The sequence below is a fragment of the Sphingomonas fucosidasi genome (genome assembly GCF_036663855.1).
Classification (GTDB): domain Bacteria; phylum Pseudomonadota; class Alphaproteobacteria; order Sphingomonadales; family Sphingomonadaceae; genus Sphingomonas; species Sphingomonas faeni_B.
The window spans coordinates 173,015-230,685 of record NZ_JAXOJR010000004.1 but is presented as its reverse complement, the minus strand read 5'-3'; the positions used below and the strand labels follow the sequence as shown (position 1 = coordinate 230,685).

The window sequence follows — 57,671 nt, the reverse complement described above, 5'->3', positions numbered from 1 at the left end:
CGCGATAGGGTAATTCCCGGAACGTTCGTAACGCTGGCCCGACCACGCCTCCCAAAAACCGACCGGCTTCTCAATGATCATGGATTTGCGGCAGAGGCTGACCATGCGCCCCCCCGCCCGCTCGTGACTCCGCAACCATGGATCGTAGAGCCGACCATCTTCCCGCCGCAATATCGCGTAGTCCGCGATATCCATATCGAGATGCCTCTCGAGCATGGTCGGCCGCACCGGAAGGTACGGTGAGCCCAGGCCCTTACTCTCCACGAGGTTGCGCATCGCGCCGAGCACCATCCGGGCCAACCCCCGGTTACGATGCGCGTCGGGTACGGAGACGGAGAGCCCCACCACCATGTTCGGTGCGCGGCCGGTCGTTTCGGCAGCGCACTGAAGCGCCCAGTCCCAGCCACGGTCCGGTAAGTTGGAAGGATCATCGTAAAACATCGGGATTAGGTTGCCGGTCGCCACCACATAGTCACGATCACGATCTATGACGGCAATTTGATATTCTGGATATCTATCCATCAGGTCGAAGTAATGAACGAATGGTTCCGAAAAGTTCAAAAATCCCATTCGGGACCAAACAGCCTTTTCCATTTCGTCGGCCGAATTTGATACCTTACCTGACTCGGCAAAAGTTGTTACTAAAAGTTTGTCCATGATCTGATATGTTCCTGTACGGCCGCGCCCAATCGCTGATGGTTAAATTCCTATTAAGACTATTTGATGTAGCAGGCGAGTGCAATCTGCTAACGATCGTGATCCGTTCTGCGCACTTCCCGTCCCCGCGTAAATGCAACCAAATCTAAAGAATTCCAACAGTATAGCCTCCGTATCGACACAGTGCGGCGGAGTGAGAATAATGAAACCGGTCCTGCTCAAGTGACTGTGCGTGTGTCGGCTGAGGATCGACGATCAACGGATCGCCCAGCGGTTACTACGATGAGTGCTTGTTCTGCGGCGATACTGCTTCACCACGAGGTAGATCCGGAACAGTTCGCTCTCGTGGGTGCCGGTCCAAACACGAATGCGATTGATATTAGTGAGGTGCGTATTGTTGACGGTCACCTATCGCTAACGGTCCTGTTGCCGATGCCGTACGGCTACGGACGCATGACCATCATCACGGGTGAGAATGCCAGCATATCCCTTCCGGGCATGGAGTTGTCGTCTGCAGTGGCTGCTGCGGCCGTCGGACGCCCCGTAGGACGTCTTTCTGGGCATCCGGCGTTGGAAAATCTTCCTGAATTGCTCGTGACCGAAGTCTTGCTAGCCATTGAGGCCGGACAGCGCCCGACGACGATTCTGCGGTTTACCGATCAGATCAAGCCCCTCACCGCCGCGCAAAACACGACACAACCATATCATTAGAAAGTTCCCTCCCGTAAAAGGTCGCCTTAGTTGCCACTAAAGCGGCTTACCCCGCGAGCGGTTGGACGCGCGATGGCGCGGTTCAGGGTCAGATTGACGATTTAGTTGCAGCCGCAGTTCGAGCCGTGCGGCCAGCATGCCGAGCGGAATAAGCGAATCATTCTAGGCAATCCGTGCCGATAACATCCCCGAAGGTCGACGCCGTGCGGTGCTGGGGTGCGTACCTATGTGGCGTGCCAGAGCGGTCCCGACCGCTCACTATCGGCAGCGTTCAATCGGGGGGCGAGCACGGACAGTCATCTGCGATACTACCTCCGCGTTGACGACGCTCTAATCTGACCGGTCCCCAAGTTACGCCACGCCCCTTCCCTCGCCTCCCAGCTTCGGACGCTGGTTCATCTTTGCAAATGACAGATTTTGAAGCCTGGTTATCCGCTCGCGAAGGTCGTGACGCTGAGGAAACCAGGACGGCCGCTTCCGGGCAGGCGGATCGCGATAGCCGACATCGCGTGACGCTGCCGCCTCACTCGAAAAATATGGAATCTTGAGACCCGACTAAAGCCCTACAACGCTCTCATTTTGCGGTTAGCGGTTAGCGCAGCGTATCTTTTGCCATCCGGGTAAAACCTATAATTGCTAAGTCGAGCGAGAGGTCTCAGGCTCCGTAATGCGGATAGGGCAAAGGATCAGCTATCATTCCCGGTAAAAATGGGACGAGCATGATCGCAGGGAATATGAAGATTGGCAGACTGACCGCGGCGGCAACGCCGATACCATACCGCGCCTTCAGGTATGCTAGCACACAACCTTTTTGACGTGATTCGAGGACAACAGCGAGGATATGTATACCTTCAACGAAGCCGCTCAGTCACCTAAATCGTGGCGAGCTACGTGGGTCATCTTCCGCACTTCGAACTTGACGGTGCCAGCCATTCTGTTGCTGGCGATAGGTTTGCGCATCGCGGTCATTGTCTTCTTCCCCATTGATCCTGGTTCAGATTCACTCTGGTATCTGCACCGCGGTCGGGAACTCGCGGCGGGTATGGGCTTTCAGGAGGCCGGATTACCTACGGCCTTCTGGCCGGTGGGCTATCCCGCGCTGGTCGGCATCGCATGCGCTGTTTTCGGCCCGTCTACGACAGGTCCCATACTGTTCAATCTGCTCGCGCAGGCCGCTACGATTGTGCTGATCCTATGGTTTGCGCGTGCGCTCGCTCTTGGTGAGAGCTCTGCCCGCATGGGGGCACTGCTCTATGCCTTGTACCCTGCCCATATCTTCTACACCGCCGACACCGCCGCTGAACCCACGTCGACTGCGGTCGTGATGGCTGGCATGGCATTGCTGACCCAAGCCCGAGGGCGGTTCTGGCAGTCCGTTGCCGCGGGACTGCTGCTTGGGGTGGCAACGCTGATGCGGCCGCAGATACTATTGCTTCTACCGTTCGTTCTCGTCTCCATGCTTATTGCCGTTCCAGGCTTTAGTTGGCGTGAAGCGTTACGCACCGGTCTGGCCGCGATCGTCGGCATGGCGTTCGTAATTCTACCTTGGACCGCCCGCAACATGACCCGTCTCGACGCACCAGTACTTGTGTCGACCAACGGCGGCTTCGCGCTGCAGGCCGGAGCCAATTCGCTCGCTGATGGCGGCTATTTCCAAGTAGAGAAGAGTCCCCTCTGGGCGGAGGTCGGCATCCCTTGGGATCAGCGAGTTGCACAACAGGTCGCCATCGACGTTCGGCTTAAGCGGATGGCACGCCGTTGGATCACGGAGCACCCTGTCCGTTGGACGCTTCTCGGCTTTCGAAAAGTCACGTTGCTCTGGTTGACGGATGCAGATGGTTTTTGGCCGGTACAGAAAAGTCATCCCCAACTAGCGACGGTATGGAAGGTGGCTCAGGCAATAAACCAGCTTTTCTACTTTACCACCATCGTAGCCGGTACTTTCGGATTTGCGCTTTCGGCGCGCTCGGCTTGGCGGCGCGAAAGTTCTGCAACACTACTTGTCGCCGCGGCGATGCCGGTGTTCTGCACTGCCATAGCCTTCGGCTTCAGCGGCCAGACTCGTTACCACTATACCGCTATGCCGTTCCTCATGATCTCCGTCGGCTCCATCCTTGCCTGTTACTTCGACAAGCGGACGGCGCTAATTGCAGCCCCGCCCCGTACCAAAGATCGGTAAGCCAGTCCTGTTGTGAACGAAGCCTCGACATCTCGTAACTTATCGAAGATGGGAAATCGGCAACGATTGTGCTGAACGGATGACCGCGTTCCGGAGTACGAACCGCCTCCCGACAGGTTCGACTGTGGGCGATAGCGGACGCCTCGGTCGGCCAAGCGGACCGTCCGCACTTGGGTAGAAAGCCGCCATTGACCGGAGCCATGTAACGAGCGACGATCCGCCCGTGGAAGCTAGATCAGGCCGCCGCAAACCGCTGCGTCGCATCGCCTACTTGCGGTCTACAGCTTTCGCGTATCTCATACTGCTCCCAGCCGACTGGGCGCGCTATGCGGCCGTCGATGAGTGAGTTGCATGGCCTTGGATCGCGATGGCAGCAGTCCTGTGACCAATCATCATGACGGCGATCACCTAGCGCCCGGAAATGGTCTGTTCAATCCCGGGTGACAACAACATCCAGTTGCGATTTGAGCCGCAAAACAAGTTCGATCTGACTTTCAACACCTGTTTTCCCGAGTATCGACTTGATCTGGTTGCGCACCGTGCCGACCGAAGTCCCCCGGCGCTCTGCTATCGCCTGGGCACGAAACCCATTGAGGATCGAAGCTGCCACCTCGGACTCCGTTACCGTCCACCCGTAGGCGACACCGAACTCGTCCAGGCTCCTGATAAGTGGTCTATTGAAACTTCGGGTGACCTCTTGCAGAACAATGAGCGCGGTAGCTCGCGCTAGGGACCCCAGACTCTCTCGTGGCAAGGCACAAACGCGGACCCCCAGTAGTTCGGTGTGACTGTGGTTCCGCAGCTTCAGATCGACGCTCAAGCGCTTTGCTTCACACAGGGATGCAGTTCCTAGAACCAGCTGGGTGAGTTGCGTTTGAACATCACCATCGGCAGCACAGAGCCGGCCGCACTGTATCCGCAACAGGCTTGTTCTCGACAGTATCTGTTCCGCATCATGCGAAACGTGTACGACGCGCAAATCCGGGGTCACCGCAAGGTTTGGACTTGCGAATAAATCGGCGATGAGAGCCACGTTTCGCACATGCCGCTTTGTATAGTGCAATTCCGAGCACACTAGATCCGATAAAACAGGGGATATAGCCTTCAGTAGGTCTTTCGTGTCAGCCCGGTATTCTCCATATTTATACGGCCTCAAAAGAGTTAATCCCGCCGTGTAGGATCCAAAGTCAAACAATTTTACCATGCAGGAATGCGGAAGATCGATCGGTACAAAGAAATCATTGTAGAACTTGTTGCTCGCGAGCATTTCGGAGGTGGCAAAATCGGCTTCCGAGATGACCGAACCCACGTCAGCTCGAAGAACGGCTTTCGTCCGTAAATTCACGCCCGGATCAGCACCTCCCGCCTCAATATATGCAGCGTTTTCGCTTGCCGACGCTCCAGTGACGATGTTCATCACCAGACTTCCTGTCTGATCCACTACCGCAATCTGCGCGACTCTCGAAAATGACAGCTCCGCCAGTGAGGCGAGCGCGCTTTCCCAAGCACCCTGGCCAAAGGCCGCCTGCCTGAAAAGCGCAAGCAATCGATCCTGCTCGTGCACGGAATACCCCGTAACGTCTACCGGCAGCAGGCTGTACCATATTCAAGTGAGCTTCGTCTTAATAAAGTTTTTACCATATCCCATATGGGACATGCCCCGCTCCGCTTGATAGTCAATCTTACCGATCGTCAGGAATAGCATAGCTCGCTTTGACGAGTCGCTTTTGTACGCGCTCTGCTGATCTTGGCCTGTTCAGTTTTAAACCTCAATAAACAGCCAGATCAGGAGATGGGCGATGCCAGTCTTGGACGCACAAGTGGGTGACGAGATTTTTCTTCAGGGCAATTATATTAACGTCGGCATAAATCAGAGCGGATCACTAGGCACTGTCACGGCCGCCCCGACCGGCTTCTTCACAGACACCGATAATGGTTTTCTTCGACTTGGCCTGTTCGCCGACACGGATGGTTTCGGCGTTGGTGAGCAGCCGACGTTTCGGGACGCAACCCTGCCCGGCAGTCCCGTCGAAGGCTTCTCGGTCGGGTACAAGACGGACGCGGCGACCGTCGTGCTCACGAACAAGGAACGCACAGGTCTTACGCAGATCTCCGGCGAGGCGAGCAACAATTCGACAGCTGCGCTCGGCCAAGCCCAGTGGGTCGGCACGACGACCGACGGACTTCAGGTCCGCCAGACGATCTCAGTCGCCGCAAGCGATAACTTCATCCGCGTCGATATTACTTTGGTTAACACCTCCGGCGCGGCGATGAGCGACGTGCGATATATGCGCAACGTCGATCCGGATCAGGCACCTGGATTTACGACGGACAACGAGGTGATCCGCCAAGGCGACGGTGGGGCGCTTATCGCCTCCTATGTTCCCGGCGGCACGTCGCCGTTCTTCTACTATTCAGCCGACGCGCGCGCCGTCGTTTCAAACTTCGGATTCGAAAACAACGATCCCTACGTCGCGGCTGCCTATGACGATCCGCAACCGGAAGGCTACACAGCAACGGGCGATACCGGTGTGAACATCACCTTCGGTGTCGGCGAGCTCGCCTCCGGCGCCTCCACCGTACTGACCTTCTACATGGGCATCGCCGACAACCTCGATGACGTGATCAACAGCATCATTCCAGATATCGATACGAATGCTGCCCCCGTCGCAGTGAACGACAGCTTTAACTTCGTCGGCGGGGAGGGCTCGGGAAATGTACTCCTTAACGATACCGATCCGGACTCAGATCCGCTGACCGCCAGCCTGACGAGCGGCCCCGGCCACGGTGTAGTCACGTTCAATTCCGATGGCAGCTTTTCCTACGAAGCCATGGACGGATATTCCGGGACAGACAGCTTTACCTACGCCGCGTCGGACGGCGAACTCAGTTCATCGGCCGTGGTTACGTTAACGGTTGGCGGTGATGGCGGGACAACCCTGCCGGACTGCGCCTCCGTTCAGCGCGCCGGCACTCAAAACGGCTCTTCGTCCGAAGCGCAGGTTCTGACCGGCCCGGGCTTTCATAACAGCTTCTATTTCGATCTGCCCGCCGTCACGGGAAAAGACCGCATCGCCAACTTCGCCAACGACGACGTCCTCGTCACCAGGGGCACGTTGATCGACGCTAACGGCGATGGCATCATCGGGTTCGGCAAGGACGGCGTGCTCAATCTGGATGGCCCAGCTTCAAACGGCGATCTTCTCACGATAACTGGCGTCGCCGCACTTCGATATCTTGGCGAGGCTTGCGCCGGAATTTCCGTCTACGCCGACGCAGGCGTGCGTCCTTTCCTAGCCGTCGAGGGCACCTTGGGAAGCGACAAACTGTTCGGGGATGCCACGAACAGCGTCAGTGACGTCTTCTTCTACGACACAGCGTTGGATCTAAATCTCGGTAATGATTTAATCAGCAATTTTGGGTCTCAGGACCTATTGGTAACGACAATTAGTCTTGCAGACATCGATGGCGACGGACTGATCAAATTCGGAAGCGATCGCGTTCTGAATTTGTCCGGCGGAATGGGGGGGCCTGACGACGCAATTGCGTCGAATGATGGCGGTCAAATCTCGATGTTCAACACGTCAGGAAAGCGGATCACCGGCCTCGAATTCGACGGGAGTATTGAGCACGACGGGACGACATATTATGTTTACAGCGTGGCCAATTCCACGGTCGGCGTGAATGATTTGGCTTTCGGCTAAGGCGCGCTTAAATACGTAGCCTAGATTACAACTAAGGCTGCGCAAGTCAGACCGGGGAATACATAAGGGTTCCCCGGTTTTCTATTGGCGGTGAGCGTGCCGAGCGGCTTGGGTCAGGCTGCCTGCCGATCTGCCTCGTAAACTCGGTACACGCCGCCGGCATCACGCTGCCACGGAGGTGTCAAACAAAGTCGAACTCGTCTCTACTTGACGAAGCTATCGCAGCGGGCTCGGTTTTCAGCTCGCGAGGCACCGCCACTCCGCCTGGGCGGCGGAGCGTCGTTTCTTGTAGGTGGTCCGATCGACGAGGTGACGTTCGAGGCTGAAGTAGTTGTGGAAGCCGGCATGGACAGAGGCGAACTTTTGCAAGGTCTTCATTTGTCTGAACCGCGACATCGCTCGCTCTCGTCGTCGGAATGGGAGATGCGAGTTCTCGACCCGGTTGTTTGCCCAGCGACCTATCTCCTGCCGCTCGGCGTTGCCCAGATCGTTCATTGCGGCCTTGTAGGATCGTAGGCCGTCGGTCGTGATGACTGCGGGGCTTCCGTGCCGCTTCAGGGCTTTCCGCATGAACGTGAGCGCCGCCGCCTTGTCCCTGGTCGTGGTGACGAAAGACTCGAGCACTTCGCCCTCGTGATCGACGGCGCGCCACAGGTAGCGCATCTCGCCTCCGATCTTCACGTACATCTCGTCCAGGTGCCATTGCCAGTGGCAGAAACCACGCATCCGTGACACCCGCTGTCGACGGATCTCACTGGCAAACAGCGGACCGAACCGGTTCCACCACAGACGTACCGTCTCATGGGTGATATCGATGCCGCGCTCGAACAGCAGGTCTTCGACGTTGCGCAGCGATAGCGGGAAGCGGACATACATCATCACGACAAGCCGGATCACCTCCGGCGACGAGTTGAAATAGCGAAACGGGCTGGAAGGTTCGGCGGGACGTGGCATCCGCCCCGCCTACCCGCCCTCCCCTAACGATCGGTGCATTTGGTCTGACAGTGCCGTCAGCAGTTTGTCACAATCGATGGTTAACACGTCTTCTTAGTTTGAGGTCGCTCGCGGCAGATGTGCAAAGCCTGCTGATTCACCGTGCGACCCTCATTCTGCGGCTCGGTCGCATTGGCTAGGGTCGTCAGAGCTATCCGGGGGAGATTTTTGTGGACCTGTCCAATTACGTTCGCGTCGGTCGCTACGACTTGCCGGAGCCCACCCGTACTGCCGCGCCGGCCGGTAATCTGCTGGGGCAGGAAGCGTCGGGCGTCGCTTACAACTGGGACACCGACACGCTGTTTATCGTGGGTGACGGTGGCCGATCTGTGACGGAAGTCAGCAAGACCGGCCAGTTGATTAGCACGATGACGTTGTCGACCGGCAGCAGTCCGCAGGGCACCGCCTTTTACGATCCCGAAGGCATCACCTATATTGGCGACGGCCAGTTCGTGATGACCGAGGAGCGCGACCGTAACGCGGTCAAATTCACTTATGAGGCCGGCGGAACACTGGAGCGCACCGAAGCGCAGATCGCCAACCTCGGCACTTTCGTCAACAACATCGGGCTGGAAGGGCTGACCTACGATCCGATCACGGGGGGCTTTATTTTTGTAAAGGAGATCAGCCCCGAGGGCATCTTCCAGACGACGATCGATTTCGCCACTAACATCGCCAGCAACGGGTCGGCAACAACCCAAAACAGTGCCGATCTCTTCGATCCCGCCAAAGCCGGCCTGAGCGATTTCGCCGACGTGTTCGCGCTGTCCAACCGGCCGGGCGGCGTCGGTCAGGCCGATCAGGACCATCTACTCGTACTTAGCCAGGAGCAGGGCAGGATCGTAGAAGTTGATCGCAACGGCAACGTCTTAAGTACGTTGCAGTTGGCCTCAGACGCGGGCAATCCTCTCAGCCTTGCCGATCAGCAGCACGAAGGCCTGACGGTCGACAGTAGCGGCATCATCTACGTTGTCAGCGAGAATGGCGGCGGCGACATCAACCATGCTCAGCTATGGGTCTATGCGCCAAGCACGGCAACGAACAGCGCGCCGACCGCGCTTGCGCTTCAAAATTCGGTCGCGGCGATTGCGGAAAATGCCGTCACGGCGTCACGCATCAAGGTCGCCGACGTGATTGTTACCGACGACGGACTGGGCACAAATGCGCTGGCTGTCACCGGGGCAGATGCCGCGGTCTTCGAAGTTGACGCAACGGGCCTCTATCTCAAAGCGGGCACCGCACTCGATTACGAAACGAAGGCTAGTTATTCTGTGATCGTGACCGTCGACGATCCGACGGTCGGTGCTACGCCCGACGTAAGCACGGCGTTTACGATTGCGGTCACTGACGTTGCCAATGAGGGCGGACCGGCGAGCGTCTTTATCTCCGAAGTGGCGCCATGGGCCAGCGGCAGTGCACCTTATGGTGCCGACTGGTTCGAGGTGACGAACGCCGGAACGAGCGCGGTTGCGGTCGCCGGCTGGAAGGTGGACGATAACTCGAACAGCACGGCCAATGCTGTGGCGCTGAACGGCGTCGCGAAAATCGCCGCTGGCGAATCAGTGATCTATGTCGAGGGGACGGCGCAGACCGCCGCCGCCTTCGTCGCCACATGGTTCAGCGGCAACGTGCCTGCGGGGCTGCAGGTCGGCTATTATTCCGGCAGCGGCATCGGTCTGAGCACCGGTGGAGACGCACTCAACATCTTCGACGCGCAGGGCAACCGGCTGGCGGGAATCGCCTTTGGCGCCTCCGATGCCACATCGCCCTACCAGAGCTTCGACAACAAGGCCGGGCTGAACGCGACGGCGCTGCCACTCCCCGTCGCCTCGACCCTCAGCGAGGTCGGCGTCAATGGCGCATTTGCCGCCGCCGGCGATCCTGCTGAGATTGGCTCCCCCGGCAGTGCCGGCAAGCTTATCATTACCGAGGTCGCCCCATGGTCCAGCGGCAACGGCCCAATCGGTGCGGATTGGTTCGAGGTCACAAACACCGCTTCCTTCGCAATCGACATCAACGGCTGGAAGGTGGACGACAGTTCGCAGTCACCGATCGCGGCGGTGGCCCTAAACGGGATTGGATCAGTCGTAGCAGGCGAGTCGGTCATCTTCCTGGAGACGAACGATCTGGCAACTGCGTCTCGCGCATTCATCGACACCTGGTTCGGCGGCTTCGCTCCTGAAAACCTTCAGTTCGGCAGCTATGGCGGGTCGGGCGTCGGCCTCAGCACTGGCGGCGACGCGCTCAACCTGTACGACGCAAACAATCGACTGCGTGCGACAGTATCGTTCGGACAGTCCGTCAACAACGCCACGTTCGAAAACCCCTCGTTTCAAGACAATGTCACGCTGGCGCAGATCAGTGCAATTGGTGTCAACGGCGCCTACACAGCCCCCGGCGATACCGCGGAGATCGGGTCGCCCGGTGGTCAAGCACTGTTGGAGCTCAACCCCGTCGTTGGCACAAGTCGTGGGAACGCGCTGGTCGGCGCCGACAATGCCGATTTGCTGACCGGACTCGCCGGGAACGACGATCTGAGGGGCAACGGCGGGTCTGACATCCTGATCGGTGGCGCCGGTAACGACACGATGCGGGGCGGCAACGGCGGCGACGTGTTCGTGTTCAGGGCCTCGGACGGCGCGGGCCGGGACCGCATAATCGACTTTTCGTCAGAGGACATCCTACTGACGGACGTGCAGATCTTCGATAGCAACGAAAACGGCACGATCACATTCGGTCGCAATAAGGCGCTTGATCTGGCGGGTGGTACGGTCGTGACGATCACCAGCGACACGGGCGCAGGCATTCGCTCGCTTGAGTATGACGGTATTTACCACGACGATGCGACCAATCGGGACTATTTCGTTTACAGTTTGCAAGGTTCGTCAGCCGGCCTGGAATCGTTCGGCAATTTCTGACCCGGAACGTTTTCACTAACCGCACGGTAGGGGCGCACTGCGGGGTGCGCCCCTACACGCGTTAAGCTCGATCGAGAACTTTAAGGCCGAGACAGTAAGCGGTACCCTTCCTGATAATTAAGGCGGCGGACCGCGAGGGCACGAAGCCGGCACGAAGATCAAACTGCGCAAGTAGCATTCCTCGATCGCCACGCTCGCCAACAGGCTGGGTGGCTTGGTGCATTGTGCAAATGTTCCGGACCGTGGCGGAGCGCGCGGCCAGATCGACTTAAACCGACCCTCGCCAAATTGGTGGCATCCTTAACATTTTAGATAAAGAAACTGTCATGTTCGCGGGCTAGTGCTTCGCATCCTCGAACGACCATCGGCGATCGCATGCGCCGGGGGAAAACATCAGTTGGTCGGGGTTTGCGAAATAGGAGGGCAGGACATGGCTAGTTCAGGTGATATCGCGTTCGTTGGTTATGGTGCCGATACCGATGTCAAATCGTTTGCCTTCGTACTGCTGGCCGACCTGTCCGGAGAGACGATCACCTTCACGGACAACGGGTGGCGGGCCGCCGGTGGCTTTCGCACGGGCGAGGGGACGGTCAGCTACACTGTCCCTGCCGGAACGGCGATCGGTACGGTCGTGACAATCTCGGGTCTGAGCGGTTCGTTCAATCCATCGACGACGGGCGACTCGATCATCGCCTATGTCGGCGATGCAGCGAACCCGACGTTCCTGTTCGCGGTCGATTTCGCCGATGCCAACACGGCCTATGCCGGAGATGCAACCAACACTAACACGACTGCTGTGCCGACGGGTTTGACCTTTGGCACCGACGCGCTGGCATTTGCGGAGGACAATGCCGCCTATTCAGGGCCGCTCAATGGCTCCAGGGCGGAAATTCTAGCGGCGATCGCCGATGAAACGAACTGGACGGTCAACGACGCGGCCGGCGTTGCCTATCCTGCAAGCTTTGCGGTCGAGACTGGCGCAGCCGGTCAGTTCAGTGTCGCCGACGTCTTGGTGGACGAGGGGAATGAAGGCGTGACCGAGATGGTCTTTACCGTCGAACGCATCGGCGGCAGCACCGGCGCAGCCACGGTCGATTATGCCGCGACGTTCGGCACCGCCGATGCGGCCGACGTGGCGAGCTCCCTGCCAGCGGGTACGTTGACCTTCGCCGATGGTGAAACCAGCCGAACGGTACGGATCGCCGTGAGCGGCGATACGCAGTTCGAAGCGGACGAGACGATCGCCTTAAGACTGTCGAACGGAGCCGGTGCCGGCATCGCTGACGGCGAGGCGACGGGCACCGTTCGCAACGACGATATTGCGGCTGTGGCGGCGCAGCCGTGGATCAACGAGTTCCACTATGATGACGCAAGCGCGGACGAGGGAGAGTTCATCGAGATCGGAGGGGTCGCAGGCCTTGATCTGACGGGCTATTCGATCGTTCTGTACAATGGCAATAACGGAGCGGCCTACGGCACGATCGGTCTGTCGGGAATCATCGCAGATCAGCAGAACGGCTTCGGCACGATAAGCGTTGCTGCCACCGGCCTGCAGAATGGCGCACCGGACGGCCTTGCGCTGATCGGTCCGAATGGCGTCGTTGAGTTCCTAAGCTACGAAGGCAGTTTCACTGCGGTGGGTGGTCCTGCCGATGGGCTTACCAGTACCGATGTCGGCGTGATCGAGATGGGTGATGCTGAGGGCTCATCGATCGGCCGCGTCGGATCGGGCGACGAGGCGTCCGACTTCACCTTCGCGCTGATTTCCGACGACACCCCCGGCGCGATCAACGCCGGCCAAAGCTTCTTGGCAGCGGTTCCGCAGCTTTCGGTGACCAACATTAGCTTCTCTGAAGGCAATGCCGATAGCAGCACCGTCCAGTTCACCGTTGTTCGGAACGGTGCCGAAGGCGCGTTTAGCGTTGATTACGCGACCGCCGACGGCACCGCTACCTCCGGTGCCGATTACGTGAGCACTTTGGGCACGCTGACGTTCGAGGCGGGGCAAGATAGCGCCATCATATCGGTCACCGTGCTGGGGGATACGCTGGCTGAGGGCGATGAGACCTTTTTCCTCAACCTGACAAACCCGACCGGCGGCGCGCAGCTCAGCGATGCGCAGGGGCAGGCCATTATCCGCAACGACGATGACCTCCCGCCGTCCGTGTCGATCAGCGACGCTAGCGTTATGGAAGGGGACAGTGGGCAGGTTTTCGCCACCTTCACCGTGACACGCACCGGCGGTGAAACGCCGTTCTCGGTCGCATACCAGACGGTCAGCAATACTGCGACAGTCGGGACCGACTTCGATGCAGCATCGGGCGTGATCGAATTTGCCGCAGGCCAGACTACCGCCACGATCAGGGTCGCGGTTAACGGCGACGAGACCCCCGAAGCCAATGAGACCTTCTTCGTGTCGCTGTCGGATGCAACGGGCGGAGCGACGCTGCAGGACGCGTTGGGTCAGGGCACCGTCCTGACTGACGACGTCTTCGCCATCCACGACGTTCAGGGTTCAGCGCACTTCAGCGCGCTACTGGCGTCGGACGGCGTGACCGGCTTCAACACCCAGTCAACGATCACCGTCACCATTCAGGCCGTCGTCACCGCGGCCGACGGCGTCGGCGCACGTCAGGGCTTCTACCTGATGGAGGAGGAAGCCGACTGGGACATCAGCGCGCTGACTTCCGAAGGTATCTTCGTGATGACACGCGACGATAGCAACAACGGACGCACGCTCGCGTCGGTCGCGCCTGACCTTCGGGCCGGCGACCTGGTCACCGTCACCGCGCACATTATGGAATACCAGGCCTTCGGCAACCTGCCACGTACGGTGTTGATGGGGATCGAGGGGATCACGGTCGACGCCCGCAATCAGGCGTTGCCGACGCTGGTGCTGGACGGATCGGATGGGCGTGCCATCCCGAATTCGATCCTAACCGATGAAGTGCCGAACTATTTCAATACCGGCACCGCGCCCGGTTTTGACCCGGAGAATGACGCGCTCGACTTCTTTGAGACCATCGAGGGCATGCACATCACAGTGCCCGACATGGTGGCGGCGGACGGCTTCGTTTCGACCACCGGCGGCGATCCGTACTTTAAGGCCTATTCGACCGTCCACGCCGATGCCGACCAGATCAACAGTCGCGGCGGCTACACGGTTGCAGGCGATCCCCCGTTATCTCCCCCGAACACGCCCGATGACACCCAGGACGATACGCACAGCGGCGGCAACTACCTACACGATGGCGACGTCAATCCGGATATCTTCGAAGTCGATTTCTCCGACTTCGCAACATCGGCTCCCGCCGGTCTGATTGATATTGTGTCGATGGGCGACAAGCTCGGCGATGTCACCGGCATCCTCGAATTCGACTTTACAGATCTCAAGCTGTTCGTGACGGAGCCGGTGACGGTCGTAGAAGACACGACGCCGGTTCAGGAGGTGACGTCTATCGTAGCGGACGAGCGGGCACTGACCTTCGCGACGTTTAACGTCGAGAATCTTGACCCTACGGACGGCACTGCGCGCTTTGCTGCGCTGGCGGACGCGATCGCCAACAATCTCGGTGCACCCGACATCCTCTCGATCGAGGAAATCCAGGACAATAACGGCGCCGCTGCGGGCGATGGCATATCCACCACGGGCACGGATGCGTCGCGCACCTGGGAGCTACTGATCGACGCGGTCAATGCCGCGACGGGCGAGCGTTACCAGTGGGTGGACGAGGCGCCCGTGTACAATGCCGAAGGTGGCGAGCAGAGCGGCAACATCCGCGTGGGCTTCCTGTACAATACTAACCGCGTGCAACTCGGCAACCTGACCGCCGATGCGAGCCTGGCCGAACGTCGCGCTTTTACCGACCGCATCGGTGACGGCGTTCGCGATGCGGGCGACGCCATCGCCTTCGACGACAGCATGATTGCCGGCCAGATCAACACGACGGACTGGACGAACACGCGCAAGTCGCTGCTGGGCGAATTCACGTTCAACGGCAACGCGGTCTATGTCACCGCCAACCACCTGCCCTCGAAGGGCGGGTCGGGTCAGTTCTGGCAGTTCGATCAGAACATCAACGTAGGCCAGCCGGAGAACGCAGGCTGGGAGAAGCGCAGCGAGATCGCCGACGATATCTGGCACATGCTCGATACCGTACAGTCCGGATCGTCGGGCAACCGCATCATCGCAGGCGGAGACTGGAACGACTTTTACTTTTATCGTCCGCTCGAGGCGGCGACCGGCTATGTCGACGCGAACGGAAATGCCCGTGAAGGCGGCGCGCGCTTTGACAACCTAACGGTCACTGAACTGACCGAGGCAGAGCGCTACACTTACGCCTTCGACGGACGCAGCCAAGCGATTGACCACGTTCTGGTCGACCAGCAGCTTAGCGCCGTTGCCAGCTACGACGTGGTCCACATCAACACCGGCTATAATAGCCAAGGCGGTGTTAACCCGGCGCTTTCAGATCACGATCCGGCGTTGGCGCAGTTCGATTTCCGCAACTTTGCCGAGACGTTGAACGGCACCGCTGGTGTAGATCTCCTACAGGGGTTCGGCGGCAATGACCGGTTGTCGGGCAACGCCGGAGACGATGTGATCGAGGGGGGAGCGGGCGACGATCTGCTGACCGGCGGTCTCGGCAGCGACGCGCTAAGTGGCGGCGCAGGCTCTGATACGTTCTTCTACGACGCGAACGGCGCCGGCGGATCTGATCGGATCATTGATTTTGGCAGCGACGATTTTGTGGTCACCACCACCGCCTTCCGCGACGGCAATCGGGACGGTATTATTTCCACCAGCCGCAATGGGCTGTTCGACCTGGCGAGCGGCGGTACGGTGGCTGTCGCATCGTCGGCGGGCGGTACGGTCCGCTCCCTTGAATATGACGGCGTGTTCGTCCGGGGCGGAACGTCCTATTTCGTGTACAGCGACGTCGGATCGGCGACTGATCCAAACCGGGCTGTGGCGCAGTTTGCGAACGATGCCATTGGCGGCGGTAACGAGACCCTAAACGGCACGAACGGAAATGATAGGCTCGAAGGGCAGGACGGCAACGATCGCATCTTCGGGCTGGCCGGCAACGACACGTTGGACGGCGGCGAGGGCAAAGATCTGCTGGTCGGCGGGCAGGGTAGCGACGTCCTGATCGGCAGCGCAGGGTCTGACACGTTCCTATACGAAGCGACAGGAGCTGGCGGACGTGATCGCATTGCCGATTTTTCGGACAACGATTTCCTCGTCAGTCTGACCGCACTACCGGACGGCAACCGCGACGGCATCATCGCCGCCGGTCGCGGCAACGTGTTCACGTTCGGGAATGGTTCGGTCGCAATCGAAAACGAGGCCGGCGCTGGCGTCCGGTCGCTGGAGTTCGACGGCACGGTGATGCGCGATGGCGCGTCCTATTACGTGTACAGTCTTGTTGGCTCGATGTCAGATTCGTCGGGAGCGGTCGATCGAATCTGACGCCTAAAGGATCGGCAGAAGGCGCGGGCCAAAAGCTTGCGCCTTCTCTACCCGCAATTGATGATACAAGCTTTCCAGCTTAAAAGAAAAGGATGACGCGTCGCGCTGCCCTATGCATCACGTACGTTTATAAAGTAGCGGGTGTTGGAGGAGTGATGCGGTACAGGGCAGTGGCGCGGTCGTGTGGTCAACTACCTCTTGATCGCTCCGGTGCTGCGCGCGGATTAGCGGCTCGCAGGTATAGCGCAGGTCGAGTTCTCGGGTTTTCCCAAGCCAACGCGCTTTCAGTAGGAAACCACCGATCAGCGATCACATGCCAAACTGGGAAGCGAATGGGCGCCGCCGCCTCGTCACAGGGTATTAGCTCACAAGCATATGTAAACGCTCAGTTATTTCCGGTGCCTCACTAGCCTTCGTAAATGGGGGTCACAGGTTCGAGTCCTGTAAGCGGCACCATCCTTCTTTAAGCTACATAACGTTGGTCAGCAGTATGTTTCCTACGGGAGGCGGTCTAGCTAGGCTATTCGTTTTGGTCCTACGTGGGACGCTTTGGGTAGGATGTCATGGCCATGCTTCGCTTAATCTGTGTGTCTGCGTTGGCTGGACTGGCGGCTGTGGCCCCCGCATCGTCCCAAATCGTGCTCGTGCCCGATCGGCAGCTTCTGGTGGGCAAGTACCACTTCGAGGAAGCGGGTTTGAACGTCGACTTCTACCTCAACGCGAATAGACAGCGCGGTACCAGGTCAGCGCAGGGCGCGCGGTTGGCTTTTGGGCTGCCCCACGCAGTTGGACTCATATCTACGACAAGCCAGGATTTGCGAGGTTGGAGAAAAATCGGAAGGTCGCGTGCTTCTGTTAATCGATCCGACCAACGCGGGACAGCCATTTTTCCGAAGGCAACATTATCTCAAAATTTAGTCTATTTTAAGGAAAAATGCGTAAAACAGTCTAGAACAGCGTGAGTGCGAGCATTGACCAAGAAAGATAGTATCGGCGAGAGAGCTATTCAATTTCTTGACGCGCAAAAGCTCGATCACAGTCCGGAACATTACGCATTTGCCTACCAATACCTTTCGGGTGTCGACCGAGTATTCTCAGAAGCTGTCGATCGTGAGATTGAAGGGGGCGTACGGTTGCGACAGGAGGCGGTACGCGCGCTAACGCCACAGAGCAATTGGCCCTTCGCTGGTGGAATGTTCGATCAGCTGACGACCCAGTTGCTCGCGCTGCTGACTAAGGTTGCCTCAGCCACCAACGGGCTGAACCAAGACCTGACGCGGACGGCAGCGAACCTGGTGTCGGCCGAACCTCAACAGGTCCGCAAGCTCGTCATCTTCATGATCGAACGCACGGCTGAGGCCGAAACCTCGCTGTCAGCAGCCTTGCAACAAGCGCAGGTGCTACGCGACACGCTGAATGGCGTGAACGAAGAGGTGGGCCGCGATCCGCTAACCGGTCTGCCGGGATACGAGTCGATGGTGCAGCGATTGGAAGCGAGCATCGCGGCGGTCGGCAATTGCTCCATCGCAATCATCGATGTCGATCAGTTAGGTGCCGTTCCATTGCATGGCCCTGAAATGAGCGAGCGCGTTTTGAAGGCAGCAGCAATGACACTAAAGGATGCGTGTTCACCCTATCAGGTCGGGCGATGGGGCGATGCTTCGTTCATGATGCTGATCGACGATCCCGACCTCGTGACGGGCATCGCGAAACTGGAGCTCGCCTGTGCCAACATGGGTGCGCGGCAATTGAAGCTACGTGAGAACAACGAGCTACTGGGACAGGTCACGCTATCGGCCGGCGTGGCGGCGACGCGGGGGCGGTCGGCGAAAGACGCGACCGAAGCGGCGATCCGACTTTCCCGTAAAGCCCAGCGACGGGGCGGAAACCACGTCTTGGCCGAGGCACAGTTGATTACAGTTACATAAAAATTCGGCCGATCTATTTTCCAGAATACTCTGCATTCCCGCAGTCCGTAACGCAACAGATTGCGGAATAATTAACTGAAGCACACGTAGAAGGCAGCATGAATTTAGCCCGAAATATCTCTTCTCGCGGCGTTGCGCTATTGGGCAACTGGTTTGGGACCAGCCGCGAGCTCCCTTTTATTGACGTGGAACCGGTGCTTGAGTTGGCGCGCGTACTGCACGAGAAAAATCGGACTCCGTATTTGCTCGAGACTGATGCGGTTTTGAAAACAAGCGGTACGAGGGCATGAGTGCCGACGCTGATCAGACGGCGCTGAACAAATACCTTGCGGAGTGCAGCGTGAAGGATCGGGCGCGTTACTTCTTGCTGTTGAGCCAATGGGCTGGCGGCAATGCCGGCGCAGGCGACCCGAAGGTTCCCGGCCGGCACGATGAAACCGAGGAACCAACTACGCTATCCCGCGATCGATAAGGCAAAAGCAATCGCCTGCTTTACGGCACTCTTGCGGGGATATAAACGGCGATAGCGGACATATCGGTGCTTCCGGGTTGATTGCACAATTGGCTCTCGATGTCGAACGCGCACTTGGCTCTGGTCCTATAGGCGAATGCTATGTCCAGCAGCACGCGCCGACTATCTTGACCTGAGTGGCTGGAGATCAGTGGTTGTTACGGCAATTGGACCATGTAGAGCGCCTCTCTGCCGGCGGCGCTCTACCGCCTGTTTGAATTTGACGGCAAGTTTTGCCGGGGAGACTTTCCGCTCCAAGCTTCGATAGTAGGTCAGCGCCGCAGGAGTTAGATGGCCTTTGACCACCATTGTGGTCGGTCGCACTATGCCTGGAATGCCGTCGGAGACGAGTTCAATCTCGAATGACCCATCATCATCTACCACTCAGAGACTCCCCAAGGTGTTCGACATGAATCTCGACGCCGAGTCGGTTCAAGTCAAGCTGCCAACGTCCCGCTTTTGACAGAGACTGTGGTATGATTAAGCGTCGCCGCAGGGTATCCGTTAAACGATGATCGTTCTAGCTGCTTTGGCAATATCAGTTGGCCAGTGCACAACACCGCGCCGCGCATCCGACTTTACGGTCGTCGTCGACGCTGGACACGGCGGCAGGGACGTTGGCGCTTCTGCAATTATACCCGGCAAATACGAAAAGCAGGTAACCCTTGCAATTGCCGCCGCCCTTTCGAAAAAGCTCGCCCTTCGGAAGGGTTTGTCAGTGGTCATGACCAGGGCTACGGACCGCAACCTTACGCTGGGACAGCGGCGGCAGATCATCGGGTCCTGTACGCCAGATCTTGTTATCTCTGTTCACGCCGACAGCGGTCCTAGTTCTGCGAGCGGTCCATCCGTGTACGTCTTGAACGACGCAGGCGAAGCTATCGTCGTCAGCCGCTTGATGCGTTCGGCTCGCTCCGTAGATCACGACGACGACACTGCTTTTATCCTGGCCAACTTGAGCCAGCGGGGGTCGATGAACTTTGCGGTTCAGCTGGCCGTAAAAATTAGAGCGGCGCTTGGTCGGGGTGATGCAAACCCGAGGGCAATCAAGACGGCAAACTTCGCGTTACTCAAGGCGCCCGGGGTTCCGTCAATTCTGGTAGAGACTGGCTATGTCACCAGTCGGATTGACGCAACAAGACTGTTCGATACGAATCATCAAGCCCTGATAGCGGATGCGATCGCTTCATCGATTCGTCCGGAACGACGTTAGATCTACGACTTACTTTGAAATTTCCTAACTGACGTTCGCTCGGGCTCGCTACTGACTTCGCGGCGTCACGTCCGAAGCCGTTAGCGCTCTGAGTCAGCTACCTAAATCACGTGATTGTAAGAATCTTCCGGAAAATCTAATTTACAACCAAAATAGATCATGGTTAATTCGTTTTGGCTGAGTATAATTTCGCTACCTTCCGGAGCACGGGGCGATGTCGGGACAGCTGTATCACGAGCAGACCAATTACTATCGCGAGATAGCATCGCGAGCCATTTCGGACGAGTATCGCCGATGGGCAATTTATTGTGCCGAACTGCTCGATGCCCAAGCAGAAATGTACGATTTATTTGGACGATGCCCTGACATCAAACTGCCGGTTCGGCCCTCACCGGGCAGTTAGTTGCCGGACGGCTCGCCCGCTGAAGGCCTTGGGGTGACGTGGCCAAACGCCGCCGAGATTTACTTCATGAGCGGCGGCAAGAACGGGGCCAGGCTAGAAGACGGGCTGATTGTGGGGGAGGTGAGCATTCAAAGAGATGCCGACGGCAAGGAGCTGGCGACGTTCATCGCAAAGACCGGCGGGCCGAACAGCTACTGAACCGCCCCGGGTCTGCCGGAGGCCTTGGGTTGTGAGTCATGCTGCCATATCGATATTGTCCGCGGCAGCATAATATTGATCTTCGGCTTCGGCGGGCGGGATGTTGCCGATGGGCTCCAGCAGCCGACGATGGTTGAACCAGTCAACCCATTCGAGCGTGGCGTACTCGACAGCTTCGAAGCTGCGCCAGGGTCCGCGTTGGTGGATCACCTCGGCTTTGTAGAGTCCGTTGATCGTCTCGGCCAAAGCGTTGTCGTAGCTGTCGCCGACACTGCCGACCGACGGCTCGATGCCGGCCTCGGCGAGGCGCTCGGTGTACTTGATAGACACATATTGCGACCCACGGTCGCTATGATGGATCAGGCCGCCCCGATGGGTCGGTCGGCGATCGTGGAGCGCCTGTTCGAGCGCATCGAGGACGAAGCTGGCGTGCGCCGTCCTGCTGGCGCGCCAGCCTACGATCCGTCTGGCGTAGGTATCGATGACGAAGGCGACGCAGACGAACCCTGCCCAGGTCGCGACATAGGTGAAGTCCGACACCCAAAGCCTGTTCGGCGCTGGCGCAAAGAACTGGCGATTGACGTGATCGCGCGGGCATGGTGCCGCCTTGTCGCTGATGGTCGTACGCACCGGCTTGCCCCGGATCACACCTGCCAAGCCCATCTCATGCATCAGCCGTTCGACGGTGCAACGGGCGATCACAAAGCCCTCCCGCATCATCTGCCGCCATACCTTCCGCACGCCATAGACCGCGAAGTTCTCCGCGAACACGCGAGCAATCTCGGGCTTGAGGATCAGATCCTCACGCGCCCGTGCCGACAGACGCGATGGATCCTGTCGCTGCGCGACGTGCTCGTAATAGGTGGATGGGGCGATCGGCAGGACACGGCAGATCGGCTCGACCCCATAGGCATCGCGGTGATCGTCAATGAAAGCGATCATCTCCGGAACGGGCGGTCGAGCTCCGCCTGCGCGAAATATGCCGATGCCTTGCGCAGGATCTCGTTGGCTTGCCGTAGTTCACGGACCTCGCGCTCCAAAGCCTTTACCTTGTCGGCCACCTCGGTTGGAACACCGCCGCGCTTGCCGCTGTCGACCTCGGCCTTCTTCACCCACTCATGTAAGGTCTGCGGAACGCAGCCGATCTTCTCGGCAATCGATACCACGGTCGCCCACCTGGACGGGTGATCCCGCTCGTGATCAAAAACCATCCGCACCGCTCGCTCGCGAACCTCGGGCGCAAACTTGTTCGTCGTCTTGCTCGTCATGGCTCCACCTTCTCAGGAGTTGGAGCCTCCGACAAACCCGGGGCGGTTCACATGCCGGTTGTCAGCCGTATTGAAGAAGTATCGTGCCATCGTGATGTTCCTCTGGGCTCGCAAACGGGCACAGGGAGGTAAAGTTGCTACTTTTCACATGAGATGTGCTGCCGTGGATCAGCATGCAGCTTATCGTGCATCGTCCCGCTCCGCGTCCGGCGGTGCGTTAATAAACGATCCCATTCTCACGTAGATATGGTCCGTGGCGTTTGGGGCTGAATTGCAGGGCACTGCGACACTATGCTCGCGACGCGGTCCGCGAATTGCTTGAGCGTCGGTACCATGTCCGCCCGCGCCAGCTTGCGCGGATGGGGATCGATCGCGCACAGCGTTCCAAAAAACGTGCCGTCCGAAAGGATGATCGGCAGCGACACATAGCTCTTGAAGCCATAGAGCGCGGGCGCCGGGTGGCTGTTCCAACGCGGATGGGCGGAGACGTCGTCGATCACTACCGCATTGCCGGACTCGCGGATGTCGTTGCAGATCGTCGTCGAGATGCGCAACTCATCTCCCGGCGACATACCGAAGTCGATCTGGTCGAGAACCTGGCACGCAATCCAACGCGCCTCCGTTACGCGCGCGACCGCGACAAATCCCATTCTCGTGAGTGCCGCCACTTCCTCGAGAATGCGACGTATTTCGTCATCGTCGCCAAAGCGCGCAGCATCCGCAGCCAGTTCGTCGATCATATGTGATCCCCCAACCCAGTCGTAGTCACATATGATAGGCCTGACGAATCCTACTTAGTCGCAAGCGTACGTAGCCGTTCTGCCGACGGCAAATTTTTGACGTTTTGAGCTAGAAAATGGAAGATAGACCACAGTTCTAACATGCCATCATTCGCAAGAATTATTCAGATCCGCGGCACCCCCAGCGGCCTGATCGGTCACGTGATCGGCGTGAACCCTCGAATCGTATAAATCAAGATTAAGAGAGGGACGGGATGTCGATCGATAAGGGAACACTATGATCGACTGATCCCTTATCAACTTACGCAAATACAAGGCGTAGGAGAAGATTATGAAGCGGCTTATTCTCACGGCAGCGCTGATCGCTACCCCCACACTGGTAGCGGCACAAAGCGTGCCGTCCCCTGCTACCTATGTCATGAAAGCTGGCGCGTCGGACAAATATGAGATCCAATCGAGCAATCTCGTAATGGCCACTACGAAGATCGCCGAGCTTGAGCAGTTCGCCACGATGATGGTAAGCGACCACAACAAGAGCACTGCTGATGTGAAGGCCGCAGCTACGCAGTCCGGCCTGACGCCAAAGCCCCCGATGCTCGAGGCGATGGGCCGCAAGAATATTGCTGTGCTCAAGGCGTCCAAGGGACCAGCCCGTGATGCACTTTATATCAAGCAGCAGAAGACTGCTCACCAGCAGGCACTCGCCCTTCACCAGGGTTTTGCCACTTCCGGTTCGGCTCCCGCGCTAAAGCAGGTCGCGTCGACCATCGCGCCAACCGTTCAGCATCATATTGAGATGCTGGCGTCCATGTAAAGAATAACCTCGACCCGTTTCGGCGGGTCGAGATCTTTGATAATGCCTAACGGCAAAATTGCGCGACGGAGCGCTGAGCGCTGCCGTCGCTAGTCCCTAAGCTACTGTCGGATAGCTATTCCTCAGGCCCGCTTCGCGACGTGTCGAGGTCAATGTCCTCACCCGGATTACCGCCACCTGCGCTGGCCCCACTGCCGTGAACTTCACCCGTTTTGTTGTCGATATATGCTCGCTTACCAGCCTCGCGAGGAATATCCCTGCCGTCATCCCTTTCGACCGACTCGGCACCAGGCGCCCGGTCCCGGTTCTGTAGGTGACGCTCTGCGGCATGGTCCATGCTATCGTACTCGTCGCCCGAGTAACCATCACCTTTACCGAAACCGTCGTCGGCTGGGTTTGCGTCCTTGGATTTTACCCGGACATTTTCGTTAGGCTTCGGCGTGCTCTCGTCAGTCATGGCAACCTCTCAGTGTTGTTGATGACCAACGCACAACCGGCAGAAAGATCCGCGAATGTGATGAAGGCTTTGTTAGTTGACCGATACCGCGGTCGGCATAGCATCGCCTTGCCCATCAAGGGCTTGGAGATTGGCCACATGCGTACCCTGCTCGTCGCTGCCGCGTCTTTGTCGTTAATTGCCGGTGGGGCGCCTGCATTCGCCGCACCGTGCAAAGACGCCAAGGGACGCTTCACGAAATGCCCGCCCAAAGCACCGGCCAAGCCGGCCCGTTGCAAGAGCGCGAATGGCAAGTTTGCGAAATGCGGCACGGCTGGCGCCAAGCCTGTCTGAGGTGAGATGAGCGCGGGTGATCACGCCCGCGCTCGCTAGGTCAGTTTTTTGCCGGTACTGTGACAACCATTGTCCGCGTGGTGGCGACATCAACGATCGGCAGTTCTCAGGATTGAGAATGTCGGCGGCGAACGACTGAAATTAGTGTGCGTTGCAGCCCGGAAGGGTGATGTCCGCCTAACGGCGGATCTTGGCACAAGCCGATGTTCCCGCACCTCCCAACGAACGGCGTATGTTGGTCGGGAGCCGACGCCAGCAGTCCGGCGGGGCTGACCCATATTGACGACCCAGAAATGGACGCTCAGGGTGCCTCACCCCCTCCCCAAGTTCCGACGTTCATTCATGTTTGTGGCGTCGCCTGTCCGAGCAAACAATCGGCGCCTTGGACATCGTTTGGAATCACAGCGATCGGCCGCTTTTTTAATCCGCCCCCATGTTGGCATGGGAAACTCAGGCACATGAGCTCGACTTGCCGAGGTCTGGTGACCGGCAACGTTCCGCCGACACTCCGCTTCTTCGATCAAAGGCGCACAATTTGACGCCAACTCCCGCGCTAGCCACTTCGACACCAGATCCACATGATGTTGCAGATTTGCAACGGTCATTGAAACTTCGCAATAGACCAGCTCTTGCAAAATGACAGTCTATTGCGCCGCAGCAAATTTTCCGGGAGACCTCCGTAGAATAATAAGGGGGCCTAACAATGATGAACCTGACCACGCTGCGCTCGGGCATATGCCTGCCTGCTATGCTTCTTGCCGCGGCGGGCGCACACGCGCAGGCGGTGGACGTGGGACCCGCGGCAGCTGCAAGCGCTTCAAATAACGAGGCGGCAGACACACCCGACGACATCATCGTCACCGGCTCGCGCATCCGTCAGAGTCCTCTCGAACAGCGCTCCCCGGTCGTCACGCTCGATTCCGCCGCGCTCGCACAGACCGGCCTGACCTCGGTGGCGGACATCCTCCAGCGGCTCCCCAGCGCTGCGGGTGGGTTGAACACGAAGGCGAACAATTCGGGTAATATCGGCAACCCGCAGGATGGCGGCGGTGTCGGCGCCGGCTCGGCCGAGATCGATCTGCGGTACCTGCTTGCCAAGCGGACACTCGTGCTGGTCGACGGGCTTCGTTACGTCAACGGTGCGTCGGCAAGCGGCATTCCCGGCACTGTCGATCTGAACACCATTCCCAACAGTTCGATCGAGCGGATCGAGGTGCTGCAATCGGGCCAGTCGCCGCTGTACGGTTCGGATGCCATTGCCGGCGTCGTCAATATTATCACCAAGGCCAACCAGCAGGGACTGCGCATGTCCGGCCAGTTCGGTACGTATCGCGCAGGGGATGGGCATTCGTATAACGGCGACATCAGCTACGGCGTGAAGGGGCCCAAGACGTCGCTCGTCTTCGGCGGCAGCTATGTGAAGGAAGGCAGCGTCCGCACGAGTGATCGAGCCGGTTCGCAATTCCCCAACCCGGGGCAGACAACCTGCCTCGATCCTCGCGGCGGTTGCTCGGGCGCGGCTCTGGGCGGTCGCATCGTCTTTAACCCCGGCAACGCCGTCCGTCCGCAGGGCGGCACGCTCACGGTTCGCCAGAACGGCCTGACCAGTCGAGGTGTTTACGATCCAACGCTCGTGGGCGGCGATTTCCGCGCTTTCACCGCCTCGGACCGGTTCAACTTCTCGCCGTTCAACTATTTCCTGACACCGTCCGAACGCTACGGTGCTTTCGTCAGCTTTAAAGGCGAACTCGGCTCCGGTATCAATCTGCGGGTCAAGACGGTGTACAATCACCGCAACTCGCAAAACCAAGCCGCCTTCCTGCCTCTTAACGTTGGGCCCGATGCGGGAACAGGCACGCTCACCGACCGGATCTCGATCGACGTGACCAATCCCTTCAACCCGTTTGGCGTTACGTTGTCAGCTGGTGGTGCCGGGCAGCCCCCAGCGAACTATGCCTTGGTCGGACGCCGCCTCGTCGAGGCAGGCCAGCGCACCTACAATCAGAGCGTCGATACGATGTCAGTGACTGCAACGCTGGACGGCAAGTTCCAGGTAGGCGGGAAGACGTTCTACTGGGACGTGAACGCGGTTCAGGGCTTCAATGACGCTAAGCAGGTGTTCACGGGCAACATAAATACTCAGCGCCTCGCGCAGGCGCTGGGCCCGCTTTCGCAATGCACCGGCGAGTGCGTGCCGTTCAACATCTTCGGCGGTGCCGGTTCAATCACACCGCAGATGCTGGCCTTTGTTGGCTTCACTGAGCGCGCCAAGAGCAACCAGGAATTACGCGATTACACCGCCAACCTCACGGGTGAACTGTTCGACCTCCCAGCCGGTCCGATCGGGGTCGCGGTCGGCTACGAACATCGCTACCAAAAGGGATCGTTCACCCCCGACGCGTTGATCCAGGCCGGTTTTGGCGCTGACATTCCCGCTCAGGCGGCCAGCGGCGCGTTCAATTCCGACGAGTTCTACGGTGAAATCCGCGTTCCGCTGCTGAAGGACGTGCCGTTCTTCAGTTCGCTGGAAGCCTCGGGCGCGGTTCGCCATGTGAACTATTCGATCAGCGGAAGTAACACCACCTACACCGGTACGGGTCTGTGGAAGCCGATCCCGGATCTGCTGCTGCGTGCCTCCTATGCCACGGGATTTCGTGCGCCCAGCATCGGCGAGTTGTTCGGCGCGCAGTCGCGGTCCGATATCGGCATCCCCGATCCGTGCAGCAACATCCCCGGATCCCGCTATCAGGCGTCCGCCACGGTGCGGACCAACTGCGCGGCTAACGGCGTTCCCACGAACGGCAGCTATCAGGAACCGACCGGTCAGCTCGGCGTGACGACGGGCGGCAACAGGGCGCTCGCACCGGAAACCTCGAAGACGTGGCTGTTCGGCGGCGTGCTCAGCCCGGCGTTCATGCGCGAAAGCGGCCTTGCCAGCCAGTTCGCTCTGGAAGCCAATTATTACGACATCAAGGTGTCGGGCGCTATCGCCTCGACCAACCCGCAGGTTACGTTGGCACGGTGCTCCGAGGCGGGCGACGCGCTGAGCTGCTCGAACGTGGTGCGCAGCAGCAGCGGCCGCATATCGAGCATCGTCGGCCTGTTGCAGAATATCGGGCAGATCCGCACGCGCGGCATCGACCTGACGCTCAACTATCGTTCGCCTCAGACCGGCGCGGGCATCTTCGGCCTGTCTCTGAACGGTAACCACCTCATGAAATACAGCGAGACGACGCCAACCTCGACCGGGTTCAGCGCAATCAGCTATCGCGGCACCACCCGCGGTTCTCCGGACCAGTCCTACCCCAAGTTCAAGGGGACCGGCGTCGTCACCTGGAGCATCGCCGATATCGAGGCGTCGTTCACCGGCCGTTACATCAACCATGTCCGGGAGAACACGGGCGCCCGGCTGGACAACACCTTTTACGGTGACGTGCAGCTGACCCTCTCGCCCGCCTTCCTGGACAGGAAGTTCGATTTCACGGCAGGCGTGCGCAACGTGTTCAACCAGGATCCCCCGGCGTGCACCACCTGCACCGGTCCGAACTACGATCCCACGACCTATGATGTCCCGGGGCAGTTCGGTTACCTGCGCCTCTCTTACCGGATGTGATACGGCCATCCGATTGCTCAGGTGAGCTTGGATAGCCTGACCGAACTTCGAGGGAGGACGTCGCGCCTTCCTCGAAGTACGAACGACCTTCATTCGTCCGGCATTAGTTCAAGGACAACAGTTGGCGCAATCGGCGCCTTTCCTTGGATATCGTGCACCGACATCATCGCAACGACGCTTGCTCAAAATGCAACATTTTAAAGCAGGCAATATCTGCAGAACGGCAGCGACTGTTACTTCTAGATCTGCTTCGGATCGGATCCTCGGTCGCGCATCTAGACAGTGATCGGCAATGATGGCGCGGCCGTCAAACGGACTGCCGGGCTTCACAATGTGAAAGAAGGGCAACGCAAAATGCGGCTATGGACCTGGATCATCGGCCTGGGATGTCTTGCCGGCATGGCGACGGCACCCGCCGCCGCCGCGCCCGATCGCGCACCCCCGCCCGCCCCACTCGTTCGCCTGTTCGACGAGTGGCGCGCCGCAGCTGCACCGCCGCGACTGGATGGCGTGGCCGACTTCGGCCCGACCGCGCTCGCCGGGCAGGCCACGAAGCTCCGGCAGTTGAAGCATCGCCTCGCCGCCTTTGATCGCGCGGGCTGGCGCCCGGCAGCCATCGCCGATGCTGCCCTGATCGAAGCCGAGATGAACGGTCTGGATTTCGATCTGCGGGTGCGCCAGCCTTGGGCGCGCGATCCGAGCTATTACGCCACGGTTTTCGGTGAGGAAAGCGACGTCCCGGCGCATGAAGGACCATCCGCTGATACGATCGACCTGTTCCGCTACCGCTATCCGCTGTCCCCGGGCGGTGCCAGTGATCTGGCGAAGCGGCTGTCGGGGGTGCCCGTGTTGTTGGCGCGTGCTCGGGCTACATTAGCACACGGCAATGCCGCAGACCTGTGGCGCTACGCCGGTCGCGCGCTGGACGAACAGGCCGACGTGCTTGCGGCACTGGCCGCCGGCACGCTGACGATGCGGACAATCGACGGGCCGAAGCGGGGCACGCTGGCCGGTGCCGGCGCGCCAGTACGCGCCGCCGCCCTCGCCGCTGAAGCCGCAACTCGCGATTTCGCGCGCTGGGTCGCCTTGCAGGCGCCGACCAAGACCGGCCCGTCGGGCGTCGGCAAGGCTAACTACGACTGGTATATGAAGCACGTCCAGCTCGTGCCGTATGACTGGGACGAGCAGGTCGTGCTGCTACAGCGCGAACTCGATCGCGCCTGGGCTGGACTGGCGATGGAACAGGTGCGCAACCGTTCCCTCCCCCCTGCGACCGCGATCACCGACCCTGCCGCCTATCGCAGCTTTGCGGCCAAGCGGATGAAAAACTTCACCGATTTCATCATTGGCGTTGGCTTCGTGCCCGATCGCACCTTTTACCGCGCGGCGCTGACCGCACAGACGGTCGATTATATCCCGCCTGCAACGCGTAACTTCTTCCACCACGTCACCGCGCTCGATCCGCGTCCGCTCTATGCGCACGACATCCATTGGGTCGAACTGGCGCGGATCAGGCAGGAGCCGCACCCGGACCCGATTAGGCGGACGGCACCGCTGTTCAACATCTTCGCCGCGCGTTCTGAAGGGTTTGCCACCGCGTTTGAGGAACTGACGATGCAGGCCGGCCTGTACGACGATAGCCCGCGCGGTCGCGAGCTTGTCTGGATCATGCTCGCCAACCGCGCCGCGCGCGGGCTCGCTTCGCTGCACGTTCAAGCGAACACAATCGATCTGGCGGCGGCTGGCCGCTTTCATGCCGCATGGACGCCGCGCGGCTGGTCCGATCCCGACAATGTGCTCGTCGGCTTCGAACAGCTTCTTTACCTGCGCCAGCCTGGCTACGGTACCAGCTACGTCACGGGCAAGCTGTTGCTCGATGCCCGCATCGCTGCATTTTCGCAGGAAGCGGACCGTGCCCATCGTACGCCATCATCTGCCGCCGCGATCCTGTCCGATATCGCCGACCAAGGCATCCTGCCCTGGCCGCTGCTAGCGCAGCCGTCGGGCGACATCGCGCAAGCGGGGGCAAAGTAAGGTGCCCAAGACGGGCTCATTACGCAAGGACAGGCAACCACTAAGCCCGCCGCTGGTTTATGGTAAACATCATCGGCGGCCGGTCCGGTTCATCGCGGGTACTTTCTCGACGAGGCACTATGCTCATCCACGCTGGCTATACCCTGACCTTCGAGTGCAATGCCCCGACGCCGATTATCGCCATGCTCAATCTCCACCCGTCGCGACTGGCAGATTTGCGATCGCCTTACGAAATGTCCATCGGCGCTGCGACCGATCGGGAAGACTATCGTGATGCGTTCGGCAATATCTGCACCCGCCTGATGCTGCCAACCGGCATGACGACGATGTCCTGCGACTTCGTCATTGAGGATAGCGGCAAACCCGATCCCCAGTATCCCGCTGACCAACAACCGGTTGAGGAACTCCCGGCCGAGGTACTGACCTATCTATTGGGCAGTCGCTACTGCGACACCGACTGTTTGACAGTCGAGGCTTGGCGCCTGTTCGGCGGAACCGCACCCGGAGCGCCGCGCGTCCACGCGATCGTAGACTTCGTGCATCAGCATATCACCTACGGGTACTGCTACGCTCGCGCTACACGGACCGCTTACGAGGCTTTTGAGGAACGGGTTGGCGTCTGCCGCGATTTCGCCCATCTTGCAGTCGCACTATGCCGCTGCATGAATATCCCGGCGCGCTATTGCAGCGGCTACCTCGGCGACATCGGCGTGCCGCCCGTTGACGTCGCGATGGATTTCCATGCCTGGTTCGAGGTGTATCTTGGTAATTCGTGGCACGCATACGACGCACGGCATCGCATCCCGCGCACCGGCCGAATCTTAATGGCAGTAGGCCGCGATGTTGCCGATACCGCCCTCACTACCGCTTTCGGCTGGGCGCGGCTCATTCGCTTTGAGGTTCACACGGAAGAGATGTCAGGGCTTGCTCCGCGAATTGTACCACGTCACGATCCACTCCTTCCGCACGATGGCATCCTGGAACTCGTCGTTTAGTCTAGCGAACTCTGCGCTCCGATGCCGTCCCCTTTGTAATTGCCAGTCTAACCTGACCCAAGAAGCGACATTCGAGCGCCCTTCCCCGCCTCCCAACTTCGGCCATTCGTTCACGTGTTCGGCCAACGGCTCGCGGCGGCTAACCCAGCTGTCTGTACGGCATAAATGGGAGGCAGGCAGGCACTGCAATCGTGGAATGACATATCCTGGGGAAGTCGATTACCCAGAAATTCTTGAGTGGTCGTCCGATCTCAATGTCAGCCGTGCGCCAGTTTCGCTAGTGCGAGCGAATTCACCTGTTTCCCGGCGCGGCACCGACAGAAACGATCACGCTTTATCGAGATTGAGCTATTGGGCGCATCGATCGAGCGCGCCTTTGGTTTGGACCTGCTCCTTCATGCAACCTACCAAGATGCTCGAAATGGACGCGACACGAAAGCGGACCAGACGATCGAGGGGATGCACATTATGACGACCATGAGCCCGACCGAGATGGCGCAGCGCCTTGGCGGCGGATTGCTGTCGTTTCCCGTCACGCATTTCGATGCGTGCGGCGTCTTCGTCGAGGACGATTACCGCAAGCATTGCGCCTGGATGCTCGAGCATGAGCTGTCCGGCCTGTTCGCGGCAGGCGGCACGGGCGAATTCTTCTCGCTGACGCCAACAGAAGTAGCTCAGGTCGTCGGCGCTGCGGTGGCCGAGGCCGGCGGCCGGCTACCGGTGATCTCGGGCTGTGGTTACGGCACCGCGATCGCGACCGGGATCGCGCGCGACGCCGAGAAAGCTGGCGCCGATGGCCTGCTATTGCTGCCCCCCTATCTGGTCGGATCGAAGCAGGAGGGACTGGCCGCGCATGTCGACGCGGTCTGCAAGGCGACCGGACTGGGCGTGATCGTCTATAACCGCGACAACGCGATCCTCGACGACGATACGCTGGCCGGGTTGTGCGACCGCAATCCCAACCTTGTCGGCTTCAAGGATGGCGTCGGTGACATCGAACTGATGACGCGCGTCTATGCGCGGATGGGCGACCGGCTGACCTATATCGGTGGCCTGCCGACCGCCGAGACGTTCGCGACCCCGTATCTGACGATGGGCGTCACAACCTATTCGTCGGCGATCTTCAACTTCCTGCCGGAATGGGCGCTGGCCTTCTACAAGGCGGTGCGTGCCGACGACCGGGTCGAGGTGCTGAACCAGCTGCGCGATTTCGTGCTGCCCTACATCACGCTGCGCAACCAGGGTCGCGGCTATGCGGTGTCAATCGTCAAGGCGGGCATGCGCGTTGTCGGGCGCGATGCCGGGCCGGTACGCTCGCCACTGACCGATCTGTCGACGGCCGAGGACGAGCGGCTCCGCGTGCTAATCGAGAAGGTCGCCCCCGCCGCTCTTGCCAAGGCGGCGTGACAGCTAGCGAAAATCAACGGATAGTGCGGCGATGATGTTCGAATTGAGCCAGCTTCGCTGTTTCGTCGCCGCCGCCGAGGAACTTCATTTCGGGCGCGCGGCACAGCGCCTGAACATGACACAGTCGCCGCTCAGCCGGCAGATCCAGCTGCTCGAGCGGATCCTCGACGTAACCTTGCTCGAGCGGACCAGCCGGCAAGTAAGCCTGACGCCCGCAGGCCGCGTGTTCCTGATCGAGGCACGGCGGATCGTCCGACTTTCGGAGAGCGCCGCGCTGTCGGCAAGGCGCGTGGCGAAGGGCGATGCAGGGCGCGTGGCGATCGGATTCACCGCGGTCTCGGGCTATAATCTCGTGCCGCAGATCGTCGCGCAGGCGAGAGCCAGCCTGCCCAATATCGACCTCGAACTGCGCGAGATGGTGACGACCGATCAGGTCGATGCGTTGCTGACCGGGCTGATCGATATCGGCTTCGTGCGCCCGCCGCTCGATCGCCACGAGTTCGACACCGCCTGCGTGCAGGTCGAACCACTCGTCGTCGCGCTGCCTGCCGGAGATCCGCGACAGGCGCAGGCGGTGCTGGAACTCAGCGATTTCGATGGCTTGCCGCTAATCATGTATGCGCGGCAGGGTGCGGGATATTTCCACCAGATGCTTATCGGACTGTTCGACGGTGCCGGTGTGTCTCCGCACTATGTCCAGCACGTGACGCAGATTCATTCGATGCTGGGGCTCGTCCATGCAGGACTGGCTGCGGCGATCGTGCCGGAATCCGCTTCGGGGCTGCACATGAACGACGTACAGTTCCGCCGACTTGCGACCGAGCCCGAAAAACCCGTCGAGCTGCACATGGCGTGGCGGCGCGACAACAGTAATCCGGCGCTGGAACCGATGCGGCGGCTGTGCGCCGAAACCGCGGCGTGATCGATCGGCGCGCAGTGCTCGCGGGTATTGCGGCGACGCCGGCGCTGGTTGCGGCGCGCGCATCGGACGATCCGGTGGCGACGACGCGCTACGGGCGGGTCCGTGGGACGGTCGACCGCGACGTGCTGGTCTTTCGCGGGGTGCGCTATGGCGCGAATACGCGGACGCGACGGTTTGCGCGCGCGGTGCAACCCACGCCGTGGACCGATATTGCCGACGCCACGCGCTACGGCGCAGCCTCGCCGCAGACCAAGGCGACCGAGCCGGCCAGCGAGGATTGCCTGTTCCTCAACATCTGGACGCCCGCGCTCGACACTGAACGGCGGCCGGTCATGGTCTATATCCACGGCGGCGCGCATGCACATGGGTCGGGGTCTGATCCGCTCTATGACGGTGGCAATCTGGTGCAGCGCGGCGACGTGGTGGCGGTCACGCTGAACCACCGGTTGGCTGCACTCGGCTATGCGTATCTCGCGCAACTGGGCGGACCTGCGGAATCGGGCAATGTCGGTAATCTCGACATCATCCTCGCGCTGCAATGGGTTCGCGACAACATAGCGGCGTTCGGCGGTGATCCTGGACGGGTGATGCTGTTCGGCCAATCGGGTGGCGGCGCGAAGATCGTGACGCTAATGGCGATGGCGGAGGCGCGCCCGCTGTTCCACGCCGCCGCGACGATGAGCGGCCAGCATGTCACCGCCGCGGGGCCGAACCACGCGACGATCCGCGCGCGCGCGCTGATGGATAAGGCAGGCGCCGGCCATTTCACGGCATTGAAGGCGCTGCCGATCGAGCAACTGGTCGAGGCGATGGCGATGACCGATCCGATCGAGGGCAAGGGCGAGATCAGCTTCACCTCGACACTCGACCATCATGTCCTGACGCGCCATCCCTTCTACCCCGACGCCCCGCGCGAGGCAGCGCATATTCCCCTAATTGTCGGCAATACGCATGACGAGACCGGGCTGTGGATCGGCGACATCCTCAAGCGCGGTGATACGAACTGGGACAATCTGCGCGCGCGCCTCCCGCGCGAGATGACCAAGGATCTCGCAGCCGATTATGTCATCGGCCGGTATCGCGAGCTCTATCCCGACCGCACGCCGGGTCAGATCCTGCTGGCAGCCTCGACCGCAGGCCGGTCGTGGCCGGGGCACCTGATCCAGGCAGAGGAGCGCGCGAAGATCGGCGCACCGACCTGGATGTACCAGCTCGATTTTCCGTCCCCCGATTCGGGCGGCGTGCTCGGCGCGTTCCACACGCTCGATATCGGACTGGTGTTCGACAATACCGGCCAGCCCGACGCGCATACCGGCAACGGTGCCGACGCGCGGCGGCTTGCCGGACAGATGGCGGATGCGTTCATCGCGCTGGCGCGAACCGGCGATCCGAACTGCATTAGCGTACCGGTCTGGCGACATTATGATTTGGCGCGCCGGTCGACGATGATCTTCGACCGGCAAGTGCGGATGGACGACGATCCGCGCCGCGAGGAACGCCTGCTGTTCGCGACCGCGCCCTATATCAAGCCGGGAGGGTAGGCCTCCGATGCCGCGCGGGGGGCACGCTCCCGTCAGCGAGACCAGGGGCAGGCGAGAGTCGGACGGTTCGCATAGCGGCGCATCACCAGCGTCAGCCGCGCGCCGCAGCCCGGTTCGAGCCGGATCGTAAACGCGGCACCGCCGATGTCGACCACGCGACCGTCGAACGTCACCGCGTCGATCCGGTGCTCGGCATAGGCGCCACCCTGGACGACGACGGTCCGCGCGTGGGTGGTGCTGAGGTTCACCAAAGTCACGTCGGTCGACGTATCGCCGAGCGCATGGACCAGCGCGGCGACGTCTTCTGGCACGCCGGCGCGCTTGCGGTCCGCGTCGAAATACCGGAGCCGGCAGTGCAGTGGGACGCCGCCTTGTGCCGGCGAGGTCTTCGACCAGGGCGGGCGGGCGATGTGCAGGCCACCGGTCATCAACTGCACCAGGCTGGTGACGTTGGCGGGGTTGATGTCGATCGGCCAGTCGGCGAGTCGGGTTTCGGGCGTGGTCGGATCGGCGAGGCGCGCCGCAACGCGGTCTGCCACCGCTTTCAGGTCTGCGCGCAAGGCGGTGAGCACATAGCCTGGATTGCCACCCTCCAGAAAGCTTACCCAAGGGTGGTCGCCGGCGGCGGCGCGATCGGCCGGGGCTTGCGACATGTACCAGATCTCGAAACCGTTGGTCTTGAAGGGGCCGGGCTGCCAGCCGTACCAGCCGTCGGCGCCGTGCATCGTCGGCGTCGACAGGACCCCGCCGATCGTCTTGGCTTGGGCATTGATCCGCGCAGTCTGGCGGCGCCAGACGTCGATATAACCCTGGTCGGCGCTCAGCAGCGTGCCGGTCATGAACGCGGTGATCGAGCGGGGTACGCGGTTGCGATTCTCGCGCTTGCCGGTTTGCGGCACGATCGGCGAGAAACCCCAGCCATATACGCCGCTCCACCAATCGCGCGGGACGCTGCCGTCGAGACCGACGCGACTGGGAATAATGTCCGAATTTGCCTTCGCACGATCGACCCACGCGTCGAGATAGTCGAGCGCCCAACTACGGTATCGATCCCCTGCCCCCAGCGCGTAGGCGTTGAGGCCGAGCGTCGTCGCCTGAAGGTTGAGCGGATTGTCACCGACCACATCGCCATATTCGGCGTAATGCGCGAGCGTCTGTGCGTAGGTCGTCTCGCCGTGTTCCATGTGGAAGCGTTCGCCGGCGGCGAACGGATCGCCCGCCCAATCGAGTTCGGTCGCGCGGCGCAGCATCGGGCCCCGACTCCCGTTCATCAGGCTGCGCATGATCCGCAGCTTCGGATCGTAGTTGCGCGTGGTCGGATCGCGACCGGTGTAGAAGTCGGCGTAGCGGCGCGTCCGCTCGATCAGCTTGAGGTCATGCGGGCCGGACAGCCCCATGAGGTTGAAGGTCGTCAGCCCTTCCGCATTGTGCTGCCAATCCATCTGGACTGGAAACTCGCGGAAATACATGCCTTCACGGGCGATCGGCACGTCGACCGTGCGCGCCGCGGTGAATTGCTTGAGATGCCCCTCCCACGCGCGTGCGTACAGGTCGCGGATGCGATCGGGGCCGCCGAGCGCGTGCAGGATTGCCCAGTCGTTGGTCGCCTCCGCCGCATCGTCGGGACCGTCGTTCGCGCCCCAGCGTTCGAACACGCGCAGCCAACCGCGGCTATCGACATATTTGGCATAAAACGCCTCGCACGCCTCGGCATTAGCGGCGAGCAATCGGCGCTGCAGGACCGCCCATTCCGGCGCCGGCATCGGCGTGGTCACCCGGAGCATCGCAGGTGCAGCACGGGCGGCGGCGGGCAAGGTGGCAAGTGCGGCGGCGGCGGCGCCACCTAGCAGCGTGCGGCGATCAACGGTCACGCTGCCAGCTCGACGCGGCGGATCGGTCCGACGATCACAAGGAACGAAAAGATCGTCAGTAGGCAGTGTGCACCGACGAACACCAGCGCCCAGTCGAACGAGCCCGTGGCGCCGACGATGAAGCCGATGACGATCGGCGTGACGATCCCGGCGACGTTGCCGAACATGTTGAACACCCCGCTGGTCAGCCCGGCGAGTTGCTTCGGCGCGACGTCCGACATGACCGCCCAACCAAGCGAGGCGACGCCCTTGCCGAAGAACGCGACCGCCATCAGCGTGACGACCAGCCATTCCGCCTCAACGAACACGCAGGCGATGATGAGCGTCGCCAACAACATCCCGAACACCAGCGGCACCTTCCGCGCGATGTCGATCGAGCCGGTGCGCCGTAGCAGCAGGTCCGACGTGTAGCCGCCGACCAGCCCGCCGACGAACCCGCACAAAGCAGGCGCCGCCGCCGCGAAGCCTGCCTCCATGATGTTCAGCCCGCGTTCCTTGACAAGGTAGATCGGAAACCACGTCACAAAGAAATAGGTCAGCACGTTGATGCAATATTGGCCGAGATAGATGCCGAGCAGCATCCGGTTGGCGAGCAGCTGGCGCAGGTTTGTCCAAGAAAAAGCCTGTGGCCGATTGGCGGCATCCTCCATCCGGATCAGCCCGCCGCCCGCTTCGATATGCGCCAGTTCGGCGGCGTTGATCTTCGGGTGGCGGACCGGGCTGTGGATGTAGCGGACGAACAGCGCGGTCGCGGCCAGGCCGATCGCGCCCATCACCCAGAACACCGCGCGCCAGCCATAGCTGTGCACCAGCCAGCCCATCAGCGGAGCGAACGCGACCAGCGAGAAATACTGCGCCGAATTGAAGATCGCCGATGCCGTGCCACGCTCGGCGCCCGGGAACCAGGCGGCGACGAGGCGGGCATTGCCGGGGAACGAAGGCGCTTCGGCGAGCCCGACCAGGAAGCGCAACGCGAACAGCATCGCGACCGCGGACACACCCGCGATCAAGCCGGTCAGCCCCTGTGTGGCGGTGAAGATCGACCAGGCCAGGATCGCGCCGGCATAGACACGCTTGGTGCCGAACTTGTCGAGCAGCAGCCCGCCGGGGATCTGCGCAAGGACATAGGCCCAGGCGAAGGCAGACAGGATGAAGCCGGTCTGGACCGAGGACAGCCCGAGTTCGGTCGATGCCGCCGAGCCCGCGATCGAGAAGGTCGCACGGTCGGCGTAATTGATCGAGGTGATAAGAAAGATCAGCGCGATTACGCGGTAGCGCACCGCAGTCGGGCGTTCGGCCACGCCTCCTGCAACCGCATCTTGGGCGGGGGCTGCTGTGGCGATCGTCATGCTTCGCTCTCCTGTTCGGCACTCGATCTACGCGAGTGTTCCGGCCCGGTGTATCGAGCGGAATGCGGACGGTCCAAGTCCGAAAACGGGTTGATCCAGCCAAGCCATGACTTGATCGGATAACTGAGCAACATGCCGGTGCCGGATCAGTGCATCGTTCGCATCGATCGATGTCGGAATGAGATTGGCGTAGGCGGCCGCACCCGGCCTAACAGAGATTGCGACAGACCGGCTCCAACGAAGCCGGCAGCGGGCACATCGTGCCGGAGTTAGGGGAGTGAGTATGACCGGGATCCGCAGCTTCAAATCCATGCTGGCCATGTCGAGCGCGATCGTCGCCTGCTCGTTGGCAACGATGGCCCATGCCCAGAGCGTGCCGGAAACGACCGCACAGAAAGACGCGCGCGCTGCCGGCAACGCGACCGATACCGATACGCCTCCCGCCTCCCCCGCCCTGCCGCCCGAGCAGGGCGTGACCGAGGCACCGCCACTTGCCGCAGATACGGCGGATATCGTCGTCACCGGGTTCCGCGCTAGCCTGAACAGCGCGATCAACATCAAGCGTACGCAGACCGCGACCGTTGACGTGATCAAGGCGGAGGACATCGCCGAATTCCCCGACCTGAACCTCGCGGAATCCTTGCAGCGCATACCCGGCGTCTCGATCAGCCGCGTTAATGGCGAAGGGCGCAACATCTCGGTCCGCGGCCTCGGCCCCGATTACACCCGCGTCCGGATCAACGGGATGGAGGCGATCGGCACGACCGGCGGCACCGACAATTCGGGTGGCGTAAACCGCGGTCGCGGGTTTGATTTCAACATCTTCTCGTCCGACCTGTTCAACAGCATCGCGGTCCGCAAGACCGCTACGGCGGACGTCGAGGAGGGCTCACTTGGCGGCACCGTCGACCTGCAATCGTCGCGGCCATTCGATTACAAGAAGGCGACCGCGGTCATTTCGGCGAGCGCGAGCTACAACGACCTGCGCGAGAAAGTTACGCCAAAATTCTCGGGGCTTATCACCAAGACGTCGGATGACGGCCGGTTCGGCGTGCTGCTGTCGGTGGCGTACGAAGAGCGTGCGATCAAGGAAGAGGGCGCGAATATCACGCGCTGGACGTACGGCGGGTTTAACGCCGGGTTCAACGCGGCATCGACGTTGCCGGGCAAGACGTTCGCGCAGATCAACGATCCGAACCCCGCCACCGGGCTGTACCATCCGCGCATCCCCGGCCTTGTCAGCTATGATATCTTCCAGAAGCGTCTTGGCGCTGCCGGGTCGGTACAGTTCCAACCCACCTCCAAGACGCTGATTTCGCTGGATGCGCTGTATTCGCGGCTCGACGGCACGCGCAAGGAATCGCAGCTACAGGCGATCAGCTTCAGCCGCTCCGGCACCGGCAAGCCACAGACGATCATCCGCGACGGCGTGGTCGACGGCAATAACAACATCGTCAGCGGGACGTTCGACAACGTCGATCTGCGCACCCAGTCGCGCTACGACAAGCTGGTCACGGACTTTTATCAGGTGACGGGTACGCTCGACCAAAAGTTTAGCGAGAATTTCAAGGTCGGTGCGGTCGTCGGCTATGCCGACTCCGCATTCAGCAACCCAATCCAATCGACCGTCACCATCGACGCCGCCAACACGGCCAATTTCTTCTACGATTTTAGCACGCGTTTCCCAACGATCAAACCGGGCGTCGACTTGACCAACCCGAACAGCTTTGCCTTCGTCAACGGCACGTCGGAAGTTCGCATCCGCCCGCAGACCGTCAACAACAGCTTCACCAATGCCAAGACGTTTGCCGAGTGGACGGTCAACCCGTTGCTGAAGCTGAAGGTCGGCGTCGACTGGCGCCGGTTCGACTATAGCTCGACCGAGCAGCGTCGCCTGTCCGGGGAGTCGGTCGTGCAGACGCTGACGCCCGCACAGCTCGCCGCGGCGACGACGCTTTTCTCGGGCTTCGGCAAGGGGCTCGACACGCCGGCCGGCACGCCGACCTCCTGGATCGTGCCCGATATCAACAAGTTTGCCGAACTCTACGGCATCTACTCGAATTCACTCTATGCAACCGGCGGCGTGACCAACGCCAGTGCGCGAGGGTCGTACATCACGGTGCGTGAGGACGATATCGGCGGTTGGGGCATGGCGGAGTTCAACTTCGCCGATAGCGGCCTGCCGATCCGGGGCGATGTCGGGGTGCGCTACGCCAACACCGATCAGCGCTCGACGGGTTACGCGGGCCAGGGCGTGGCGACCAACCTCGTCGTCGCGGATCGCAGCTATCATCGCTGGCTGCCGTCGGGGAATCTGGTGATGGACGTCACCGATACGCTTCTGGTCCGCTTCGCCGCCGCCAAGACGCTCGCGCGGGCGGGCATCTCGGCTATCGCACCGGGCGGCAACCTCAGCGTCTCGGGCGGCAACCGCACCTTCAGCAGCGGCAATCCCGATCTGAAGCCGACGGAATCGGACAATATCGACGTCTCGGTCGAATGGTATCCGACGCGTGGCGCGATCTATGCGGTGTCGGCATTCCAGAAGGACATCGGCACGTTCGTCCAATCGCTCAGCACCACGGTGCCGTTCAGCAGCTTGGGCCTGCCGGACTCGCTCCTCGCCGGCACCAGCGCATCACCTACCGATCTGTTCATCGTCAGCCAGCCGGTCAATTCGAGCGGCGGTCGGCTCAAGGGTTTCGAGGTCAACGTCCAACAGCCGTTCAGCTTCCTGCCGGGCTTCCTCTCCAACTTCGGCGTGCTGGCGAACTACACGCACGTGACGTCAAACATCCAGTATCTGACGTCCGCGACCGGCGGTGCCTCGGTGACCGCACCGTTGATCGGACTGTCGAAGCATGCTGCCAACGGCACGCTGTATTTCGAGACGGCAAAGTTCCAGATCCGTGGCTCAATCGCCTATCGCTCGCGCTATCTGACCGCAGTACCCGGGACCGAGGGAAATGCGTATAACGGGACCAGCGGCACGACCAACGTCGATGCACAGATGTCGTACAATCTGACCGACAATCTCAAGTTCAGCATCGAGGCGATCAATCTTACCGATCAGGTCAATGACCAGTTCGTCGACGAGTCCAACCGCCTGAACGTGCTCACGCATAGCGGCCGTCAGTTCACCGCGGGAATGCGCTTTTCGTTCTGACGGTTCGACGCGGTCCGCTGCATCTCGGCAACCATCGACCTCGGGGGCAGCATGCTGGTACGAAGGTCTCGGTGTCGCGGTCACGACGCCAAATCAGAACAGGACATGCGCATGGCCTATAATCGCCGCGAGACCATTGGACTGGCGTTGGCGGGCGGTGCGGTCGTACTCGTCCCGCCCACCCCCTCGGTTGCGGAGCCTCGCAAGCCGAATGCGTGCGCGCAGCGGTTCGAGGACGACTGGCGGCGTGGCTTCGACGGGCAGCGCGTCGCCGATCTCGGCGATGGACGGTTCCTCAATCCGCTGATCGCCGGAGACCATCCCGACCCCGCCATCCTGAAGGACGGCGCGGACTATTACATGACGTTCTCCAGCTTCGATTCCTATCCGGGGCTGACGATCTGGCACAGCCGCGACCTGGTGAACTGGCAACCGCGCAAGGCCGCGCTGACGAAAAACATCGGCTCGGTCTGGGCGGTTAGCCTAGAGAAACACGACGGCCGGTACTTCCTGTATATCCCCGTCAAGGCCAAGCCGAACGCGATCCACGTCATCTGGGCCGACCAGATCGACGGTCCCTGGTCCGACCCGATCGACCTCGGGCTGCCCAACCATATAGATCCCTGCCACGCGGTCGGCGAGGATGGATCGCGTTGGCTGTTCCTGTCGGGCGGCGACCGGATCCGACTTGCCGCCGATGGCCTTTCGACGGTCGGCAAGGTCGAGCATGTCTATGACCCCTGGCGCTATCCCGACACCTGGGACGTCGAGGGTTTCAGTCCCGAGGGTCCCAAGATCACCCGCCATGGCGGCTGGTTCTACATGATCACCGCGGTCGGCGGCACCGCCGGGCCACCGACCGGGCACATGGTGATCGTCGCACGCTCGCGCTCGATCCACGGCCCCTGGACGAACGACCCCGCCAACCCAGTGGTGCGAACCGTCAGCACCGACGAGAAATGGTGGTCGCGCGGTCATGCCAGCCTCGTCGAGGCCCCCGACGGCAGCTGGTGGTCGGTCTATCACGGCTTCGAGAACGGCTATTGGACACTCGGAAGGCAGGCACTGCTCGATCCGATCCGCTGGACCGCTGATGGCTGGTTCGCAATGACCGGCGGCGATCTGTCGAAGCCCTTGCCCAAACCGCGAGGTGGCGCGGCGCTTCCCCACGGCCAACCGCTTTCGGACGATTTTCGCAGGCTGCAACTCGGCAGCAAATGGAATTTCTTCCGGCCCGGCCCGGCCGAATCCGGCCGAGCCCGTGTCGAGGGCGGTGCGCTGATCCTACAGGCCACCGGCACGGCACCAGTAGATTCTTCGCCTTTTATGCTGATCGCAGGAGATCAGGCGTATCGGTTCGAATGCGACGTAGAGATCGCGCCCGGCGGCACAGCGGGGCTGGTACTGTTCTATGACGACAGGCTGTATTGCGGGCTAGGCTTTGACGAAAATCGGTTCGTCACGCATCAATACGGCAACGAACGCGGGCGCCCGGCCAATCCGCACGGACGCCGCATGCGGATACGGATCACGAACACGCGCCACATCGTCGCGATCCATACCAGCGGCGATGCGGGCAAGACCTGGCAACGCTTCGATCGCGGCATGGAGGTGTCGGGCTATCACCATAATGTCCGAGGCGGGTTCCTCATGCTGCGTCCCGGCCTTTACTCGGCTGGTAGTGGAGAGGCACGCTTTCGCGACTTCAGGTACGAGGCTCTCTGACGGGAAACGGCGTTCCTCAGCCCAAGCCCTGAGCATGCGCCCATTCTGCGAACAACACCGGCCATAGCGCCGCCGGTTTACCCACCGCCCTGCTTAAGCCAAAACCATGCCCCCCGGCTGCGAACAGATGCGTTTCCACCGCAACGCCCGCCTTTAGCGCTGCCGCTCGAAATGCCAGCGTATTGTCGACAGCGACGCTGCGGTCGTCTTCGGCATGAACAAGGAAGCACGGCGGCGTCGCCGACGTCACGTTCGAAGCGGTCGAATGAGAGCGCTCCAAAGCCGGAGTCGGCGATGGCCCGAGCAGCAGCGCGCGCGAACCGGCATGGGCCAGCGGCGAGGCCATCGATTGCACCGCGTACATCAAGGCCGCACCATCAGGTCGTGCGCTTCCTCGGTCTGCGGCATCGACCGCCACGTAGGTGTCCTGTGCGAACCGGGTCGCGAGGTCACCGCAAACATGGCCGCCCGCGGAGAAGCCCATGGCGGCAACACGATCAGGCTTGATTCCGTACGTCCCGGCGCGCGCGCGGATCAGCCTTATGGCGCGCTGCGCATCGGACAAGGCGACGTTTGGTCCTGCCGCCCAACCATCGCCAGGCAATCGATAGAAAAGCACGAACACTGTCCAGCCGCGATCCGCAAGCCAGCGTGCGATCTCGTATCCCTCCCGGTCGACGACGATCCGGATATAGCCGCCGCCCGGCATCACCAGTATCGCTGCTCCGTTCGGTTTGGCCGGGCGGAACACGACCATGCGCGGAATCGCAATACCGTGGACGGCGCGATCGGTCGCCATCGCATCCGTTGCCCGATCCTCGACGACCTCGACCGGTAGTTTCATCGGTGCGCCCGGCGCTCCCGCCGGCCATAGGTCGATCGTTTCGGTCGGCTCGGGCCGTCTCGGCACGCGCCCACCTGCCTGCGCGGGTGGCGGTGTCTGTGCGTCCACGCTGGCGGAAAGACCGACGGCGAACGTTCCCAGGATTGCACTTCGACGATCGATCATACGCTTCGGCCCATAAGAAAAAGGCGCACTCCATGAGGAATGCGCCCGAGGAGAGGAGAGACGATATTGGTCGCGCCTACATCTTGAAGCGTGCGCCGACGAGAAAGGTGCGGCCGAAGTGGTTGTTTTCGTAATTCCGGTTCGCGTCGAGATCGGTGTACCGGCTGCGATAATTGTCGGTCAGGTTGGTGCCCTCGACCGACAACTCCAGCGCGGGGGTCAGCTTGTAGCGCATCGAAGCATCGACGTTCAGCGACGAATTATAACCCTCGAACAGGTTCCCCGTCGCCGACGCCCCGTCGATATACGGGCTGCGATAGCTGACCGATCCGCGTGCGCTGAACTTGGCGTCCTCGTAATATAGCGTGCCGTTATAGGCGCGCTTCGACAGCCCGTAGAGCGTCGCGGTGCGGGTCGTATTCGGCAATGAACCGAGTGCCCCGCCGGGCTGGGTGATCGTCGTCGCCGGGCCACCCTGACTGTAGCTCGCAGTCGAATCGACAAACGTCGCATTGGCCAGCACGCCGAAATTCTTCAGGAACCCGGGCAGGAAGCGGAACGTCGACTGAAGGGCAATCTCCATGCCTTTGAGCGACGCCCCCGTCCCGTTGACGGGTGAGTTGATCTGCCATTCCTGGATTTCGGGCTGCTGCGCGGCCGGCGAGCTCGCCGGTATCACCGAAAGCGGCAGGCCCGTCGACGCGAACGTCCCACTGCGCGTCTGCGTGACGGGGAAGCTCTCGACGTTCTTCTTGAACAACGCGACCGAGAAGATCGACTGGGGCGCGAAATACCATTCGGCCGAGATGTCGAACGCGGTCGCGCGGAACGGATCGAGCTGCGGATTGCCGAAGGTCACGCGGTAGTTGAAGCCGTCGACCGATCCACCCGGGGTCAGGCTGCCCAGGCTCGGCCGCGTCAGCACCTTGGAGATCCCGCCGCGGATGATCACGTCTTCCGTCGGAAACAGCGCCACGTTGATCGCGGGCAGCCAGTCGTCATAGCTCCGCCCGACCGTCACCGGCGTGTTCACGGTCACGCCGGCGGCGGTTGCCGACGACAGCCCGGTCGAGCGCTGCTTGGTGCGGACATAGCGCACGCCCGCATTAGCGGCATAGCGTAGGCCGAGCATATCGCCCTTCACGTTGAACTCGGTAAAGCCGCCCGTCACCTGCTCGGACACGCTGCGCGTATCGCCGACGAGCACGGTCGGGGTCCGCCCGTACAGGCCGGTAAACGCCGCCGCCTTATCGATATTGGGGATCAGGAAGCTGGTCGTGGTGCCCGCGGGCTGGCCAGAATTGCCGATGTTGAACAGCTCGCCGAGATTACCCGCCGGAAAGCCGTACACCGCGGTCGGCCCGAACTGTGTAGAGGGCGAACAATTCAGTGTCCCCAGCACGAGATCGCGCCCGCCGGCATTCGGGCAGACGACCGTATCCCGCGAGAAGCCCTCCGTGTCGAACGTGAATTTCCGGTACAGTCCACCTGCCTTGATCTGGAACCCCTCGGTCACGTCCCATTCGGTCCGCAACTGCGCGGTGCGGAACTTGTTGATCGTTTGCGACGGACGATCGCGGATTTCGGCGAGCTGGAAATTAGCCGGATCGGTGACGCTGGTGCCGAAAGTGAGCGTCGGCCGTTTCATGTCAGTATAGTCGTAGCTATAGCCCTGCGCGTCGCGGTCGTCGAATACGAACGTCGTCTCGACGGGGATCGTCGCATCTGATTTCGAAACGCCGCCCATCAACGTGAAGCGGAACGTGTCGCTGACATCCTGATCCCAGCTGCCGCCGATCTGGTAGAATTCGGTCTGCGACTTGCGCAGATAATGCTCGGTGCGAACCCAGGCGTCGTTGAGCGTCGCCTTTACCAGATTGTTGTTCGCATCGATCGTGTAATTGCTGATATCGATCGACCGTTCGTTCGAGCGCAACAGCACTTCGCCCCATTTCTCCTCGCGCGTTTCCTTGAAGCGCGAATACAGTCCGTCGATCGAGATCTTGGTCGCATCGGTCGGCGCCCACTGGATGCTGCCGGTGATCCCCAGCCGCTCGCGCTCGTGGCGGATCGTGCCGTAGCGTGGGATTCGCGGATGGAAGGCGAGCGCGGCGCTCGTGCACGCGGCGCTCGGGACATAGACACCGCCGCGGTTCTGAGTGGTGAAGCAGCGCGTTCCGTCGACCGAGTCGAACACGCCCTGCGCCCACCGCACGCTGTTGTTGCCGAGCTGGAAATTGTTGGTCTTCGAATAGGCTGCCGACGCGGAGACGCCGAACGTCCCATCGGCCGACTTCCACGACAGCAATCCAGCGAGGCGCGGTCCGAAATTCTTGCTGAGATCATTGTAACTTGCCTGCGCGGAGCCGACCGCGGTGAAGCCGATCTTGCCGCCGAGCGGATTGCCCGTGTTCAGATCGACCACTGCGCCGAGCGACCCCTCGTCGAGCGAGGCCTCCGCGGTCTTGTGCACCACGATCGAATTGAACAGCTCGGAGGCGAAGACGTTGAAATCGAACGCACGATCGCGGTTCGAACTCGCGCCGTCGGTCGAGGTGGCGACCGTCTCCATGCCGTTGACGCGAACGCGAGTGAACTGCGCGCCCAAGCCGCGAACGGTGATCGCGCGGCCTTCGCCCGCGTCACGCTGGATCGAGATGCCGGGGATGCGCTGCAGTGATTCGGCGAGGTTCTGGTCGGGGAATTTGGCGATGTCCTCGGCGACGATCGCGTCGACCGCCGAAACCGACTGCCGCTTCACGTTGAGCGCCGCGTCGAGCGATTTGCGAAAACCCGTGACGATAATCTCAGCGGTCTCGCCCGCGGCGGGCACCGTTTCAGGCCCGGTCTGCGGTGCAGTAGTCGCGGCGGGATCGGCTACGTCGCCCGGTGGCACGACCGCAGTCTGCGCGGGTGACGGATCGACCTGTGCAGGGGTTCCTGGCGTCACGCTGTTGGGAATTTGTGCGGCCTGCGCCGAGGCGATCGAAGGCAGTACGAGCGCGAGGACCAAACTGCCGACAGACACGCCGCCAAGCCAGCCCATTCGCCGAATCGCTGCAGATGCTTGTACTTCCATTGCTTCCACTCCCCATTCGGCCGCTGCCGATGACACCGGTTGCTCAGTCGACATATCGTCGCCGCGCCGCCGACCTGACTGTTTTGGAGAGTTGGACCCGTATAATGCGACGGGGACACCCGATCCTCTCCCGAAAGGCCAGCTCTTGCTGGTCCCTCCACCGTCCCTTGCGTGCCTAGGTAACCGGTGTCAGAACAATGTCGCATGATTTTTGACGTGTCAACATGCCGCGTCACACATCGTACGAAACAGGAGATGCATGGATGTCACGGGTCCCAATCACAGCCATAGCGATCATCGCTTTTCTGCCCGCGGCGAGTGTCGCCCAGCAACCCGCGTCCCGTGCGATGGTCATCGTCGACGAGGCGGCAACGATGCGCGTCGAGCCCACGCCACACGGTGCAATTGGATCCAGCACGGCCTACCGGATCAGCGACCGGGTGCCCGGCCGGACGATGGAATTCCGCAAACGCATCCTGCACCCGGGCAGCGCGATCGGTCTGCACCGGATCGCACATGACGAGGTCTATTATGTCGTATCCGGCACCGGCGCGGTCTCTTCCGGTGGGGCTACACAAGACCTGCGGACAGGCATGACGGCCTATCTGTTCGATGGCGAGACGGTCGGCATCCGCCAGATCGGCGCCGGTCCGCTCGTCCTGATCATCGCCTATCCGATCCCCCGCAAATAGTGTCAGGTCCCCGGCTGTATATACGGCACGCGCGCAAACAGCTCGCGTTCCCAGCGACGCGGATCGGCCTCGACCCGAGACCGCGCATCAAAGATCATCGTCGATCGCGCTGCACGATCATAGATCGGCCATTTCGGCGCGCCCGGATGGTTGGGATTCCCGGTGACCGCAAACGCGACGAAGCTGTCCTGCATCGCCTTCGATGCCGCGCGCGCATCCGCCGCCGTTCCCGTCTGAGATCCCTCTGCACCCAACGTGCCGAACACCAGGGGGATGTCCATCGTGTGCATCGCCCCGCGCCGAGGCTCGGTCCGCGATGCGAAGTCCACTTGGTAGACCCAGGCCGGCGCCTTCGCGTCGGCGCGCGCCTCGGCCTCGATCACCTGCCCGCGCCAGCTGCGGCCGGCGGTCGTCGCTCCGTAGAACACATCGGTCGGCGACCAACTCGGATACTGCGTGCGATACTGCGCCACCACCCATTCGGGCAGGATGTCGATTCGTAGCTCAGGTGCCATCCGCGCCGCGACGTTACTCCAGTCGAGCCCGCGAACCTTCGGCGAATCGATGCCGATGAACGCACGCGTCTCGTCATGAGTATTGCCGAGCAGCATCGGGATGCGGTTGCCGAGCGGGTTCGCGTCGGGCCAGAAAGGGTGGCGTGTCAGCCAGGTCATGTCGAGCACCGGGCCAAAATACACTCCGCCGCCCATGATCGGATCGGTAGCGCTCAGTGCCTCGACCAGTTTGCTAACCGGCAGTGTCAGCAACGGCGACAGATCGGCCTCGGCCACGCCCAGCTTCGCCAGATACGCGCGGGCGCGGGCCGTGGCGTTGAGTGGACCCGAAGCCGTAACTTGCTGGCCGCTCATCGTTGCCGCGCGGTGGAACAGGCCGGCAGCGGCGCGCATGCCCATCAACGTCGCGATCTTCGCGCCGCCGCCCGACTGGCCGAACACCATCACCCGGCTCGGATCGCCGCCAAATGCCGCGATGTTGTCGCGCACCCATTTGAGCGCGAGGATCAGATCGAGCTGCCCCGCATTGCCGCTGTCGGGAAATCGGGGATCGAGCCGCGCGAGATACAGATAGCCGAGCGCGTTGAGGCGGTGATTGATCGTCACCACGACCACATCGCCTCGTGCCGCCAGCGCCTGCCCGTCGTTCTGTGGATCGGTGACGCTGCCGTTCGAATAGGCGCCGCCATGAATATACACCATCACCGGCTTCTTGGCGCGCGGGTCGGCGGCGGCGGTCCAGATGTTGAGGTACAGGCAGTCCTCGGATTGCGGCCCATACGGCCCTGATTGCGGACAGACCGGGCCGAACTCAAAGGCGGATACCGGCTCGCTGGCGCGCGGGATCGGTTCGGGCGCGCGGAACCGCTTGGCGCGGCCGTAGCGAATGCCTTTGAACGCCGTGACGCCGCCGTTCGCTGGCCCGAGTGGCATCCCAACGAACGCGCCGGCAGCGCATCGCACCTCGACGGGTGCAAGCGGCACCGTGGCCCGCACGGCGCCCGCGATTAAAGTCGCGGCGCCCGCCCCCAGTGCCAAGCGTCGCGTCCAGCCGTCAGCGGCGGACATCGAGGCTACCAGCGAGATAGGCATCGATATCCGCCTGCCGGAACAGGCTCGCGTCACCAGGTAGCGAATGCTTCAGCGCCGCGAGCGCGAGGCCGATGCACGCAACCTCACCGATGTCCGCGCCCGTACGCAGCCCGTGCAGCACACCCGCCGCGAACGCATCGCCGCCGCCGATCCTGTCGACGATTCCGGCCAGCACGACCTCGTCGGTCTGCACATGCTCAGCGCGCGTATCGATGCGGGCCGACAACCGATGGAGGTCGACATGCTCGACATGCCGCGTAGTCGACGCGATCGTCTGCAACCGCGGAAAAGCCTCGAATGCCGCCACCGCCGCCTCGCGTGGCCGATCCTCCGCGTCGCCCGAAAAATCACGGCCGAGCAGCAGCGCGATGTCGCGGTGGTTGCCGAACATCAGGTCGGCATGCTCGACAAGCTTGGTCAGGATCGCGCGCGGATCGGAATCCCACCGCTCCCACAATTTCCCACGCCAATTGCCGTCGAACGACACCGGAATGCCGCGTTCGGTCGCTGCCTCGACGGCGGCGAGCGCGCTTTTCGCAGGCACGGGGCCAAGCGCCGGCGTGATACCGGACAGGTGGAAGCGATCGACGCCGGCCAGCAGCGTGTGCCAGTCCCAGGCGCTCACCGGTGCTTCGGAAAATGACGACCAGGCACGGTCGTAGATCACTTCGGTTGCACGCAAGCCAGCGCCGGAAGTGACGAAATACAGCCCCATCCGTTCGCCACCGAGCGTCACCGTCGACGTGTCGACCCCGTGCCCCCGCAGCGTGGTGATCGCGGCGCGCCCAAGGTCGTTGTCGGGAACCATCGTCGCCATGCCGACATCGTGGCCGAGCCGCGCGAGCTGCGTGACGACGTTGGCCTCGGCGCCGGCAACCCACACATCGAGTTTGGGCGTCTGGAACAGCAGTTCGCGCCCCGGTGGCGACAACCGCAGCATGATCTCGCCAAACGCCAGAAACTTGCTCATATCACCCCTTCCCCTAATCCCCCCCGGTACGGGGGAGTGGACCGCCGCCTTGCCGCGGGTGGATGGAGTTATCCACGACCGCTACGCCCGTGGCAGTCCCCCGCTCCGTCAACCTATCGCCGCCACCTTCCCCTACCGGGGAGGATTTTCAGCGCGCCAGCCAGCCGCCATCGACCGCCAGGATATGACCCTGGACATACTTCGCAGCGGCCGATGACAGGAACACAGCCGCCCCGCCGAGGTCGGACGCGTCGCCCCATTTACCCGCCGGGATGCGACCCAGGATCGACACGTTGCGCTCCTCGTCCGCCTGCAAAGCGGCCGTGTTGTTGGTGGCGATGTAGCCCGGCGCTATCGCGTTGACGTTGATACCCTTGCTCGCCCATTCATTCGCCAACAGCTTGGTGAGGCCACCGATGCCCGATTTGGAGGCGGTATAGCTCGGCACGCGGATGCCCCCCTGAAACGTCAGCATCGACGCGATGTTGACGATCTTGCCCCCGCCATTCGCGATCATGTGTCGACCCGCCGCCTGGCAGAGGAAGAACACCGACTTCAGGTTGGTGTCGATGACCGCATCCCAGTCGGCCTCGGTGAAATCGACCGCATCGGCTCGGCGGATTATCCCGGCGTTGTTGATTAGGATGTCCAGAGCGCCAAGCTTGCTCACCGTCTCATCGACGACACGCTGGACCGGCTCGATCGTCGAGAGGTCCGCGGACACGATCTCTGCCTTGCGCCCCAGCGCGCGGATCTGCGCGACCGTATCCTCGGCAGGGGTGCGTCCGACACACGCCACGTCGGCGCCTGCCACTGCGAGGGCAACCGCGATAGCTTGGCCGATGCCGGTGTTCGCGCCGGTGACGACGGCAACCTTGCCGGTAAGATCGAAGGGATTCGTCATGCTCTTCTCCTCCCCCCCGCCTACGGGAGGGGCCGGGGTGGGCTTGCGCTTTCCTCAAGCGGATCGACGGGGCGAGCGAACGCCCACCGTCTTCCCCTCCCGCACGCGGGAGGGGAAATTCATTACGCCAGCTGGCAGATATCCAGCACGTTCATATCGGTATAATCCTGGTTCTCGCCTGCCATCGCCCAGATGAACGCATAGGCCTTGGTGCCGCTGCCCATGTGGATCGACCAAGGCGGGCTGATCACCGCTTCCTCGTTCGCCATCACGATGTGCCGAGTCGCCTCGCCCTCGCCCATGTAATGGAACACGCGATCCTTCTCGAGATCGTCGAGCTCGAAGTAAAAATAGATCTCGCTGCGGCGCTCGTGGATGTGCGGCGGCATGGTGTTCCAGACCGAACCGGGCTTGAGCACAGTCAGGCCCATGACCAGCTGCGCGCTGTCGCAGATGCCGGGAATGACCATCTGGTAGATCGTCCGCTCGTTCGACTCCTCCAGGGACCCGCGCTCCAGCGTGGTGGCATCGCCGACCGAGATCACGCGCGTGGTGAACGCCTTGTGGGCCGGGCACGACGCCAGATAGAACCGCGCGCCGTCGCCGGAGAACTGGACGTCCTTCGCGCCCATCGTCACGTACAGGCAGTCCTTGTTGCCGAGTGTGAACGTCTCGCCGTCGACGGTGACGGTGCCACTGGCCTTGCCGACGTTGACTATCGCAAGTTCTCGGCGTTCGAGGAACGGGTGTCCCGCGGCGGATGCCGGCTCGGTCTGGTCGGGCAGCTTCACGCTACCGCTTGCGACAGAGACGCCGCCAATCACGAAACGCTCCGCATGCGTGTAGTTTAGCACACATTCGCCGTCGCGGAACAGGTTCTGGATCAGGTACCGATCGCGCAGTTCGTCGTTGGAGACACACTCCATCATGTCGGGGTGCGTGGCGTAATAGGTGCGTTCGAACATGATAAGCTCCGGTCAGGCCGCCTGGGCGGCGAAAAGGGGTTCGTCGATACGGTAGGCACGGCGGACAAGGCCGCTGGTCAACTCGTGGGCAAGGTCCGCGGCTTCCCAGTCGGCGAGGCGGTGCTCGGCTACCAGTTGTGCCAGGAAACCGCAGTCGATCCGCCGCGCGACATCATGCCGAGCCGGGATCGACAGGAACGCGCGCGTGTCATCGTTGAAGCCGACGGTGTTGTAGAGGCCGGCCGTCTCGGTCGTCATCTCGCGAAACCGGCGCATCCCCTCGGGACTGTCGTGGAACCACCAGGACGGACCGAGCTTGAGGCACGGATAATGCCCGGCGAGCGGCGCTAACTCGCGAGCGTAACTGCTCTCGTCGAGCGTGAAGAGGATGATCGACAGCCGCGCGCTGGTCCCGAACCGGTCGAGCAACGGTTTCAGCGCATGCACGTAATCGGTCCGCGTCGGAATGTCGGCGCCCTTGTCGCGGCCATGGGTCGCGAAAAGCCCGGCATTGTGGTTACGCGACGAGCCGGGATGGATCTGCATCACCATGCCGTCGTCGACCGACATCGCCGCCATTTCGGTCAGCATCTGCGCCCGGAACAGCTCGGCATCGGCCGGCGTCCAGTCGCCGCGCGTGACCTTTGCGAACAGTGCCTCAGCCTCGGCGTTCGACAAATTGGCCGTCGCCGCGGTCGGATGCCCGTGATCGGTCGCGGTCGCGCCCGCCGCGCGGAAGTCGGAGCGCCGCTTGCGGTGCGCGGCGAGATAGCCCTTCCAGTCATATACGTCCTCGCCGGTCAGTTCGGCAAAGCGCGTCATCGCCGGCGTGAACGCCTCATGCTCGACGTCGATCACGCCATCCGGGCGATAGGTCGTCACGACACGCCCGTTCCACCCCGACTGGCGGATCCGGCGATGCGCGGCGAGATCGTCGTGGGCGCCTTCGGTGGTGGCGAGAAATTCGATCCCGAACCGGTCGAACAGCGCGCGCGGGCGGAACGGCTCCGACGCCAGCTTCTCGCCGATCAGGTCGAAATATTGGTCCGCGGTCGATGCTTCAAGCGCGACGTCGATCCCGAACACGTCGGCGAACACGTGATCGAGCCACAGCCGAGACGGCGTGCCCCGGAACAGCGTGTAATGATCCGCGAACAGCCGCCACGCCGCGCGTGGATCGGTCGCCGGGACGCTATCACGTCGCGGGATCGCCAGTGTGTCGAGGTCGATGCCCTGGCTGTACAGCATGCGATAGAGATAATGATCGGGCGCGAGCAGCAACGAGGTCGCGTCGGTCCAATTGAGATTGTCCGCGAACCACGCCGGGTCGGTATGCCCGTGCGGACTGACGATCGGCAGCGCCGCTACCTCGGCATAGAGCGACCGCGCGATCGCCCGCGTTGCCGGTTCTGCCGGAAAAAGGCGGTCCGGATGCAGCTCCAGGGCCCTTGCCATCGTCATCCTCCTTGCCGCCTCGCGATCATGGTTGTCGCTTCACGCGTTCGAGCTGCAATCTGGTAACCGGTGTCAAAGCCTCACGCAACCGTCTAGATCACGTCTCCACGTCGACAGGCGGAGAAACAGACGCCCGCCGGATCAACGTCGACAGGAACAAGGACGGCTCCTCGACGAGGTCGCTGCCATCGCCCGCGCCGGCGATCAACTTCAGCGCGGCCGAGCGCGCCATCGACGCGATAGGCCACCGCACCGTTGTCAGCGGCGGCCAGACATGCGCGGCGATCGGCGTATCGTCGAAGCCGATGATCGACAGGTCGCGCGGGATATCGAGTCCCCGCTGGCGCGCGGCGTGGATGATCCCCGCTGCCATCTCGTCGTTGGACGAGAAGATCGCGGTCGGCCGCGGCATCACGTCGAGCAGCCGCTCGGCGGCGACAAGCCCCGATTCAAAGGTATAATTGCCGTCCGCGATCATGCTCCTCGGCAAGGCAATTCCGGCCGCGGCCAAGGCGTCCTCGAACCCAAGACGGCGTTCGCGCGCCGAGCGGAACCCGTGTGGCCCCGCCACCAGTCCGATCCGACGATGCCCCTGCTCGATCAGATATTCGGTCGCGATCCGCACCGCCTCGCGGTCGTTCGACGCGACCATGTGCTCGGTATCGTCGATCACCGCGGATCCCATCCGGACGTAGCGGCAACCGATCGAGTCGCACAGTTTGGCGACCGAATCATTCTCGCTCACCGGAGGCATCAGCAGCACGCCGAACAGCCGTTGTCGCTCGAGAAAATGACGCAGGTCGTCGAGCATCGTCGCCGACCCGCGATCGAGCGGCCGGACGACCATCTCGAACTCGGTGCCCTGCAGCGCCTCGAGCATGCCCTGCTGCACGTTCAGCACGGTCTGCGCATTGGGATTGTCGTGGACCAACCCGATCAGGAAATTACGGCGCAGCGCCAGAGCGCGCGCCTGAGGATTGGGGATATAGCCAAGTTCGCCGATCACGTCCTCGACCCGCTTGCGCGTATCGTCGTTGAGCAACGGCGACCGGTTGATCACGCGGCTCACCGTCTTCTTGGAGACGCCGGCGATCCGGGCAACGTCGTTGATCGTCGGCTGGCCGGTCTTCTGCATAACAACGACATAGCTCGCGCCGACCGAGCCGTCTTGCGGAAAAACCAACAGACACGCATAATGCTGACACCGGTTACCGATATAAGAGGATGCGATGACCAAGGCTCTGATGGTCGATCCGCGTGACGGCGTGGCGACGCTGCTGGACGATGCGCTGGCGGGCGAGGTCGTGACCGTGGGCGATACCGCGATGGTGCTGACCGCCGACATCGGTCGCGGCCACAAGGTCGCCCTCACGCCGATCGCGGTGGGGGCTCCGGTCCTGAAATACGGCTTCCCGATCGGCACCGCGACGCAGGCGATCGCGCCCGGCGCGCACGTTCATTCGCACAATCTGAAGACCGGCCTCGAAGGAACGCTCGCCTACCGCTTCGATCCGGTCGATACGACACACGCCCCTAGCGCCTCCACGGCGACATTTGAAGGCTATGTTCGCGCCGACGGCGGCGTCGGCACGCGCAACGAGATCTGGATCCTGTCGACGGTCGGCTGCGTCGCGCGTACCGCCGAGCGAATTGCTGCCAAGGCCGCCGCACGCGTCGCAGACTCGGTCGACGGTGTCCACGCCTTCACCCACCCGCATGGATGTTCGCAGCTCGGCCACGATCTCGTAGGCACGCGGACGATCATGGCGAGTCTGGCTTGCCATCCCAATGCCGGCGGTGTGCTGATCGTCGGGCTCGGCTGCGAAGAGAACCAGATCAAGGCGCTGCTCGCGACGATCCCTGCATCGCGCCACGCGATGATCCGCACGCTCACCACGCAGGCGAGCGGCGACGAGATCGCGGAAGGCTGCGCGTTGGTCGAAGAGCTCGCCGCGCTGGCCGCCGCGCCGCGCCAGACCGTTGGCCTCGACAAGCTCGTGCTCGGCGTTAAATGCGGCGGCTCGGATGGCCTGTCGGGCCTTACCGCGAACCCACTGGTGGGCCGGATGAGCGACCGCGTTACGTCCACGGGGGGGCGTGTTCTGGTGACAGAGATCCCCGAGATCTTCGGCGCGGAACAGATGTTGATGAATCGCGCGGCAGACGCATCGGTGTTCGGCCGGATCGTCGACGTCGTGAACGACTTCAAACGCTATTTCCTCGATCACGGCGAGACGGTGTCGGAGAACCCCTCGCCCGGCAACGTCGTCGGTGGGATCACCACTCTGGAGGAAAAGTCGCTCGGCGCGGTCCAGAAAGCGGGCCGTGCGGCGGTCGCCGACGTGATCGAGTACGGCGCGCGGATCCGCATCGACGGTCTGACGCTGCTTGAAGCGCCCGGGAATGACGCGGTATCGTCGACCGCACTGGCGGCAGCGGGCGCGACCGCGATCCTGTTCACCACGGGACGCGGCACGCCCCTCGGCTTCCCCGTCCCGACGATCAAGATCGCGTCGAATACCGATCTTGCGACGCGCAAACCCGGCTGGATCGATTTCGACGCGGGTGCCGTGCTGGACGACGGGTTTCCGGCGACCGAGGACGCGCTCCTCTCGCGCATCCTGCAGGTCGCATCGGGCGCCGAGACCGCAGCCGAGCGCAACGGCGAACGCGAGATCGCGATCTGGAAAAGGGGCGTAACATTGTGAGCCGACTGTCCTTTTCGATGCTGCCCGACCTGCCCGATGCGATTCAGACCCCGGCTGCACACCGAAAAGGCGGCGTTGGCATCGTCCATTTCGGCCCTGGCGCGTTCCACCGCGCACACCAAGCAGCCTATGTCGACGATTTGCTAGCGCACGATCCGCGCTGGGGAATTGCTGCGGTCTCGATGCGAACGCGCGGCACGATCGACGCGCTCGCGGCACAGGATGGACTTTATACGCTGGCGATCCGCGATGCCGTCCCCTCGATGCGCGTGATCGGCGCACATCGTCGGTTCCTCGGACCCGAAGATGCCGCACAGACGCAGGCGTTGCTCGCCGATCCGGGGGTCGCACTGGTAACGACGACGGTGACCGAGAAAGGCTATTGTCTCGCGACCGACGGCACGCTCGACATGGAGCACCCCGACATCGTGCACGACCTTGCCGGCGCGGGAGTACCGCGCAGCGTCGTAGGCTGGATCGTTGCCGGCCTCGCCGCGCGCAAAACCGCCAGGATCGCGCCCTTCGTGCCGATGCCGTGCGACAATCTGGCGAACAACGGCGCCAAGCTCCACGCCGCGCTCGTCGCCTTTGCCGCGCAGCGCGATGGATCGCTTGCCGACTGGATCGCGGGCGAGGTTGGCGTGCCGTCGACGATGGTTGATTCGATCACGCCGGCCAGCGAGGCCGCACTCTATGCCGACATCGCCGCCGCGCTGGGCGTCGAGGATCGCGCCGCGGTCCAGCGCGAATCGTTCGCGCAGTGGGTGATCGAGGACATCGGGCGCCCGGTCGGCCCCGACCTCGCCAGCGTCGGCGCGACCGTCACCAGCGATGTCGCTGGCTATGAGAAGGCCAAGTTGCGCATCCTCAACGGCGCGCATTCGACGCTAGCCTATGCCGGGTTGTTGCGCGGATCGACCAGCGTTGCGGAGGCGATGCGGGACGAGGATCTCGCCGGTTTCGTCGATGCGATGATCGTGCACGATATCATCCCGATGCTGCTGCCCGTCCGTGGGCTCGACATCCAGGACTATCGCGCCGCGGTGCTGCAACGCTTCCGCAATCCGGTGATCGTCCACCGACTCGACCAGATCGCGCAGGACGGCTCGCAGAAGCTGCCCTATCGGCTTGGCGACACGCTGCTCGCCAACCGTCGCGA

Annotated in this window: 37 protein-coding genes and 1 other annotated feature (2 of these 38 running past the window's edge); of the genes, 21 read left to right on the top strand and 16 right to left on the bottom strand. The window is 61.8% G+C overall.

The genetic code is table 11. The features are described from left to right. A protein-coding gene (locus U1737_RS09215) for a hypothetical protein (RefSeq protein WP_332796544.1) crosses the window boundary here: on the bottom strand, nt 1-657 show its 5' portion. The gene continues 78 nt to the left of window position 1, outside the view; only the first 657 of its 735 coding nucleotides appear in the window; it begins with the start codon at nt 655-657; its stop codon lies off the left edge, out of view. A gap of 453 nt (nt 658-1,110) precedes the next feature. Between U1737_RS09215 and U1737_RS09210 the strand changes: the two genes are divergently transcribed. Next, nucleotides 1,111-1,368 (top strand): hypothetical protein, encoded by a 258-nt coding sequence (locus tag U1737_RS09210; RefSeq protein ID WP_332796543.1) that lies wholly within the window; start codon nt 1,111-1,113, stop codon nt 1,366-1,368. An 841-nt stretch (nt 1,369-2,209) separates the two neighbouring features. Next, on the top strand, nt 2,210-3,547 hold the full coding sequence (locus U1737_RS09205; RefSeq protein ID WP_332796542.1) for an ArnT family glycosyltransferase: 1,338 nt from the start codon (nt 2,210-2,212) through the stop codon (nt 3,545-3,547). Nucleotides 3,548-3,977: 430 nt separating this feature from the next. Here U1737_RS09205 and U1737_RS09200 read toward each other — a convergent pair whose 3' ends face one another. Then, a complete protein-coding gene (locus tag U1737_RS09200) occupies nt 3,978-5,111 on the bottom strand; it encodes a helix-turn-helix transcriptional regulator (RefSeq protein WP_332796541.1) in 1,134 nt (377 codons plus the stop codon). A gap of 235 nt (nt 5,112-5,346) precedes the next feature. Here U1737_RS09200 and U1737_RS09195 point away from each other — a divergent pair, with 235 nt between their 5' ends. Then, entirely contained in the window at nt 5,347-7,251 is a 1,905-nt protein-coding gene (locus tag U1737_RS09195) for an Ig-like domain-containing protein (RefSeq protein WP_332796540.1), read from the top strand. A gap of 237 nt (nt 7,252-7,488) precedes the next feature. On the opposite strand, the gene U1737_RS09190 is transcribed toward U1737_RS09195, so the two are convergent. After that, nucleotides 7,489-8,205, bottom strand: a complete 717-nt coding sequence (locus U1737_RS09190) for an IS6 family transposase (protein WP_332796539.1) — start codon at nt 8,203-8,205, stop codon at nt 7,489-7,491. 209 nt (nt 8,206-8,414) lie between these two features. Between U1737_RS09190 and U1737_RS09185 the strand changes: the two genes are divergently transcribed. The 5 genes from U1737_RS09185 to U1737_RS09165 all read left to right on the top strand — a co-directional run bounded on the left by U1737_RS09185 (nt 8,415) and on the right by U1737_RS09165 (nt 20,888). Next, nucleotides 8,415-11,162 carry an SdiA-regulated domain-containing protein gene (locus tag U1737_RS09185; protein ID WP_332796538.1) on the top strand — a complete coding sequence of 916 codons (2,748 nt, stop codon included), beginning with the start codon at nt 8,415-8,417 and terminating at the stop codon, nt 11,160-11,162. A 340-nt stretch (nt 11,163-11,502) separates the two neighbouring features. Next, entirely contained in the window at nt 11,503-16,635 is a 5,133-nt protein-coding gene (locus U1737_RS09180; protein ID WP_332796537.1) for a Calx-beta domain-containing protein, read from the top strand. 971 nt (nt 16,636-17,606) lie between these two features. Further along, on the top strand, nt 17,607-18,563 hold the full coding sequence (locus U1737_RS09175) for a GGDEF domain-containing protein (protein ID WP_332796536.1): 957 nt from the start codon (nt 17,607-17,609) through the stop codon (nt 18,561-18,563). 1,022 nt (nt 18,564-19,585) lie between these two features. Then, on the top strand, nt 19,586-20,287 hold the full coding sequence (locus tag U1737_RS09170; RefSeq protein WP_332796535.1) for an N-acetylmuramoyl-L-alanine amidase family protein: 702 nt from the start codon (nt 19,586-19,588) through the stop codon (nt 20,285-20,287). A gap of 469 nt (nt 20,288-20,756) precedes the next feature. Further along, nucleotides 20,757-20,888 carry a hypothetical protein gene (locus tag U1737_RS09165; RefSeq protein ID WP_332796534.1) on the top strand — a complete coding sequence of 44 codons (132 nt, stop codon included), beginning with the start codon at nt 20,757-20,759 and terminating at the stop codon, nt 20,886-20,888. A gap of 36 nt (nt 20,889-20,924) precedes the next feature. Here U1737_RS09165 and U1737_RS09160 read toward each other — a convergent pair. Continuing rightward, nucleotides 20,925-22,156, bottom strand: a protein-coding gene (locus U1737_RS09160; RefSeq protein WP_443027106.1) for an IS3 family transposase whose coding sequence is annotated in 2 segments (ribosomal slippage) — nt 20,925-21,859 and nt 21,859-22,156 — 1,233 coding nt in all. Because the reading frame shifts where the segments join, the coding sequence is not laid out codon by codon here. Then, nucleotides 21,756-21,872: a sequence feature (AL1L pseudoknot), on the bottom strand. Its footprint overlaps the gene before it by 117 nt. Before the next feature lie 236 nt (nt 22,157-22,392). Continuing rightward, the gene (locus U1737_RS09155) at nt 22,393-22,896 is read right to left on the bottom strand and encodes a GAF domain-containing protein (protein ID WP_332796532.1); all 504 of its coding nucleotides are present in this window, start codon (nt 22,894-22,896) and stop codon (nt 22,393-22,395) included. A gap of 331 nt (nt 22,897-23,227) precedes the next feature. On the opposite strand from U1737_RS09155, the gene U1737_RS09150 reads away from it, so the two are divergent. Continuing rightward, complete coding sequence (locus U1737_RS09150; protein ID WP_332796531.1) at nt 23,228-23,710, top strand: DUF4142 domain-containing protein; 483 nt, start codon at nt 23,228-23,230, stop codon at nt 23,708-23,710. A gap of 115 nt (nt 23,711-23,825) precedes the next feature. On the opposite strand, the gene U1737_RS09145 is transcribed toward U1737_RS09150, so the two are convergent. Continuing rightward, on the bottom strand, nt 23,826-24,167 hold the full coding sequence (locus U1737_RS09145; RefSeq protein ID WP_332796530.1) for a hypothetical protein: 342 nt from the start codon (nt 24,165-24,167) through the stop codon (nt 23,826-23,828). A 21-nt stretch (nt 24,168-24,188) separates the two neighbouring features. Between U1737_RS09145 and U1737_RS09140 the strand changes: the two genes are divergently transcribed. The 7 genes from U1737_RS09140 (at nt 24,189) to U1737_RS09110 (ending at nt 35,012) form a co-directional block, all read left to right on the top strand. Continuing rightward, nucleotides 24,189-24,500 carry a hypothetical protein gene (locus U1737_RS09140; protein WP_332796529.1) on the top strand — a complete coding sequence of 104 codons (312 nt, stop codon included), beginning with the start codon at nt 24,189-24,191 and terminating at the stop codon, nt 24,498-24,500. Nucleotides 24,501-25,203: 703 nt separating this feature from the next. Continuing rightward, the gene (locus U1737_RS09135) at nt 25,204-28,113 is read left to right on the top strand and encodes a TonB-dependent receptor domain-containing protein (protein WP_332796528.1); all 2,910 of its coding nucleotides are present in this window, start codon (nt 25,204-25,206) and stop codon (nt 28,111-28,113) included. Nucleotides 28,114-28,467: 354 nt separating this feature from the next. Next, nucleotides 28,468-30,147 (top strand): DUF885 family protein, encoded by a 1,680-nt coding sequence (locus U1737_RS09130; protein WP_332796527.1) that lies wholly within the window; start codon nt 28,468-28,470, stop codon nt 30,145-30,147. 119 nt (nt 30,148-30,266) lie between these two features. Then, nucleotides 30,267-31,142 (top strand): transglutaminase-like domain-containing protein, encoded by an 876-nt coding sequence (locus U1737_RS09125; RefSeq protein ID WP_332796526.1) that lies wholly within the window; start codon nt 30,267-30,269, stop codon nt 31,140-31,142. A gap of 468 nt (nt 31,143-31,610) precedes the next feature. Next, nucleotides 31,611-32,549: a 5-dehydro-4-deoxyglucarate dehydratase gene (gene kdgD, locus U1737_RS09120; RefSeq protein ID WP_332796525.1), complete on the top strand. Its 939-nt coding sequence runs from the start codon at nt 31,611-31,613 to the stop codon at nt 32,547-32,549. Between the two features lie 31 nt (nt 32,550-32,580). Further along, nucleotides 32,581-33,471, top strand: a complete 891-nt coding sequence (locus U1737_RS09115) for a LysR substrate-binding domain-containing protein (RefSeq protein WP_332796524.1) — start codon at nt 32,581-32,583, stop codon at nt 33,469-33,471. Beyond that, on the top strand, nt 33,450-35,012 hold the full coding sequence (locus tag U1737_RS09110; RefSeq protein ID WP_332796523.1) for a carboxylesterase/lipase family protein: 1,563 nt from the start codon (nt 33,450-33,452) through the stop codon (nt 35,010-35,012). The genes U1737_RS09115 and U1737_RS09110 overlap by 22 nt, the downstream gene beginning before the upstream one ends. Nucleotides 35,013-35,044: 32 nt before the next feature. On the opposite strand, the gene U1737_RS09105 is transcribed toward U1737_RS09110, so the two are convergent. Together U1737_RS09105 and U1737_RS09100 are read right to left on the bottom strand one after the other, a co-directional pair. Then, nucleotides 35,045-36,883, bottom strand: coding sequence for a DUF8034 domain-containing protein (locus U1737_RS09105; RefSeq protein WP_332796522.1), 1,839 nt, complete (start codon nt 36,881-36,883; stop codon nt 35,045-35,047). Next, on the bottom strand, nt 36,880-38,232 hold the full coding sequence (locus tag U1737_RS09100; RefSeq protein WP_332796521.1) for an MFS transporter: 1,353 nt from the start codon (nt 38,230-38,232) through the stop codon (nt 36,880-36,882). The genes U1737_RS09105 and U1737_RS09100 overlap by 4 nt, the downstream gene beginning before the upstream one ends. 283 nt (nt 38,233-38,515) lie before the next feature. Here U1737_RS09100 and U1737_RS09095 point away from each other — a divergent pair, with 283 nt between their 5' ends. Beyond that, nucleotides 38,516-41,398, top strand: coding sequence for a TonB-dependent receptor (locus U1737_RS09095; RefSeq protein ID WP_332796520.1), 2,883 nt, complete (start codon nt 38,516-38,518; stop codon nt 41,396-41,398). A 111-nt stretch (nt 41,399-41,509) separates the two neighbouring features. Continuing rightward, nucleotides 41,510-43,123, top strand: a complete 1,614-nt coding sequence (locus U1737_RS09090) for a family 43 glycosylhydrolase (protein ID WP_332796519.1) — start codon at nt 41,510-41,512, stop codon at nt 43,121-43,123. 16 nt (nt 43,124-43,139) lie between these two features. On the opposite strand, the gene U1737_RS09085 is transcribed toward U1737_RS09090, so the two are convergent. Continuing rightward, the gene (locus U1737_RS09085; protein WP_332796518.1) at nt 43,140-43,922 is read right to left on the bottom strand and encodes an alpha/beta hydrolase; all 783 of its coding nucleotides are present in this window, start codon (nt 43,920-43,922) and stop codon (nt 43,140-43,142) included. Nucleotides 43,923-44,208: 286 nt separating this feature from the next. After that, nucleotides 44,209-47,178, bottom strand: a complete 2,970-nt coding sequence (locus U1737_RS09080) for a TonB-dependent receptor (protein ID WP_332796517.1) — start codon at nt 47,176-47,178, stop codon at nt 44,209-44,211. Nucleotides 47,179-47,474: 296 nt separating this feature from the next. Between U1737_RS09080 and U1737_RS09075 the strand changes: the two genes are divergently transcribed. After that, a complete protein-coding gene (locus U1737_RS09075) occupies nt 47,475-47,903 on the top strand; it encodes a cupin domain-containing protein (protein ID WP_443027105.1) in 429 nt (142 codons plus the stop codon). 2 nt (nt 47,904-47,905) lie between these two features. Here U1737_RS09075 and U1737_RS09070 read toward each other — a convergent pair whose 3' ends face one another. From U1737_RS09070 to U1737_RS09045, 6 genes are all read right to left on the bottom strand, one after another. Further along, nucleotides 47,906-49,486: a carboxylesterase/lipase family protein gene (locus U1737_RS09070; protein ID WP_332796681.1), complete on the bottom strand. Its 1,581-nt coding sequence runs from the start codon at nt 49,484-49,486 to the stop codon at nt 47,906-47,908. Beyond that, on the bottom strand, nt 49,473-50,480 hold the full coding sequence (locus tag U1737_RS09065) for a sugar kinase (protein WP_332796516.1): 1,008 nt from the start codon (nt 50,478-50,480) through the stop codon (nt 49,473-49,475). Before U1737_RS09065 ends, U1737_RS09070 begins: the two co-directional genes overlap by 14 nt. 148 nt (nt 50,481-50,628) lie before the next feature. Continuing rightward, the gene (gene kduD, locus U1737_RS09060) at nt 50,629-51,384 is read right to left on the bottom strand and encodes a 2-dehydro-3-deoxy-D-gluconate 5-dehydrogenase KduD (protein ID WP_332796515.1); all 756 of its coding nucleotides are present in this window, start codon (nt 51,382-51,384) and stop codon (nt 50,629-50,631) included. Between the two features lie 122 nt (nt 51,385-51,506). After that, nucleotides 51,507-52,349, bottom strand: a complete 843-nt coding sequence (gene kduI, locus U1737_RS09055; protein WP_332796514.1) for a 5-dehydro-4-deoxy-D-glucuronate isomerase — start codon at nt 52,347-52,349, stop codon at nt 51,507-51,509. A gap of 12 nt (nt 52,350-52,361) precedes the next feature. Further along, nucleotides 52,362-53,804: a glucuronate isomerase gene (gene uxaC / locus U1737_RS09050; protein ID WP_332796513.1), complete on the bottom strand. Its 1,443-nt coding sequence runs from the start codon at nt 53,802-53,804 to the stop codon at nt 52,362-52,364. Nucleotides 53,805-53,901: 97 nt separating this feature from the next. Continuing rightward, nucleotides 53,902-54,939 carry a LacI family DNA-binding transcriptional regulator gene (locus U1737_RS09045; RefSeq protein ID WP_332796680.1) on the bottom strand — a complete coding sequence of 346 codons (1,038 nt, stop codon included), beginning with the start codon at nt 54,937-54,939 and terminating at the stop codon, nt 53,902-53,904. 94 nt (nt 54,940-55,033) lie between these two features. On the opposite strand from U1737_RS09045, the gene U1737_RS09040 reads away from it, so the two are divergent. Together U1737_RS09040 and U1737_RS09035 are read left to right on the top strand one after the other, a co-directional pair. Beyond that, nucleotides 55,034-56,512, top strand: coding sequence for a UxaA family hydrolase (locus tag U1737_RS09040; RefSeq protein WP_332796512.1), 1,479 nt, complete (start codon nt 55,034-55,036; stop codon nt 56,510-56,512). Continuing rightward, nucleotides 56,509-57,671, top strand: partial view of a mannitol dehydrogenase family protein gene (locus U1737_RS09035; protein WP_332796511.1) — the 5' portion only. Its footprint extends 277 nt past the window's final position; only the first 1,163 of its 1,440 coding nucleotides appear in the window; the start codon lies at nt 56,509-56,511; its stop codon lies off the right edge, out of view. Before U1737_RS09040 ends, U1737_RS09035 begins: the two co-directional genes overlap by 4 nt.

Coding starts and splice junctions, on each gene's coding strand:
- U1737_RS09210 (WP_332796543.1), top strand. CDS start 1,111: ATGACCATCATCACGGGTGAGAATGCCAGCATATCCCTTCCGGGCATG.
- U1737_RS09205 (WP_332796542.1), top strand. CDS start 2,210: ATGTATACCTTCAACGAAGCCGCTCAGTCACCTAAATCGTGGCGAGCT.
- U1737_RS09195 (WP_332796540.1), top strand. CDS start 5,347: ATGCCAGTCTTGGACGCACAAGTGGGTGACGAGATTTTTCTTCAGGGC.
- U1737_RS09190 (WP_332796539.1), bottom strand. CDS start 8,205: ATGCCACGTCCCGCCGAACCTTCCAGCCCGTTTCGCTATTTCAACTCG.
- U1737_RS09170 (WP_332796535.1), top strand. CDS start 19,586: ATGATCGTTCTAGCTGCTTTGGCAATATCAGTTGGCCAGTGCACAACA.
- U1737_RS09165 (WP_332796534.1), top strand. CDS start 20,757: ATGAGCGGCGGCAAGAACGGGGCCAGGCTAGAAGACGGGCTGATTGTG.
- U1737_RS09155 (WP_332796532.1), bottom strand. CDS start 22,896: ATGATCGACGAACTGGCTGCGGATGCTGCGCGCTTTGGCGACGATGAC.
- U1737_RS09150 (WP_332796531.1), top strand. CDS start 23,228: ATGAAGCGGCTTATTCTCACGGCAGCGCTGATCGCTACCCCCACACTG.
- U1737_RS09145 (WP_332796530.1), bottom strand. CDS start 24,167: ATGACTGACGAGAGCACGCCGAAGCCTAACGAAAATGTCCGGGTAAAA.
- U1737_RS09140 (WP_332796529.1), top strand. CDS start 24,189: ATGACCAACGCACAACCGGCAGAAAGATCCGCGAATGTGATGAAGGCT.
- U1737_RS09135 (WP_332796528.1), top strand. CDS start 25,204: ATGATGAACCTGACCACGCTGCGCTCGGGCATATGCCTGCCTGCTATG.
- U1737_RS09130 (WP_332796527.1), top strand. CDS start 28,468: ATGCGGCTATGGACCTGGATCATCGGCCTGGGATGTCTTGCCGGCATG.
- U1737_RS09125 (WP_332796526.1), top strand. CDS start 30,267: ATGCTCATCCACGCTGGCTATACCCTGACCTTCGAGTGCAATGCCCCG.
- kdgD (WP_332796525.1), top strand. CDS start 31,611: ATGACGACCATGAGCCCGACCGAGATGGCGCAGCGCCTTGGCGGCGGA.
- U1737_RS09115 (WP_332796524.1), top strand. CDS start 32,581: ATGATGTTCGAATTGAGCCAGCTTCGCTGTTTCGTCGCCGCCGCCGAG.
- U1737_RS09100 (WP_332796521.1), bottom strand. CDS start 38,232: ATGACGATCGCCACAGCAGCCCCCGCCCAAGATGCGGTTGCAGGAGGC.
- U1737_RS09095 (WP_332796520.1), top strand. CDS start 38,516: ATGACCGGGATCCGCAGCTTCAAATCCATGCTGGCCATGTCGAGCGCG.
- U1737_RS09090 (WP_332796519.1), top strand. CDS start 41,510: ATGGCCTATAATCGCCGCGAGACCATTGGACTGGCGTTGGCGGGCGGT.
- U1737_RS09085 (WP_332796518.1), bottom strand. CDS start 43,922: ATGGCGACCGATCGCGCCGTCCACGGTATTGCGATTCCGCGCATGGTC.
- U1737_RS09080 (WP_332796517.1), bottom strand. CDS start 47,178: ATGGGCTGGCTTGGCGGCGTGTCTGTCGGCAGTTTGGTCCTCGCGCTC.
- U1737_RS09075 (WP_443027105.1), top strand. CDS start 47,475: ATGTCACGGGTCCCAATCACAGCCATAGCGATCATCGCTTTTCTGCCC.
- U1737_RS09070 (WP_332796681.1), bottom strand. CDS start 49,486: ATGTCCGCCGCTGACGGCTGGACGCGACGCTTGGCACTGGGGGCGGGC.
- U1737_RS09065 (WP_332796516.1), bottom strand. CDS start 50,480: ATGAGCAAGTTTCTGGCGTTTGGCGAGATCATGCTGCGGTTGTCGCCA.
- kduD (WP_332796515.1), bottom strand. CDS start 51,384: ATGACGAATCCCTTCGATCTTACCGGCAAGGTTGCCGTCGTCACCGGC.
- kduI (WP_332796514.1), bottom strand. CDS start 52,349: ATGTTCGAACGCACCTATTACGCCACGCACCCCGACATGATGGAGTGT.
- uxaC (WP_332796513.1), bottom strand. CDS start 53,804: ATGGCAAGGGCCCTGGAGCTGCATCCGGACCGCCTTTTTCCGGCAGAA.
- U1737_RS09045 (WP_332796680.1), bottom strand. CDS start 54,939: ATGCAGAAGACCGGCCAGCCGACGATCAACGACGTTGCCCGGATCGCC.
- U1737_RS09040 (WP_332796512.1), top strand. CDS start 55,034: ATGACCAAGGCTCTGATGGTCGATCCGCGTGACGGCGTGGCGACGCTG.